Source organism: Mesorhizobium sp. M0563, assembly GCF_040321065.1.
GTDB lineage: Bacteria > Pseudomonadota > Alphaproteobacteria > Rhizobiales > Rhizobiaceae > Mesorhizobium.
The window spans coordinates 113,022-170,692 of the sequence record NZ_JAMYQV010000007.1; the positions used below are offsets into that span (position 1 = coordinate 113,022).

At 61.1% G+C, this 57,671-nt stretch carries 49 protein-coding genes (2 of these 49 cut by a window edge); 30 read left to right on the forward strand and 19 right to left on the reverse strand.

The features are described from left to right. The 3 genes in view from lpxA to lpxB are tightly spaced (at most 6 nt apart) and all read left to right on the forward strand, a layout consistent with a single transcriptional unit that may run on beyond the window. Positions 1-384, forward strand: partial view of an acyl-ACP--UDP-N-acetylglucosamine O-acyltransferase gene (lpxA, locus tag NKI50_RS12065; RefSeq protein WP_023717721.1) — the end only. The gene continues 450 nt to the left of window position 1, outside the view; 384 of the gene's 834 nt are visible here — the last part of the coding sequence; its start codon lies beyond the left edge, outside the window; it ends in the stop codon at positions 382-384. A 6-nt stretch (positions 385-390) separates the two neighbouring features. Continuing rightward, complete coding sequence (locus tag NKI50_RS12070) at positions 391-1,293, forward strand: LpxI family protein (RefSeq protein WP_023717720.1); 903 nt, start codon at positions 391-393, stop codon at positions 1,291-1,293. Continuing rightward, positions 1,283-2,449 carry a lipid-A-disaccharide synthase gene (gene lpxB / locus NKI50_RS12075; RefSeq protein ID WP_352716615.1) on the forward strand — a complete coding sequence of 389 codons (1,167 nt, stop codon included), beginning with the start codon at positions 1,283-1,285 and terminating at the stop codon, positions 2,447-2,449. Before NKI50_RS12070 ends, lpxB begins: the two co-directional genes overlap by 11 nt. A gap of 95 nt (positions 2,450-2,544) precedes the next feature. Here lpxB and gltA read toward each other — a convergent pair whose 3' ends face one another. Further along, complete coding sequence (gene gltA / locus NKI50_RS12080; protein ID WP_352716617.1) at positions 2,545-3,873, reverse strand: citrate synthase; 1,329 nt, start codon at positions 3,871-3,873, stop codon at positions 2,545-2,547. A gap of 178 nt (positions 3,874-4,051) precedes the next feature. After that, entirely contained in the window at positions 4,052-5,473 is a 1,422-nt protein-coding gene (gltX, locus tag NKI50_RS12085; protein ID WP_023717717.1) for a glutamate--tRNA ligase, read from the reverse strand. Between the two features lie 96 nt (positions 5,474-5,569). Here gltX and NKI50_RS12090 point away from each other — a divergent pair, with 96 nt between their 5' ends. Beyond that, complete coding sequence (locus NKI50_RS12090; protein ID WP_352482667.1) at positions 5,570-8,035, forward strand: ComEC/Rec2 family competence protein; 2,466 nt, start codon at positions 5,570-5,572, stop codon at positions 8,033-8,035. Here NKI50_RS12090 and lexA read toward each other — a convergent pair. Then, positions 8,029-8,760 carry a transcriptional repressor LexA gene (gene lexA, locus NKI50_RS12095; RefSeq protein WP_084642503.1) on the reverse strand — a complete coding sequence of 244 codons (732 nt, stop codon included), beginning with the start codon at positions 8,758-8,760 and terminating at the stop codon, positions 8,029-8,031. The two genes, NKI50_RS12090 and lexA, sit on opposite strands and share 7 nt — an antisense overlap. A 471-nt stretch (positions 8,761-9,231) precedes the next feature. Between lexA and kynU the strand changes: the two genes are divergently transcribed. Both kynU and NKI50_RS12105 read left to right on the forward strand, forming a co-directional pair. Next, the gene (gene kynU / locus NKI50_RS12100) at positions 9,232-10,479 is read left to right on the forward strand and encodes a kynureninase (protein WP_023717715.1); all 1,248 of its coding nucleotides are present in this window, start codon (positions 9,232-9,234) and stop codon (positions 10,477-10,479) included. Positions 10,480-10,574: 95 nt separating this feature from the next. Further along, entirely contained in the window at positions 10,575-11,405 is an 831-nt protein-coding gene (locus NKI50_RS12105) for a hormone-sensitive lipase (protein WP_352482663.1), read from the forward strand. A 7-nt stretch (positions 11,406-11,412) separates the two neighbouring features. On the opposite strand, the gene NKI50_RS12110 is transcribed toward NKI50_RS12105, so the two are convergent. Genes NKI50_RS12110 through NKI50_RS12130 form a run of 5 tightly spaced genes read right to left on the reverse strand, consistent with a single transcriptional unit; the run spans position 11,413 to position 16,843 of the window. After that, complete coding sequence (locus NKI50_RS12110) at positions 11,413-12,618, reverse strand: molybdopterin molybdotransferase MoeA (RefSeq protein WP_352716620.1); 1,206 nt, start codon at positions 12,616-12,618, stop codon at positions 11,413-11,415. Then, positions 12,618-13,124: a cyclic pyranopterin monophosphate synthase MoaC gene (moaC, locus tag NKI50_RS12115; protein WP_023717712.1), complete on the reverse strand. Its 507-nt coding sequence runs from the start codon at positions 13,122-13,124 to the stop codon at positions 12,618-12,620. The genes NKI50_RS12110 and moaC overlap by 1 nt, the downstream gene beginning before the upstream one ends. Before the next feature lie 2 nt (positions 13,125-13,126). Continuing rightward, on the reverse strand, positions 13,127-13,939 hold the full coding sequence (gene trpC, locus NKI50_RS12120) for an indole-3-glycerol phosphate synthase TrpC (RefSeq protein WP_023717711.1): 813 nt from the start codon (positions 13,937-13,939) through the stop codon (positions 13,127-13,129). A 4-nt stretch (positions 13,940-13,943) separates the two neighbouring features. Then, positions 13,944-14,954 (reverse strand): anthranilate phosphoribosyltransferase, encoded by a 1,011-nt coding sequence (gene trpD, locus NKI50_RS12125; RefSeq protein ID WP_023717710.1) that lies wholly within the window; start codon positions 14,952-14,954, stop codon positions 13,944-13,946. Continuing rightward, positions 14,951-16,843: a SurA N-terminal domain-containing protein gene (locus NKI50_RS12130; RefSeq protein WP_023717709.1), complete on the reverse strand. Its 1,893-nt coding sequence runs from the start codon at positions 16,841-16,843 to the stop codon at positions 14,951-14,953. Before NKI50_RS12130 ends, trpD begins: the two co-directional genes overlap by 4 nt. A 142-nt stretch (positions 16,844-16,985) precedes the next feature. Here NKI50_RS12130 and tpiA point away from each other — a divergent pair, with 142 nt between their 5' ends. The 5 genes from tpiA to NKI50_RS12155 all read left to right on the forward strand — a co-directional run bounded on the left by tpiA (position 16,986) and on the right by NKI50_RS12155 (position 22,010). Continuing rightward, positions 16,986-17,753, forward strand: a complete 768-nt coding sequence (tpiA, locus tag NKI50_RS12135) for a triose-phosphate isomerase (RefSeq protein ID WP_023717708.1) — start codon at positions 16,986-16,988, stop codon at positions 17,751-17,753. A 163-nt stretch (positions 17,754-17,916) separates the two neighbouring features. Then, a complete protein-coding gene (secG, locus tag NKI50_RS12140) occupies positions 17,917-18,363 on the forward strand; it encodes a preprotein translocase subunit SecG (protein ID WP_023717707.1) in 447 nt (148 codons plus the stop codon). A gap of 199 nt (positions 18,364-18,562) precedes the next feature. Continuing rightward, a complete protein-coding gene (locus NKI50_RS12145; RefSeq protein WP_023717706.1) occupies positions 18,563-19,684 on the forward strand; it encodes a L,D-transpeptidase in 1,122 nt (373 codons plus the stop codon). 146 nt (positions 19,685-19,830) lie between these two features. Continuing rightward, positions 19,831-21,459 (forward strand): CTP synthase, encoded by a 1,629-nt coding sequence (pyrG, locus tag NKI50_RS12150; protein ID WP_352448839.1) that lies wholly within the window; start codon positions 19,831-19,833, stop codon positions 21,457-21,459. Between the two features lie 11 nt (positions 21,460-21,470). After that, positions 21,471-22,010 (forward strand): DUF1697 domain-containing protein, encoded by a 540-nt coding sequence (locus tag NKI50_RS12155; protein WP_023717705.1) that lies wholly within the window; start codon positions 21,471-21,473, stop codon positions 22,008-22,010. 30 nt (positions 22,011-22,040) lie between these two features. Here the strand turns inward: NKI50_RS12155 and NKI50_RS12160 are convergent, their stop codons facing one another. The 5 genes from NKI50_RS12160 to NKI50_RS12180 form a co-directional block, all read right to left on the reverse strand. Next, entirely contained in the window at positions 22,041-23,498 is a 1,458-nt protein-coding gene (locus tag NKI50_RS12160; RefSeq protein WP_352482653.1) for an NCS1 family nucleobase:cation symporter-1, read from the reverse strand. Between the two features lie 128 nt (positions 23,499-23,626). Continuing rightward, positions 23,627-24,469 carry a trehalose-phosphatase gene (gene otsB, locus NKI50_RS12165; RefSeq protein WP_023717704.1) on the reverse strand — a complete coding sequence of 281 codons (843 nt, stop codon included), beginning with the start codon at positions 24,467-24,469 and terminating at the stop codon, positions 23,627-23,629. Beyond that, positions 24,466-26,247 (reverse strand): alpha,alpha-trehalose-phosphate synthase (UDP-forming), encoded by a 1,782-nt coding sequence (locus NKI50_RS12170; RefSeq protein WP_352482652.1) that lies wholly within the window; start codon positions 26,245-26,247, stop codon positions 24,466-24,468. Before NKI50_RS12170 ends, otsB begins: the two co-directional genes overlap by 4 nt. 175 nt (positions 26,248-26,422) lie before the next feature. Next, on the reverse strand, positions 26,423-28,585 hold the full coding sequence (locus NKI50_RS12175) for an amylo-alpha-1,6-glucosidase (protein WP_352640910.1): 2,163 nt from the start codon (positions 28,583-28,585) through the stop codon (positions 26,423-26,425). A gap of 48 nt (positions 28,586-28,633) precedes the next feature. Then, entirely contained in the window at positions 28,634-29,695 is a 1,062-nt protein-coding gene (locus NKI50_RS12180; protein ID WP_352640908.1) for a glycosyltransferase family 4 protein, read from the reverse strand. Between NKI50_RS12180 and NKI50_RS30560 the strand changes: the two genes are divergently transcribed. After that, complete coding sequence (locus NKI50_RS30560; RefSeq protein ID WP_502897796.1) at positions 29,681-30,217, forward strand: DUF982 domain-containing protein; 537 nt, start codon at positions 29,681-29,683, stop codon at positions 30,215-30,217. The two genes, NKI50_RS12180 and NKI50_RS30560, sit on opposite strands and share 15 nt — an antisense overlap. Before the next feature lie 36 nt (positions 30,218-30,253). Here NKI50_RS30560 and NKI50_RS12190 read toward each other — a convergent pair whose 3' ends face one another. Continuing rightward, positions 30,254-31,567: a methyltransferase family protein gene (locus tag NKI50_RS12190; protein ID WP_352716624.1), complete on the reverse strand. Its 1,314-nt coding sequence runs from the start codon at positions 31,565-31,567 to the stop codon at positions 30,254-30,256. A gap of 32 nt (positions 31,568-31,599) precedes the next feature. Between NKI50_RS12190 and NKI50_RS12195 the strand changes: the two genes are divergently transcribed. From NKI50_RS12195 to NKI50_RS12215, 5 genes are all read left to right on the forward strand, one after another. After that, positions 31,600-31,911: a hypothetical protein gene (locus NKI50_RS12195; protein WP_352716626.1), complete on the forward strand. Its 312-nt coding sequence runs from the start codon at positions 31,600-31,602 to the stop codon at positions 31,909-31,911. Between the two features lie 435 nt (positions 31,912-32,346). Next, positions 32,347-32,508: a hypothetical protein gene (locus NKI50_RS12200; RefSeq protein ID WP_023717698.1), complete on the forward strand. Its 162-nt coding sequence runs from the start codon at positions 32,347-32,349 to the stop codon at positions 32,506-32,508. A 267-nt stretch (positions 32,509-32,775) separates the two neighbouring features. Further along, positions 32,776-33,000 (forward strand): hypothetical protein, encoded by a 225-nt coding sequence (locus tag NKI50_RS12205; RefSeq protein ID WP_023717697.1) that lies wholly within the window; start codon positions 32,776-32,778, stop codon positions 32,998-33,000. A gap of 37 nt (positions 33,001-33,037) precedes the next feature. Beyond that, positions 33,038-33,193 carry a DUF6894 family protein gene (locus tag NKI50_RS12210; protein WP_352640902.1) on the forward strand — a complete coding sequence of 52 codons (156 nt, stop codon included), beginning with the start codon at positions 33,038-33,040 and terminating at the stop codon, positions 33,191-33,193. A 773-nt stretch (positions 33,194-33,966) separates the two neighbouring features. After that, positions 33,967-34,704, forward strand: coding sequence for a TylF/MycF/NovP-related O-methyltransferase (locus NKI50_RS12215; protein WP_051409619.1), 738 nt, complete (start codon positions 33,967-33,969; stop codon positions 34,702-34,704). A gap of 83 nt (positions 34,705-34,787) precedes the next feature. Here the strand turns inward: NKI50_RS12215 and NKI50_RS12220 are convergent, their stop codons facing one another. The 3 genes from NKI50_RS12220 to NKI50_RS12230 form a co-directional block, all read right to left on the reverse strand. Next, positions 34,788-35,864, reverse strand: a complete 1,077-nt coding sequence (locus tag NKI50_RS12220) for a GSCFA domain-containing protein (RefSeq protein ID WP_084642470.1) — start codon at positions 35,862-35,864, stop codon at positions 34,788-34,790. Between the two features lie 448 nt (positions 35,865-36,312). Next, positions 36,313-37,125 (reverse strand): SGNH/GDSL hydrolase family protein, encoded by an 813-nt coding sequence (locus tag NKI50_RS12225; RefSeq protein ID WP_352640898.1) that lies wholly within the window; start codon positions 37,123-37,125, stop codon positions 36,313-36,315. Between the two features lie 280 nt (positions 37,126-37,405). Further along, entirely contained in the window at positions 37,406-39,244 is a 1,839-nt protein-coding gene (locus NKI50_RS12230; RefSeq protein ID WP_352640896.1) for a carbamoyltransferase family protein, read from the reverse strand. A gap of 525 nt (positions 39,245-39,769) precedes the next feature. Between NKI50_RS12230 and NKI50_RS12235 the strand changes: the two genes are divergently transcribed. From NKI50_RS12235 to NKI50_RS12270, 8 genes are all read left to right on the forward strand, one after another. Then, complete coding sequence (locus NKI50_RS12235; protein ID WP_352716630.1) at positions 39,770-41,575, forward strand: ABC transporter ATP-binding protein; 1,806 nt, start codon at positions 39,770-39,772, stop codon at positions 41,573-41,575. A 65-nt stretch (positions 41,576-41,640) separates the two neighbouring features. Next, entirely contained in the window at positions 41,641-42,753 is a 1,113-nt protein-coding gene (locus NKI50_RS12240) for a glycosyltransferase family 9 protein (protein ID WP_352640893.1), read from the forward strand. A 161-nt stretch (positions 42,754-42,914) separates the two neighbouring features. Beyond that, the gene (locus NKI50_RS12245; protein WP_352494619.1) at positions 42,915-43,949 is read left to right on the forward strand and encodes a glycosyltransferase family 9 protein; all 1,035 of its coding nucleotides are present in this window, start codon (positions 42,915-42,917) and stop codon (positions 43,947-43,949) included. Continuing rightward, on the forward strand, positions 43,939-45,111 hold the full coding sequence (locus tag NKI50_RS12250; RefSeq protein WP_352716633.1) for a glycosyltransferase family 9 protein: 1,173 nt from the start codon (positions 43,939-43,941) through the stop codon (positions 45,109-45,111). Before NKI50_RS12245 ends, NKI50_RS12250 begins: the two co-directional genes overlap by 11 nt. A gap of 201 nt (positions 45,112-45,312) precedes the next feature. Next, positions 45,313-46,329 (forward strand): hypothetical protein, encoded by a 1,017-nt coding sequence (locus tag NKI50_RS12255; RefSeq protein WP_352640889.1) that lies wholly within the window; start codon positions 45,313-45,315, stop codon positions 46,327-46,329. A gap of 47 nt (positions 46,330-46,376) precedes the next feature. Further along, the gene (locus NKI50_RS12260) at positions 46,377-47,186 is read left to right on the forward strand and encodes a sulfotransferase domain-containing protein (protein ID WP_352858406.1); all 810 of its coding nucleotides are present in this window, start codon (positions 46,377-46,379) and stop codon (positions 47,184-47,186) included. 349 nt (positions 47,187-47,535) lie between these two features. Next, positions 47,536-49,278: an asparagine synthase (glutamine-hydrolyzing) gene (gene asnB, locus NKI50_RS12265; protein ID WP_352640887.1), complete on the forward strand. Its 1,743-nt coding sequence runs from the start codon at positions 47,536-47,538 to the stop codon at positions 49,276-49,278. A 72-nt stretch (positions 49,279-49,350) separates the two neighbouring features. After that, the gene (locus tag NKI50_RS12270; protein WP_023717684.1) at positions 49,351-50,046 is read left to right on the forward strand and encodes a sulfotransferase family protein; all 696 of its coding nucleotides are present in this window, start codon (positions 49,351-49,353) and stop codon (positions 50,044-50,046) included. Positions 50,047-50,064: 18 nt separating this feature from the next. On the opposite strand, the gene NKI50_RS12275 is transcribed toward NKI50_RS12270, so the two are convergent. Then, a complete protein-coding gene (locus tag NKI50_RS12275) occupies positions 50,065-50,979 on the reverse strand; it encodes a sulfotransferase family protein (RefSeq protein WP_023717683.1) in 915 nt (304 codons plus the stop codon). A 509-nt stretch (positions 50,980-51,488) separates the two neighbouring features. Between NKI50_RS12275 and NKI50_RS12280 the strand changes: the two genes are divergently transcribed. From NKI50_RS12280 to NKI50_RS12300, 5 genes are all read left to right on the forward strand, one after another. Next, the gene (locus NKI50_RS12280) at positions 51,489-52,130 is read left to right on the forward strand and encodes a sulfotransferase family protein (protein ID WP_023717682.1); all 642 of its coding nucleotides are present in this window, start codon (positions 51,489-51,491) and stop codon (positions 52,128-52,130) included. A gap of 98 nt (positions 52,131-52,228) precedes the next feature. Continuing rightward, entirely contained in the window at positions 52,229-53,398 is a 1,170-nt protein-coding gene (locus NKI50_RS12285) for a glycosyltransferase family 4 protein (protein WP_352587202.1), read from the forward strand. A 113-nt stretch (positions 53,399-53,511) separates the two neighbouring features. Beyond that, positions 53,512-54,303 carry a glycosyltransferase family 2 protein gene (locus tag NKI50_RS12290; protein ID WP_352482628.1) on the forward strand — a complete coding sequence of 264 codons (792 nt, stop codon included), beginning with the start codon at positions 53,512-53,514 and terminating at the stop codon, positions 54,301-54,303. 89 nt (positions 54,304-54,392) lie between these two features. Then, positions 54,393-55,115 (forward strand): glycosyltransferase, encoded by a 723-nt coding sequence (locus tag NKI50_RS12295; protein WP_352640883.1) that lies wholly within the window; start codon positions 54,393-54,395, stop codon positions 55,113-55,115. 265 nt (positions 55,116-55,380) lie between these two features. Then, positions 55,381-56,418 (forward strand): phosphatidylglycerol lysyltransferase domain-containing protein, encoded by a 1,038-nt coding sequence (locus tag NKI50_RS12300; RefSeq protein WP_352640881.1) that lies wholly within the window; start codon positions 55,381-55,383, stop codon positions 56,416-56,418. 596 nt (positions 56,419-57,014) lie between these two features. Here the strand turns inward: NKI50_RS12300 and NKI50_RS12305 are convergent. Then, positions 57,015-57,671 carry the 3' portion of an ABC transporter substrate-binding protein gene (locus NKI50_RS12305; protein ID WP_352716637.1) on the reverse strand. The gene runs 336 nt beyond the window's last position, so only the last 657 of its 993 coding nucleotides appear in the window; its start codon lies beyond the right edge, outside the window — the gene reads right to left on this strand; the stop codon is at positions 57,015-57,017.

Genomic DNA, 57,671 nt, shown 5'->3' on the forward strand with positions numbered 1-57,671 from the left:
TACATCGGCGGCCTTACCGCGGTTCATCAGTTTGTCCGCATCGGCGATAACGCCTTCCTCGGCGGTTGCTCGGCGATCGTCGGCGACGTCATTCCCTACGCCATCGCCGTTGGCAACCGTGCCAGCCTTCGCGGCCTCAACATCATTGGCCTGAAGCGCGCCGGCCTGCCGCGTTCCGAGATCCACTTGCTGCGCAAAGCCTACAACACGATCTTCGATCGCTCTCGGACCGTCGGCGAAAACATCGAGTTCGCCAAGGCGGAATTCGCCTCGTCGCCGACGGCCATGAAGATCGTCGATTTCATCGCTGGCCGCGGCAAGCGGCACTATGCCGTGCCGTCGCTCAAAGGTGGCGACGGCGACGATACCGATGATGAAGACTGAGGGCAGATGACGAAGATTGAGGCTGCCGGAAAGGGCCTTGATCTCGCGCCAGATGCCAAGGTCGGCATCATCGCCGGCGGCGGCAGTCTCCCGGTCGAAATTGCCCGAGCGCTCGCCCGGCAAGGCAAACCTCCCTTCGTCGTCATGGCGGCGGGCGAGGTCGACCGCATAGTCGATTTCGAGCCCTATGAGCAGGCAAGCTTGAGGCTGGAGGACGTCGGCTCGCTGCTGCCGATGCTCAAGCGGCATCACGTTACGCATCTGGTGACCGCGGGACATATTACGCGCCGCCCCAGGCTGAGCGCCATGCGCCTCAATTTGGGCCTGCTCGCCTGGCTACCCAGCCTTCTCGTCGGTGTAACCCGGGGGGACGATACGGTGCTGAAACTGTTCGTGCGCAGGATCGAGCGCAGCGGCATCAAGGTTGTCGGCGCTCACGAGATCGTGCCGGAACTGGTCGCCGCTGAAGGCCCGCTGACCAAGATGGCGCCACGCAAATCCGACTGGCGCGACATCGAGGCGGCGCACGCTGCAGCAAAAGCTATCGGCGCGCTGGATATTGGCCAGGCGGCTGTTGCGGTTGGTGGCCGCGCCATCGCGCTGGAAGGCGTCGAGGGCACAGACGGGCTGCTCGAGCGGACAAAACAATTACGCGGGCACGGCAGGCTGGCTGGCAGGAGCCGTGGTGTTTTGGTCAAATGCGCCAAGCCCGGTCAGGAACTGCGTGCCGATCTGCCCTCCATTGGCCCTCTGACCGTCGAGGCGGCGCATGCCGCCGGACTGGCCGGCATTGCCGTCGAAGCCGGCCGCTCGCTGGTGCTCGAAGGTCCTGCCACCATCGGGCGTGCCAATGCACTCGGCCTGTTCGTGATCGGCCTGCCTGCTGCGGAGCCGGCGCATGGCGAATGAGCAGCCGTTGAAGATAGCCGTCGTCGCCGGCGAGGAGTCCGGCGACCTGCTTGGCGCCGACCTTGTGCAGGCGTTAAAGCGCATGACCGGGCGCGAAGTTCGGCTCGTAGGCATCGGCGGCCGCCATTTGCAGGCGCTCGGTTTGGCGCCATTGTTCGACGGCAGCGAGATCGCGCTGATGGGGCTTAGCGCTATCCTGCGCGACCTGCCGCGCCTGATGCGGCGGATCGGCCAGACGGCAAACGCGATTGTCGATGAAAAGCCCGACTGCCTTATCACCATCGACAGTCCGGATTTCTCGCTGCGCGTCGCCAAGAAGGTGCGCGCCGCCGATCCGACGATCCCGATCGTCCACTATGTCTGCCCGAGCGTATGGGCTTGGCGGCCGGGCAGGGCGGCGGCAATGAAGCCATATGTCGATCACATTCTTTGTATCCTGCCGTTCGAGGTGAAGGAACTCGCTCGCCTGGGCGGGCCGCCCGGCACCTATGTCGGGCATCGCCTTGCACACGATCCGGGCATAGTCAGTGCCGCCAGGGCGCAGGCGCAGCCGCGTGACCTCTCCGCCGACCGTGTGAAAACGTTGCTTGTATTGCCCGGTTCGCGTCGCGGCGAGGTGCGGCGCCTGGTCGGGCCGTTCGGCGAAACGGTATCGATCCTGCGGGCGCGCGGGCACCGCTTGCGCTTGCTGTTGCCGACGGTGCCGCACGTCGCCGACCTGGTCAGGACCTCGGTCGCGAGCTGGAACGAGAAGCCGGAGATCATCCTTGATGCCGAACGCAAATGGCAGACCTTCGGCAAGGCCGATGCGGCGCTGATCGCGTCGGGGACGGTATCGCTGGAACTGGCACTGGCGGGCGTGCCGATGATCTCCTGCTACCGGCTCGATCCGGTCATGCGCATGGCGCAGGGACTGATCAAAGTTTGGAGCGCAGCCTTGCCCAATCTCATCGCCGACCGGCCGGTCGTGCCGGAACACTACAACCAATATGTGCGTCCGCATTATCTGGCGCGCCAGCTGGAGGCGCTATTCTCCGATACCGCCTACCGCGCCTGGCAGAAGGACGGTTTTGCCGAAATCGCCGGGCGTATGGCAACCGACAAGCCGTCAGGCGAGATGGCGGCGGGGGTGGTGATGGGCATGGTGAGGAAGTGAGCGAGTAGTGAGTAGCGAATAGGAAATGGTGCTGGCCGTAACAGCCAAGCTGCTTCAGCTACTACTCGCTACTCGCTACTCGCTACTCGCTACCTTCACCGCTTCGCGATCGGCACGTAATCCCGTTCCGGCGCACCGGTATAAAGCTGGCGCGGACGGCCGATCTTCTGGTGCGGGTCCTCGATCATCTCCTTCCACTGCGCGATCCAGCCGACGGTGCGGGCAACCGCGAACAGCACGGTGAACATGGTAGTGGGGAAGCCCAGCGCCTTCAGCGTGATGCCGGAATAGAAATCGACGTTGGGGTAGAGCTTCTTCTCGATGAAATAGGAATCGGTCAGCGCGATCTTTTCCAGCTCCATGGCGATGTCGAGCAGCGGATCGTCCTTGATGCCGAGCTCGCCCAGGACTTCGTGCGCGGTCTTCTGCATGATCTTGGCGCGCGGATCGTAGTTCTTATAAACGCGGTGGCCAAAGCCCATCAATCGGAACGGATCGTTCTTATCCTTGGCGCGCGCAATGAATTCCGGGATGTGATCGACATGGCCGATCTCGCCCAACATGTTCAGGGCTGCCTCGTTGGCTCCGCCATGTGCAGGACCCCACAGGCAGGCGATGCCGGCAGCGATACAGGCAAAGGGATTGGCGCCCGACGAGCCGGCGAGGCGGACGGTCGAGGTCGAGGCGTTCTGCTCGTGGTCGGCGTGCAGGATGAAGATGCGCTCCATCGCGCGCGCCAGCACCGGATTGATCTTGTATTCCTCGCAAGGCACGGCGAAGCACATATGCAGGAAGTTGGCTGCGAAATTCAGTTCGTTCTTCGGATAAATGAACGGCTGGCCGATGTGGTATTTATACGCCATCGCCGCGATCGTTGGCATCTTGGCGATCAGCCGCATCGAGGCGACCATGCGTTGATAAGGGTCCGAGATATCGGTGGAATCGTGATAGAAGGCCGACAGCGCGCCGACCACGCCGCACATCACCGCCATCGGATGCGCATCGCGGCGGAAGCCGGTGAAGAAGCGCGACATCTGCTCATGCACCATGGTGTGGCGCGTCACCCGGTAGTCGAAATCGTCCTTCTGCGCCTTGGTCGGTAGTTCTCCGTAGAGCAAGAGATAGCAGACTTCGAGGAAGTCGCCGTGCTCGGCCAGCTGGTCGATCGGGTAGCCGCGGTGCAAGAGAATACCGGCATCGCCATCGATGAAGGTGATTTCCGATTCGCAGCTCGCCGTCGACGTAAAACCGGGATCGTAGGTAAATACGCCGGTGGTGCTGTAGAGCGAACCGATGTCGATGACTTCAGGTCCTACCGAACCACTTCGTATCTTGAATTCATGGGTTTTGCCGTCGAGTTCCAGTTTTGCCGTCGACGCCTGGGTTTTGCCGCCAAATTCCATCTTTGTCGCAGGTTCGGTCATAGCAAACTCCTTTTTGTTTCCTCAGGCCGGCAACGGCAAAACATTGAACCCAACACGTCAAAAGCATCGGAATACGCACATTTGCGCCCGCAATTGAATCTGCGCGCCAGATTAGGCCAAGACCCAATGTTGCACTGCGAAACACACCTTTCAATGCCAATCTTCTTGGGCCAGTTTCCTAATCGATTTGATCGGCAATCCGCGCCAGGCCTTCCTCGCGGCCAAGCACGGCCAGCACATCGAAGACGCCGGGCGAGGTGCTTTTGCCGGTGAGCGCGGCGCGCAGAGGTTGGGCCACGGCGCCGAGTTTGTGGCCGCCGGCCTGCGCATAGTCGCGGATCGCGGCTTCCGCCGAGGCGGCAGACCAGTCCGAAATCGTGGCCAGTGCCGCATGAGCGCCCCGCAGGATCGCGCGCGCCTCACCGCTGAGCAGCGCCGCCGCCTTCTCGTCGACCGGCATCGGCCGCTCGACGAACAGGAATGCAGCCCCTTCAACAAGTTCGACCAGCGTCTTGGCGCGCTCCTTCAGGCCTGGCAAAGCGGCAAGCAATTGCGCCTTGCGTCTGTCGTCGAGGCTAGCTGCGATCGCCGGACCGCCGTCGAGATAGGGCAGAGTGGCGATGAAGATGTCGAGCAGCGCCGCGTCGTTCATGCGGCGCATGTGCACGCCGTTCAGCGCCTCGAGCTTGGCGAAGTCGAAACGGGCGGCGCCCTTGTTGACGTCGCCAATGTCGAACCATGCGATCATGTTGGCGATCGACATGATCTCATCGTCGCCGTGGCTCCAGCCAAGCCTCGCCAGATAATTGAGCAGCGCCTCCGGCAGGTAGCCCATGGCGCGATAGGCCTCGACGCCGAGCGCACCGTGCCGTTTCGACAGCTTGGCGCCGTCGGCACCGTGGATCAGCGGGATATGCGACATCGACGGCACCTCCCACCCCATGGCATGGTAGATCACCGTCTGGCGGGCGGCGTTGGTCAAATGGTCGTCGCCGCGGATGATGTGGGTGACGCCCATGTCGTGATCGTCGACGACGACGGCATGCATGTAGGTCGGGTTGCCGTCCGAGCGCAGAATAATGAAATCGTCGAGATCCTTGTTGGGAAAGCGCACGTCGCCCTGGACGCGGTCATGCACAACCGTCTCGCCGTCTGTCGGCGCCTTGATGCGGATCGCCCCCTTGGCGCCGGCCGGCGCCTCGGAGGGGTCGCGGTCGCGCCAGCGGCCGTCATAGCGGGGAGGCAGCCCCTTGGCTCGTGCGCTCTCGCGCATTGCCTCCAACTCGGCAGGCGTCGCGTAACAATAATAGGCCTTGCCCATGCGAACGAGTTCCTCGGCCACCTCGCGATGGCGCGGCGCACGCTCGAACTGCGACACCGGCTCACCGTCCCATGTCAGGCCAAGCCAGGAAAGCCCGTCGAGGATGGCCGCGGTTGCCGCATCGGTGGAACGCTCGCGGTCGGTGTCCTCGATGCGCAGCAGCATCGTGCCGGCTGTGTGCTTGGCATACAGCCAGTTGAACAGCGCCGTGCGCGCCCCGCCAATATGCAGATAGCCGGTGGGCGAGGGGGCAAAACGGGTGACGACCTTGTCGGGCATGGAACTCTCAGGCAGGCGAAGGAAGTGGGTTTGCGGACTTTCGCGCGTTGCGCGTTCATGTAGCATAGGAGGTCGAGGGCGCAAGGGGCAGACCCGATGGCTGTGCGAGGCCGTGGTGCGGGCGAGGGCGAGGACGTTGGCAGCGGCGTCAGCGAACGCTTGCTGTTTGCCGCGCCCGTGCCTGTCCTGCCGGCACCGGCATTGCTGCCGGTTCCACGCTTTGATGCCCCGTCGCTGCCGGCGAGCGACCCAGCAACGGTTCTCGTGCCCGCGGCCGAGCCCATCGTGCGCCTACGCCGGCGTTTCCGCCTCCCGTCACCGTCCCGTATCCGCAACGGCGTAACCTCGGCGGTCGGCCTGGAGCTCGACCGTGGGGTCGCCTTCCTGCTGGTGCCGGTGTTCCTCGCATGCGGGGTGATCGTATATTTTGCGCTGGCGGTGGAGCCGGCCTTTCCACAGCCGATCGCAATCGTCGCCTTGGCAGCCCTCTGTGCCGTCGCCTCGCGGTCGTGGCCCAGAACCCGCCTGTGCTTCATGGCGGCGTTGCTCTGCGCGCTTGGCGTGCTTGCCGCCAAGGTCGAGACCTGGCGTGTCGGAACGCATATGCTCGGTTCCGAAATCTCGACGCGCCTCACGGGTCGCGTCGTATCGTTCGAGCCCATGGCGAGCGGCCGCATCAGGCTGACGATCGATGTGATCTCAACCGCCAGGCCGACACTGCGCTACATGCCGGAACGGGTCCGCGTTTCGGCGATGAAAATACCGGCTGAGCTGACCGCCGGTTCCGAGATCGCCGGCTATGTGCGGCTGCTGCCGCCGACCGGGCCGGTGCGGCCCGACAGCTATGATTTCTCCTTCGACAGCTATTTTGCCGGTATCGGCGGCAGCGGCTTTTTTCTCGGCAATCCGAAAGTCGTGTCGTCGGGCAGCATGCCGTTTGCCGCGCGGCTTTCTTCCGCGATCGAAGACGCGCGCGAATCCATCGCCGACCATATCCGCAGCCGCATCGGCGGCGCCGAGGGCGAGATTGCTGCTGCGCTGATCGTCGGCGTGCGCGCCGGCATTCCCGAGGAGATCAACGAAGCGATGCGGCGTACCGGCATCTACCACATCATCTCCATCTCGGGGCTGCATATGGCGTTGGTCGCCGGCACCATTATGGCGCTGCTGCGCGGCGCCTTTGCGCTGTTTCCCGATTTCTCATCGCGACGGCCGGTCAAGAAATACGCGGCGGCCGCCGCGCTTTTTTCGATTGCGGCCTACCTCGTCTTTTCCGGCATTGTGGTGGCGGCCGAACGCAGCTTCATCATGTTGGCGGTGATGCTTATCGCCGTGCTGTTCGACCGGGCCGCGCTCACCATGCGCAACCTGGCGATCTCGGCCATCGCGGTCATTCTGGTGTCGCCGCACGAGGTGGTCGGTCCGAGCTTCCAGATGTCCTTCGCCGCGACGGCGGCCCTTGTCGGCGCCTATGCAGGCTGGTCCGATTACCGCGCCGGCGGGGCCACCACGCCGCCGCCCCGGCGGTCGCCGCTACGCTTTGCCACTAGAAAGGTACTGCTGGGCATGGGCGGCCTGGCGATGACCTCGATCATTGCAGGGAGCGCCACGGCGCTTTTCGCCATATGGCATTTCCAGCGCGTGGCGCCGCTCAGCCTGTTCGCCAATCTGGCCATCATGCCTATCGTCTCACTGGTCGTCATGCCCTTCGCCGTCCTCAGTGCGCTGGCGATGCCGTTCGGCGCGGATGGGCCTTTCCTCTACGTGATGGGCAAGGGGCTGACGGCGATGATCGCCCTGTCCGGGTGGATCTCCGAGCGCTCGCCGATCGATGCGGTCGGGCTGATTTCGCTGAGATCTGTCCTTTTGGTGACGATCGCCCTCGTCATTGCCAGCATGGCGACGACCTGGTTGCGGCTCGTGGCCCTTCCTTTTGCGCTCGCCGGCTTGCTAACGACAACGCAGACGCGCGTACCCGATGTATTGATCTCGGAGGACGCACGGCTCGTCGCGCTGCCGATCGGCAGCGGTGAACTCGCGGTCAACCGGGCACGCCCGAATGAGTTCACCATCGACAACTGGAAACGCGCGCTCACATCAGAGGCTATCGTCGCGCCGGAAACACCTGGAAAGAACGATCCGCAATTCGACATTGCCGATCCGGCCGACTTACCGCCGGGCATGCCGTTCATTTGCACGGACGGTCTCTGCCTTGCCAGGCATCCATCCGGCGCGATCATCGCGCTAGCCAATGACCGCGATACTGCACGGCCAGCCTGCGCCTTTGCCAGCTTGATCGTCATCGACGACGCCACCGCCCATAATCCCTGCTACTACGACCGGCTGGTCCTCGTCGTCACCAAACGGCAACTGGCGCGCGCGGGAAGTGCGGCCGTCTATTTCGATCCACAAGCGGCAACACGCGCCGAAATCCGCTTCGCCGTCGAAAAATCATACCGGCCCTGGCACGTGCAGCGGAAATTTTCACGCGCGGCGCGGGGCATGCCGCCATACCGCAGAGCCGACAAGCCAAAAGCCGGCGCCAAGGGCGCAGCTCAGTAGCGGCGGATCAGCCCAACGAGCTTGCCCTGCACCTTGACCCTGTCTGGTCCGAAGATGCGCGTCTCGTAGGCCGGATTGGCGGCTTCCAGGGCGATCGAGGCGCCCTTGCGGCGGAACCGCTTCAGCGTCGCTTCTTCCTCGTCGACCAGTGCCACCACGATCTCACCGGGGCTCGCCGTATCGGCATTGCGGATGATCACCGTGTCGCCGTCGAAAATGCCAGCCTCGATCATCGAATCGCCTTTGACCTCGAGCGCATAATGCTCGCCGCCCATGATCATGTCCGGCGGCACCGAGATCGAATGAGTCTGGTGCTGGATGGCATCGATCGGCACACCAGCGGCGATGCGGCCCATCACCGGGATAGACACGGCGGCGACGACATCGTCGTCATTGCCGGCTGCAGGGACGCGCGACGATGTCGGCTTGCCTTGCCGAGGACCTTGCCCAAGACTGCCCTGGATGACACTCGGCGAGAACTTGCGTGCCGCATTGAGGCCGGGGGCGATCGAATCGGGCAGGCGCAGCACCTCCAGCGCACGGGCCCTGTTGGGCAAACGGCGAATGAAGCCGCGCTCCTCCAGCGCCGTAATCAGCCGGTGGATTCCCGATTTGGAAGCCAGGTCGAGCGCTTCCTTCATCTCGTCGAAGGAGGGCGGGATACCGCTTTCCTTCAGCCTTTCGTGGATGAACATAAGCAGTTCGTGTTGTTTGCGTGTCAGCATAGCGACCCCCAACAGAATCAGAAAAACAAACCCAGAACAAACACTATCTGTTCCAGTTGTGTTCCGCAACTGTTTAAAGTTTAATGAATGTGTTAGGGCTCGGGTAACGATACCACTCGCCAAACCGGGACGCTGCATTTTCACCGCCGCGGGCCTCATCGCCTTGATTCTGCTTTCGTTTGCGGCCTCTGGGTTTCCAGAAGGCGGCACTGGTATCGGCCGTCAGCCGGCAAAGGGGCACGGAATTGAAGCCGTATCGACTGTGCGGTTTGGTCAATGCACCGTGAACGAAACGAACTCAAAACGCCAACCTTGGGTTGGCTTGGCTCCTGGTTTCCACCGCATGGTCAGGCAACTTGTCGCCGGTGGAGCCTTGCTGCGCGATACCAGGTAATGGAGAACCGCTCGTGACCGATGGATGCCGTCGATGCGTGTCCGGCGTTGCGGTGAATCTTGGGGAGCAGACAAATCATGACAGGAATTCCCGATCTCGTGGCCATAAGGGCGATGGATGCTGCAGATCCGCTGCGCGCGATGCGCGACCGCTTTGTGCTGCCGCAAGGAGTGATCTATCTCGACGGCAATTCGCTAGGGGCCGCTTCGCGTGCCGCTTTCGATGAATTGAGCAAGGCAGTGACCGAAGAATGGGCGCATGATCTCATCCGCGCCTGGAACACGGCCGGCTGGTTCAACATGCCGCTCGAACTTGGCGACCAGCTCGGGCGCCTGATCGGTGCCGCGGCCGGCCAGACGGTGGTCTGCGACACGACATCGGTCAACATCTACAAGCTGCTGCACGCCGCCATGGCCATGCGGCCGGAGCGGCAGGTCATCGTCGCCGAGGGCGACAGTTTTCCGACAGACCTCTACATGGCTGAGGGTGTGGTTTCGACGCGAAAAGATACGCTGCTGCGCCTCTCGGGGGTCGACGCGCCGAGCATCGAAGAGCTGATCGACGAACGCACCGCCGTGGTGCTGGTCAACCACGTCAACTACAAGTCGGGCGAACTGCGCGACATGCCGGCGCTGACGCGCAGGGCCCAGGAAGCCGGGGCGATGATCGTCTGGGATCTCTGCCACACCGCCGGTGCGATGCCAGTCGAGCTCGACACGGCAAACGCCGATTTTGCCGTTGGCTGCACCTACAAATATCTGAATGGCGGACCGGGCGCGCCTGCCTTCATCTATGCGGCTGAGCGGCATCTTGCCGACATCCAGCAGCCGCTCACCGGCTGGTGGGGCCATGCACGGCCCTTCGCCTTCGAGCCAGGCTATGCGGCCGGCACCGGCATCCGCCGGTTTCTGTGCGGCACCCAGCCGGTCCTGTCTATGCGCACGCTGAAGGGCGCGCTCGACATCTGGAACGATGTCGACATGACGGCGGTGCGCAAGAAGAGCATCGCGCTGGCCGATCTGTTCATCGAGCTTGTCGAGGCAAAGTGCGGCACTTACGGGCTAACGCTCGAAAGCACGCGCGACGGGGAAAAACGCGGCAGCCAGATTTCATTCATGCACGAGCATGGCTACCAGATCATGCGCGCGCTGATCGAACGTGGCGTGATCGGCGATTTTCGCGCCCCATCGACCATGCGCTTCGGCTTCACCCCGCTCTATGTCGGCTATGCCGATGTCTGGCAGGCCGTCGAAGTGCTTGAGGACATCCTGCGCACCGGTGCGTGGAAGGATGCGCGCTTCGCCATCAAGGCGGCTGTCACTTGAGATTGATGCGAGAGCTGGAATCGTGAGGCTGGCGACGACGCGCCGCGCGATGCTCACGGTCGTTGCAAGGCCATATTGCCAGGGGAGGGCGCAGGGTGTTCGAACGTCACATTGCCGATTGGGACAACGCCTATGCCAACGGCGCCAACATAGCCGGCAGCGATCGCTGGCCGGCGGCCTGGGTCGAGCCCGCGCGGGTTTTTCGCGACGTGCTTTCGACCGAGGGCCGGGCGCGGCTCGACATGGCCTATGGCGATGGCCCACGCAACCGGCTCGATCTTTTCCTGCCGGCCACCAAGCCCAAGGGGCTCGTGGTGTTCGTCCATGGCGGCTACTGGATGGCATTCGACAAGAGTTTCTGGTCGCATCTTGCCGCTGGCGCTGTTGATCGCGGCTATGCCGTGGCGATGCCGTCCTACACGCTCTGTCCGCAGATGCGCATTGGCGGCATCGTCAAGGAAGTCGGCGCGGCGATCGGCAAGGCGGCGGGGATGGTCGCAGGGCCGCTGATGCTGACCGGACACTCGGCCGGTGGCCATCTTGTTAGCCGGATGGTTACGACGACGACGCCGCTGGCGCCCGAAATTGTCCGGCGCATTCGCCATGTCGTATCGATCTCGGGTGTGCACGATTTGCGCCCGATCATGCGCACCGGCATGAACGAGACGCTGGCGATCGATGAGGCCGAGGCGCAGGCCGAAAGCCCGGTGCTGCTGCGCCCGATGGACAAGGCCCGCCTGACCTGCTGGGCCGGCGGCGGCGAGCGCGCCGAATTCCTGCGCCAGAGCGCGTTGCTGGCCAATATCTGGATCGGCCTGGGTGCCGCGACCAGTTCGGTGGTCGAGCCTGACCGGCATCATTTCAACATCATCGACGGTTTGGCCGATCCAGACCATCCGCTGACCCGGACCTTGATCTCGGAGTGAGGCAGGTTCAGCGTAGCATCAGCACGTCGCAGGCGGCGCCCGCCGCCGCGGCGGGCGTGAACGGCGCACGGACGATCAGCCCGTTGGCATCGGCCAGCATTTTCAGCATCGAGGAGTCCTGGATGCCGAACGGCGTCGCCACGAGCGTACCGGCGTCGTCTGTGACAACAGCCCGCACATAATCTTGCCTGAGATCGTTGGCCGGCATGGCAGCGCCGAGCCGTGCCTCACGCATATCCTGCTGAAAGGCGCGGCCGCCGAGCCGCGCCAGCAGCGGCTTCAGGAAGAGCTGGGTGCAGACCAGGCTCGCCACCGGATTGCCGGGCAAGCCGATGCAGCGAATGTCGCCCAGCCGCCCGAACATCAGCGGCTTGCCCGGCCGCATGGCGATCTTCCAGAAATCGAGAGTCATGCCTTGCCCGGTCAGCACGTCATGGACGAAATCGTGGTCACCGACCGAGGCACCGCCCAGCGTGACGATGACGTTCGCGCCAGCCTTCACGGCCTTTTCCACCAGCGCAGCGATCGCCTCCCTGCGGTCCGGCGCGATGCCAAGGTCGAGCACTCGCGCACCGACCGACTGTGCGGCGGCGGCGACACCATAGGCGTTGGAGGAGATGATCTGGTCGGGGCCAAGCTCGCTGCCCGGCGGCAGCAATTCGTCGCCGGTGGCGATGATGGCGACCAACGGCCTTTTGACCACGCCGACCTCGGGGTGGTTGGCCGATGCCGCCAGCGACAAGGCCGCCGGGTCGAGCAGGCGGCCTTTGTGCAGCAGGACGTCGCCTTTGGCGAAATCGAGCCCGAGGCGGCGGATGTTTCGCCCCTGCACCGTCGGCTCCGTCACTTCGACGACACCGCGGCCGAGATCGCGGACGTTCTCCTGGATGACGATGGTGTCGGCGCCTTCGGGAAGCGGCGCGCCGGTGAAGATACGGACGGCCTGCCCCTGCTGCACCGTCCCGGCAAAGCCGCTTCCGGCCGGCGCCATGCCGACCACCGAAAGCTTTGCTGGTAAGGACGCGATATCAGCCGCCCGCACGGCATAGCCGTCCATGGCGGAGGCGTTGAACGGCGGCTGGGTGCGGAGCGCCACAACCGACTCCGCCAGCACGCGGTCGGCGGCATCCAGCAGCGCGACGCGTTCGCCCTGCAGTGCAGCTGCGCCGTCCAACAGGCGCTCGAGCGCCTCAGCAACTGGGACCAGCGCCATCAGCGGCCTGCCTCGGTGACCCCATCTTCGGTGATCTTGTAGTCGCCGGATTTGCCGCCGGTCTTTTCAACCAGCCTGATGCCGGAGATGACCATGGCGCGGTCGACCGCCTTGGCCATGTCGTAGATGGTCAGGCAAGCGACCGAGACGGCGCTCAGGGCCTCCATCTCAACGCCGGTTTTGCCGGTGACGCGGGTCAATGCTGTGACCTTCAGGCCGGGCAAAGCTGCGTCCGGCTCGATATCGACAGATATCCTGGTCAGCAGCAGTGGATGGCAGAGCGGGATCAGTTCATGCGTCTTCTTGGCCGCCATGATGCCGGCGATACGCGCGGTACCGAGCACGTCGCCCTTCTTGGCATCGCCGGCGAGGATCATGTCCAGCGTCTCGGGCCGCATCGACACGAAGCCCTCCGCGACTGCCGTGCGCACCGTCTCAGCCTTGTCGCCGACATCGACCATGTTGGCTTCGCCGCGCGCGCCAAGATGGGTGAGGGCGGCCGCCATCCTCAGATCGCCTCTGCCGGCGCCTTGCCCGTCAAAAGCAGGCGCGTTGCAGCGGCCACGTCCTGTTGACGCATCAGGCTCTCACCGACCAGAAAAGTGGCGATGCCGCTCCGCTCAAGCCGGCGGCAATCGTCATGCGAAAAGATACCGCTCTCGCTGACCAGAAGGCGGTCGGCGGGCACCATCGCGACCAGCCGTTCCGAGGTCTCGAGGCTGGTTTCGAAGGTCCGGAGATTGCGGTTGTTGATACCGATCAGCCGCGACGACAGCTGCAGCGCGCGTTCCATCTCAGCCTCGTCATGCACTTCGACCAGCGCGTCCATGCCGAGCCCGAAAGCTGTCGCTTCGAGTTCTCTTGCCAACGCGTCGTCGACGCTGGCCATGATGATCAGTATGGCATCGGCGCCCCATGCCCTGGCCTCGTAGACCTGATAGGGATCGAACAGGAAATCCTTGCGCAAGGCAGGCAACTCGACGGCAGCGCGCGCATCGCTGAGGAACGCGGGCGCCCCCTGGAAAGAGGGTGCGTCGGTCAGCACCGAAAGACAGGCGGCACCGCCTTCCGCATAGGCCCTGGCCAGCGCCGGCGGATCGAAATCGGCGCGGATCAGGCCTTTGGATGGGCTAGCCTTCTTGATTTCGGCAATCAGCGCGAACCTGCCGGATTGGCGCTTTGCTTCAAGGACGGAAAGAAAGCCGCGCGGCGCTTCGGCGTCCGTTGCCCGTGCCTTGATCTCGGCAAACGGCACTTGCGCCTTGGCCGCCGCGATCTCGTCGCGCTTGTAAGCCTCGATCTTGCGCAGGATGTCGGACATAGTTCTAACCGTTCGAAATCTCGACCAGCCTGTCGAGCACTTTCAGCGCGCGGCCGCTGTCGATGGCCTGCGCCGCCGTCACCATGCCGTCGGCAAGTGTCGTCGCCTTGCCGGCCACCACCAGCCCGGCGCCGGCATTCATCAGCACCGTGTCGCGAAAGGCGCCAGCGGCGCCGCCCAGCATGTCGCGCAGTGCCTGGGCATTGTGGGCGGCGTCGCCGCCGCGCAACTCGTCCTTGGTGTGACGCTTCAGCCCGACCGCTTCCGGGGTCAGCACAAAGCTGCGGATCTCGCCGCCGGCCAATTCGGCGACCTGCGTCTCGCCGGTGGTGGTGATCTCGTCATAACCGTCGCCATGGACGACCCAGGCATGGTCGGCACCAAGCTCCTTCAACGTTTCTGCCACCGGCATGATCCATTCGGGCAGGAACACGCCGACCATCTGCCGTCTGACACTGGCCGGATTGGAAAGCGGACCCAGCAGGTTGAAGATGGTGCGGGTGCCGAGCTCGACCCGGGTCGGGCCGACATGCTTCATCGCCGGGTGGTGCGCCGGCGCGAACATGAAGCCAACTCCGGCCTCGTGGATGCAGCGGCCGATCGTCTCCGGAGGGATGTCGATCTTGACGCCCAACGCGATCAGAACATCGGCGGCGCCGGTCAGCGAGGACAGTCCGCGATTGCCGTGCTTGGCGACGGGCACGCCGCTGCCGGCGGTGACGAAGGCGGATGCGGTCGAAATGTTGACGCTGTGCGAATTGTCGCCGCCGGTGCCGACAATGTCGATGGCGCCCTCGGGGGCTTCGACGCGCAGCATCTTGGCGCGCATGGTGGCGACGGCGCCGGCGATCTCGCTGACGGTCTCACCGCGCACCCGCAATGCCATCAGGAAGCCGCCGATCTGGCCGGGGGTGGCGTCACCGGACATGATGATGTCGAAGGCCTCGCGCGCCTCCTCGAAGGAAAGAGCGCTACCGGCGGCGACCTTGGCGATGTGGATCTTCAGCGCGCTCATCTGGCCAGGGCTTGGGTTACGGCCGTCTGATCGATGCGGACGTCATATTGCGTCTGCAACTGCGCCACCAACTGGTCGAGCAGGTCGTCGGACATACCGGAGGTGAAGGATTTCTGCGCGTCCTGGGGTACTGAGTTGGCGTCGGCCCCGGCGGGCTCGAATACCTCGGCAACCTTGAACAGGATCTGTCCGTCGCCCGTGGGCGAGGGGATTAGCCCGGTGCCGCCTTCGCCGACGCCGAACATCGCGGCGGCCCCTTCCTTGCCGAAATCGACGTCGTCAGCATCGCGCTTGACACCGCGCTTGGTCTGCTTTTCGAGCTTGAGCTCACCGGCGATCACCTCGAGCGTGGCGCCGGCCTTGAGACGCTTCTCGAGCTCTTGTGCCTTTGCGGTAAGCCGTTTGGTGGTCTCCGCCGCGGTCCAGTCGGCCACGACCTTCTGGCGGACTTCGTCCAGCGTGCGGTCGCGGGCCGGCGTGATCGCGCTCACGTCGTAGAAGACGAAGCCGTTATCGGCGGTGGTGAGGCCTTCATTGTCGGTTCCGGGTTCGGATTCGAACACCGCCTTGATGAGCGCCGGCGATTCCGGCAGGTCTTTGACGATGCTTTCATCCGGCCTTCGGCCGGTGCGGTCGATGGCGTCGATGGTAACGACCTTCAGCTTCAATTTGGCAGCTGCCTCAGCGAGCGAACTGCCGGAGGCGCGAGTATCCTCGTAATTGTCGTGCACGTCCAGCAAGATGCGACTTGCCTCGCCCAGTGCCAGATCCTTGCGGATCTGCTCGGACACTTCGGCCAGCGGCTTCACCACTTCGGGCTTGATCTCGGTGACGCGCAGCAGAACGGGGCCAAAGGCGCCCTGTACGACCGGGCTGACTTCATTGGCGTTGAGCTTGAAGGCAGCATCGGCAACCGCCTTGTCGGCGATCTTGTCCTTGGCCAGCGTGCCGAGCAGGGTGTCGGCCGGCGTCTTGCCTTCGGCGGCGACGATCTTGTCGAAGGTCGCGCCGGTCCTGAGCGAATCGAGCGCCGCCTTGGCAGCATCAGGCGTCTTGAACACAAGCTGCTCGATGGTGCGCATCTCGGGCGTGGTGTAGCGCGCCTTGTTCTTGTTGTAGTCGTCGCTGACCTGTTGATCGGTCACTGCGCTCAAATCCATGATGTCTTCCGGTTCGAGCCTGACATAGGAGAACTTACGGTATTCGGGCGCGGCGTAGGTTTTCTTGTTCTCCCCGAAATAGGCCGAAAGCACGCTGTCGGACGGCGCTTCTATCGGTTCGACCAGCGATTTCGGCAAGGTCAGGTAGTCGATTGTGCGATCTTCGCCGCGATAGAGCGCGACCGCCTTGAAGAATGTATCCGGGGCTTTGAGGCCATCCGAAACCGCCTCGACGATCTGCTGGCGGACCGCCACCTGGGCGCGGTTTTTCAGATAGTCCTCCGGCCGCATGCCGATCTGCCGGAGCAGGTACTCGAAGGTTCGCCTGTCGAAGGTTCCGCCAGGCCCTTTGAACGCCGGGTCTTCGCGGGTCAGTTCGGCCAGCCGGTCCTTGGACAGGCCAAGGCCGAGCTTGCGGGCCTGCTCGTCGAGGACGGCGCCCGAGACGAGTTGCGCCAGCACCTGGTTGTCGATGCCGAGCGCCGTCGCCTGCTCACGGCTGATGCGCTGGCCGAATTGCTGCGACATTACGCTGAGCTGGCGATCGTAGGCGAGGCGGTATTCGTTGATCGAGACCTTGGTGCCTCCGGCCGTAATCACGGCGTCATGGCCGGCAAGACCGCCCATCAGCCGCCCCGAGATGCCCCAGACGGCGAAGCTCAACACCAACAATGACAGCAGCAGTTTCGCGACCCAGGTCCCCGCCGCGCTTCTCAACATACCAAGCATGAGTACTTCCGATTTTTGCGCATTTCGCATGCGCCGAGTCTGAAACAAGCGCAATAGCGCCCTTCCTGCTCACTGTCGATTGCTTTGTGGCCTGATTTTGATAGTGAGAGCCAGCTGGAAATTGCCCGGAGAAACAAATCCCATGACGCCTGGAATCCGCCCGCTCGTCGCCGGCAACTGGAAAATGAACGGGACCAGCGCCTCGCTCAACGAGCTCAGGATGATCGGCAACGGCTTCATGAGCGGGCTCGACGCCGAGACCGAAGCCGTGGTCTGCGTGCCGGCGACCTTGCTTGCGCACGCCGCCGAGATTCTGTCGCGCACGCCGGTCCGGGCCGGTGGTGAGGATTGCCACACCGAGGAAAGCGGCGCCTATACCGGCTGTATTTCGGCGGAGATGCTGAAGGATGCAGGCGCCAGCCATGTCATCGTCGGCCATTCCGAATGCCGTGCTGATCGCAAGGAGAACGATGCCATAGTGCAGGCCAAGGCCTCCGCCGCATGGCGCGCCGGGCTGGTGGCTATCATCTGCATTGGTGAGACAAGAGCCGAACGCGAAGCAGGAGCCACGCTTGACGTGCTGTCGCGCCAGGTTGCGGGCTCGGTACCGCCAAACGCCACGGCGTCCAACAGCGTCATTGCCTATGAGCCGGTATGGGCGATCGGCACCGGCTTGACCCCGACCGCCGCCGACGTCGCCGAGGCGCATGCGCATATCCGTGAAGAACTGGCGCGGAAGCTTGGCAATACGGCGGCCAAGATGCGCATTCTCTACGGCGGCTCGGTCAAGCCGTCCAACGCCGTCGAGTTGCTCGGCGTCAGGAATGTCGACGGCGCGCTGGTCGGCGGCGCCAGCCTGAAGGCAGCGGACTTCCTCGGCATCGCGGAAGCCTATCGAAACATCGCTTGATACCGGGACTGCTTGCCGGATTTGAGCGGACGGCCGGCGCCAGAATCGTTGCAAAGGACGCATTGCTTCCCATATTCCGGCCACGGGCTTGGAAATGCCGTCAAAGCATTGTATTGAGCCGCCTCCAAATCAGCGGCCGCGCAAGGCCTTGCCAGGATAAATTATGGAAACCGTACTGATCGTCGTCCACCTCATGGTCGTGCTCGCGCTTGTCGGCGTGGTGCTGCTGCAGCGCTCCGAAGGCGGCGGTCTCGGCATCGGCGGCGGATCGGGCTTCATGACCGCGCGTGGCGCCGCCAATGCGCTGACGCGGGCGACAGCGATCCTGGCCGCGGCTTTCTTCGTCACTTCGCTGACACTGTCGATCGTCGCGCGCTATGGCGAGAAGCCGATCGACATTCTCGATCGCGTCCCGGCGAGCTCGGACGGGGCAGGCAAGGGCGTACTCAACCAATTGCCCGGCACCACGACGCCGCCTTCAGGCAACACGGCGCCGACCCCGCCGTCCGGCAATGGCGCGGCAACGACGCCTCCGGCAACAGCCCCGGCGACGCCGCCAGCGACAAACGGCGCCACCGCGCCGGCCACGCCGCAGGTCCCCAACCAGTAATCGGGCATCTGATGCCGCGATCTGTTGTCGTTTGAACACAGTCGCGGCAAATGCCGCACAATCACGAAGATTCGACCGCGCCCTACGCTTGAGGCGCTTCCGGCTAATCGATTATACATTGCGCGCGGCATTTTCGGCGTCCTTGGGGGGCGCCGGGCGACGTCGTGGGCAACAAGCATTGAACGATCGGATCTTCCCCATGCAGCTTCGCAGCTTCATTTTTGCCGGCCTTTGTGCCGTGCTCAGCCTAGGTGCGCCCGCTTACGCGGCTATGCCGACGGCAAATTCGGCTCATAAAGCCGCGACAACAACTGACGTCGTCAACGTCGCTGCCAAAAGCGATGCGGCGCAATTGAAGCTTCTCAAGAAGAAGAAAGATCCGACGCCGGACGACCTTGCGCAGATCCGCAAGATCGAAGCCAAGATCGCAGCCGACAAGGAAGCCGCTCGCGCCAAGGCACTCGAAGCCAGGAAGCTGGCGATGCGCGAGGCGGCGAAAGCCAAGGCCGATGCGGAACGGCAGGCATTCCTTGCCAAGGAGAGCCAGCCGGTCGCGGCGGTCAAGGTGGCTGATGCCAAGCCGGCCAAGAAGAAGACCGTCAACATCATCGAACCGATCGCACCCATCGCGCCGATCCAGTCGGCCGAGCCGATCCCGGCCGAGGCCATGAACGTTGCGCTGACCGGCAACAATGGCGAATTGCGCAGCGAACCGGTCGGGCAGAAGCCGCAGAGCGTCGGGCTGTTCGCGGGACTGTTCGGCGGCACATCCTCTTCATCGATGTCGCTGCTTCCTGAGACGCGCGCGCTCGACGCCGCGCTCGAAAGGAAGCAGGCCAAGCGCCAGTTCAAGGTCAAGCCGGAATTCGTGCCGCAGGAGGTCGAATTCACCGGCTACAACCCCGGCACCATCGTCATCGATACCAGCGCCCGCCGTCTCTACCTCGTCGAATCATCGTCAACCGCCCGCCGTTATGCCATTGCGGTCGGCCGCGAAGGCCTGCAGTTCAAGGGGACGGTTGCCGTCGGCGACAAGCAGGAATGGCCGCGCTGGATTCCGACGCTGGATATGCAAAAGCGCGAACCCAAGCATTATGGGCAGTACAAGGACGGTATGCCCGGCGGCGGCGACAATCCGCTCGGTGCGCGCGCCATCTATCTCTACGATGGCAAGAAGGATACCCATCTGCGCATCCACGGTACCATTGCACCGCAGTCGATCGGAACCAGCGCCTCCAATGGCTGCTTCCGCATGATCAACGAGCACGTCATGGACCTCTACCGCCGGGTGAAAGTAGGCACCAAGGTAGTCATCATCTGACGCTTTACAGATCGTGCCAAAAGGGCCGGCCTCGCCGGCCCTTTTGTTTTGATACGTCCATGACCAGAGCGCCTTCTTGGGAAAAAGCCTTCGCGGCGGTTTTTTCTCTGGCGGAATCAATTCGGCCGCGTTAAGCGATGACTCCCATGGCGCGATATGTATTCATCACAGGCGGCGTGGTTTCCTCACTTGGAAAAGGCATTGCTGCAGCGGCCCTTGGGGCTCTCTTGCAGGCGCGAGGCTATCGCGCACGCATCAAAAAGCTCGATCCCTATCTCAATGTCGATCCCGGCACGATGTCGCCCTACCAGCACGGCGAAGTCTTCGTGACCGATGATGGGGCCGAGACCGATCTCGATCTTGGCCACTATGAACGCTTCACCGGCCGCTCGGCCAACCAGCAGGACAACATCACCACCGGCCGCATCTACAAGAACATCATCGAGCGTGAGCGGCGCGGCGACTATCTCGGCGCCACCGTGCAGGTCATTCCGCACGTCACCGACGAGATCAAGAACTTCGTCCTCAACGGCAATGACGACTACGATTTCGTTCTGTGCGAGATCGGTGGCACCGTCGGCGACATCGAGGCGATGCCGTTCCTGGAGGCGATCCGCCAGCTCGGTAACGACCTGCCGCGCAACAACGCCGTCTACGTCCACCTGACCTTGATGCCTTACATTCCGACGGCGGGCGAACTGAAGACCAAGCCGACACAGCATTCGGTCAAGGAGTTGCGCGGCATCGGCATTGCGCCTGATATCCTGCTGGTCCGCGCCGACCGGCCGATCCCCAAGGAAGAGCGCAGAAAACTGTCGCTGTTCTGCAACGTGCGAGAAAGCGCCGTCATCCAGGCGCTCGACGTGCCGCATATCTACGACGTGCCGATGGCCTATCACAATGAAGGGCTGGATTCGGAAGTGCTGGCCGCCTTCGGCATCGATCCGGCGCCGAAGCCGCGCATGGAACGATGGCAAGCGGTGTCCAACCGCATCCACAATCCGGAAGGCGAGGTGACTATCGCCGTCGTCGGCAAATATACCGGCCTCAAGGATGCCTACAAATCGCTGATCGAGGCGCTGTCGCATGGCGGCCTCGCCAACCGGGTCAAGGTCAAGCTCGACTGGATCGAAAGCGAGATATTCGAGAAGGAAGACCCGGCGCCGTGGCTGGAAAAGGTCCATGGCATTCTCGTCCCCGGCGGTTTTGGCGAGCGCGGCTCGGAGGGCAAGATCCTGGCGGCGAAGTTCGCGCGCGAGCGCAAGGTGCCGTATTTCGGCATCTGCTTCGGCATGCAGATGGCCTGCATCGAGGCGGCTCGTTCGCTGGCCGGCGTCGAGCACGCATCATCGACCGAGTTCGGTCCAACCGAGGAGCCGGTCGTCGGCTTGATGACCGAATGGCTGAAGGGCAACATGCTGGAAAAGCGCAGGGAAACCGGCGACCTCGGCGGCACCATGCGGCTCGGTGCCTACCAGGCCGACCTCGCCAAGGGATCGAAGATCGCCGAGATCTATGGCGATACGCAGATTTCCGAACGCCATCGCCACCGCTATGAGGTCAATGTCGACTACAAGGAGCGGCTCGAGGATTGCGGCCTGGTGTTTGCCGGCATGTCGCCGGATGGCGTGCTGCCGGAAACGGTCGAATATCCCGACCATCCCTGGTTCATCGGCGTGCAGTATCATCCCGAGTTGAAAAGCCGGCCGCTCGATCCGCACCCGCTGTTTGCCAGCTTCATCGAGGCGGCGGTAGAGCAGTCGCGGCTGGTCTAGATTAGCCGCCGATGCGAACTTACGTCGCGCTGCTCTACAGCATCATCCTGGGCGAGGGGCGGCGGGTCGTCATGTCCGATCTCAAGGCGATGGCCGAAGGCCTGGGCCTGAACAACCCGCGCACACTGGTGGCGACCGGCAATCTGGTCTTCGAGGCGCAGGAGACAGAACTCGCGGCGTTGGAGCAGCGGCTGGAGGCGGCGTTCGCAAAGACTTTTGGCCGCCATGTCGACATCATCGTGCGCCGCGCCGACGGCTGGCTGAGGCTGGCGGCCGGCAATCCGTTCCCAGCCGAATCGGCTAAAGCCGCGGACCAGGTGGCGGTGCGCGTGATGCGGGCGCCTGTTTCCCCCGATGCGGTCTCTGCGCTGCAGGCCTATATCGGCAGGAATGAAAAGCTGCAGGCGGTCGGCGGCGACATCTGGATCGTCTTTTCGCGCGAGACGCCGAGTTCGCGGCTGCTTGCGGCGGTGAGCCACAAACGCCTCGGCATCGGCACGTCGCGCAACTGGAACACCGTGCGCCGCCTGGCCGAGATGGTCGCAGAATGAACGGGGCGGCTTGCGCCGCCCCGAATCCGTTTAGGCCTTGGCCATCTTGGCCCAGGCGCCGAGTGCCATCGTACGCAGCACGTAATAGATGACGCCGGCAATTGCCACGCCGAAAAACCAGCCATAGACGCCCCACCAGGACGGCAGCAGGCCGGTGAAGTTGGGCAGGATCGACGAGAAGACCGCGCCAATACCGGCGGCGATGAAGGCATTGACATGCCAGCCGCCCTGGAAGCGGAATTCGCCATTCTCCCTGTAGAGCGCCTCGACATCGACCTCGCCCTTCCGGATCAGGTAGTAGTCGACCATCATCACGCCGAAGATCGGCCCCATCGTCGCGCCAATGATGTTGACGAAGGAGGCGGCACTGCCTTCCCAGGGCGCGAAGGGATAGAGCACTAGCGCGATCAGCGCCGCGATGTAGCCGCCCTTCTTGAAGTCGATCTGACGTGGAAAGACGTTGGAGAAGTCGAAGGCCGGCGACACGAAGTTTGCCACCACATTGATGCCAAGCGTCGCTACGGCAAAGGTCAGGGCCGCGAGCGCCGCCAGGAACCAGCTGTCGAATTTCGCCGAGATCTGGTCAGGATGCAGCAGCACCTCGCCATAGACGTCGAAGGCGGCGATTGTGGTGACGCCGGCGACCAGCGAGAACAGGATGAGATTGACCGGCAGGCCCCAGATGTTGCCCTTGCGCAGCGATGCCTTGTCCGGCGCATAACGGGCGAAATCGCAGAAGTTGAGGTAGAGCGCTGAGAAATAGGTCACCCAGATCGCCGCCACAGCAAACAGCGAGGTCCAGGAGCCCGGCGTGCCCGGCACGCCCGCGTCCTTGGTCTTTTCCAGCAGCACATCCATCGGGATGTCGCTGGTGAAGGCGAAGGTGCCTGCCTTGATGCAAAGATAGATCGCCAGGATCAGCATCATCACCCACACCGCCGGTCCGGCCCAATCCTGGAAGCGGCGCACCGTTTCCATGCCCCTCTGGATGATCAGGAGCTGCAGCGCCCAGATGACGGCGAAGCAGATCACCTCGAGCCCGGAGTGGCCGAGGAAATGTGTGCTCTGGTTGAAGTCGGCGAACCATTGCGAGCGGATCAGCAGGGCTACGATCGCGCCGGAGGCCGCCGCCGTCTGCGCGCCGTACCAGAAGCAGGCGACGATGGCACGCACCAGCGCCGGTATGTTGGCGCCCCAGATGCCGAAGGAGGCGCGCGCCAGGACCGGGTAGGGCACCCCGGTCTTCACGCCGGCATAGCCGACCATGTTCATCAACGCATAGATGATCAGCGAACCGATACCGATGGCGATGATGAAGTTGACGAAGCCGCCGCAGAACAGGAACAGGCTGGCAGCGAGATAGTAGCCCCACAGGCTGTGGACGTCCGACGTCCAGACGTTGAAGATCGAGAACGGTCCCCAGTTTCGAACCTTCGCCGGAGCGAGATCCTCATTGTACAGGTCCGGTGATGCGCCTTGTATGGTCATAGAGATGTCCTCCCCTTGTTACCGCACGCGCCTCCACGCGTGGCACGCAGGTTAAGCCTGACGCAGGGGAACCGGCAAGCAGACGATCTGCCGGCTTTGGGCTTAAAGATATTCAATGAGAAACGCGCTTATCGACCGGACGCTGCCGTGGCTGCGATATTGAGCTTCGCCCTTGATTCGGTCTCTGCCTTGTTGTCGGCCGGTCGAGCACCGGAGACCGGCGAGACTTCGAAATTGGCCCCGAGCCAGGCTATTGCGCCGGTCACGCCATCGAGGACATAGGTTGCGGCCGTCGGTCCGTTCGGCTTCACGCGGATCGAGATGCCGCCAATTTCGTTGATGGCCTCGAAACCGTGTTCGTCCGATGTGTCGTCTCCGAGGAATATCGGCCGCCGGCCGACAAAGGGCGGAATGTCCATGAAACGCCGGATGGCAGCACCTTTGACGGCTTCCAGAGGCATGAGCTCGACGCCGGCGTTTCCGGGAAGCACCCGATAACCCTTCGGAAGCCGGGCCAATGCCTGTTCGATCAACTGGATTGCCGGCGCAAGCAGTTGCGGCGCTGCTCTTGTATGGACGGCAAGGACCGGACCCTTGCGCTCGACATAGACCTTGCCGCTGCCCAGTTCGGCCTCGATCTCGTCGGCAAGGGCGGCGATGTCGGCAGGCGCGTCGGCGGCATCGATCGGACCCGTCGGCGTCAGCCGGTGCTCCAGCCCATAGAGGCCGGCGATCCTCAGCTTCAGCGGGTGGAACAGCTTGTCCACAGCGGGGATCGAGCGGCCGGTGATGAAGGCGACCGCACCATCCAGCCGCTGCTCGATGTGCCCAAGCAGATTGCGCAATTCCTCGCCGACCGACACCGCGTCGGGATGGGCAGCGTGTTCCAGCAGGGTTCCGTCGATGTCAAGGAAGAGCGCCCATTGCCCTTCCGGCAGGTCCGGCGCCGGCGGTTGTTCAAAGCTTTTCACGACGCTGCCTTCCGTGCCCGCTCGAACATCGAGATGACGTTGTTGGTGTTCGACGGCGGGCGCTCGCCAGTTCCGGTCACCCTGTCGAGATCGCCGCGTTTGCGCAGGCGCGCGGCATCCAGCAACATGCTGCCGGCCCAGCGGTAGACATTATTGTCGCGGACCATCTCGCGCATCGGCCGCAAACGCTCGCGCTGCTCTTCCGGCGTCATCGTCAGCGCCTGCAACAGCGCCTCGCTCATCATGGCTGCATCGTAGGGGTTGACGATCAGTGCCTCCAGCAATTCGCGCGAGGCGCCGGCGAAGGTGCTGAGCAAAAGCACGCCCTGTTCGTCGTCGCGCGCCGCGACGAATTCCTTGGCGACAAGGTTCATGCCGTCATGCAGGCTGGTGACCATGCAGATGTCGGCGGCGCGATAGACCTCGTAGACCTGCTCCTGCCGATGATGTTCGGCGACCATCAGGATAGGGCTGTATGTCTCGCTGCCATAGCGCCGGTTGAGCTCCTCGGCACAGCGGCGGCATTCGTCATGGAGTTGCTGGTAGGCCGGCAATGTCCCCCGGCTCGGCGCCGCGATCTGCAGGAAAACCACCTTGCCTATCCATTCGGGATATCTGGTGAACAATTCGTCCAAGGCATGGAAGCGATCGAGAATGCCTTTCGTGTAGTCGAGGCGCTCGACGCCAACGCATAGTTTGGTCTCCGCAGACAGGCCGAATCTATCGCGGACACGGGCGCGGCACTCCTCGACAGACGGCAAACTTGCCAGCAATTGGGCCGGCCATTCTATGGAAATGGGATAGGCGTGGACCAACGTGGTCTGTCCGCCATAGGAGATCGCCGCGTCGGCCCGTTCTATGCGGCTCTCCAGAAAGCGGTCGACACTTTCGGTGAAGTTGTTGGCATGGAACTGGGTATGAAAGCCGATGATCGAACTGCCGAGCAATCCCTCCAGGATCCGCTCACGCCACGGACAGATGCTGAACACTTCCGAATTGGGCCACGGGATGTGCCAGAAGGTGATGATGATGGCGTCCGGCAGGCGCTGGCGGATCATGCGCGGCAGCAGCGCGAAGTGGTAGTCCTGCACCAGCACGATCGGCCGCTCGTTGCGTGCTTCGGCAACCACCGTATCGGCGAACTTGCGGTTGACGGCCTCGTAGGCGTCCCAGTCCGAGGCGCGAAAGATCGGGCGGGTGAAGGCGATATGGCAAAGCGGCCATAGGCCCTCATTGGCGAAGCCCAGATAATAGCCCTGATATTCCTCCTCCGTCAGCCAGACCCTGCGCAGCGTGTAGGACGGATTGCCTGGCGGCACTTGCACCCGGTCGTCCTTGTCGACCGTGAGACGGTCTGCCGTTCCGCCGCCATAGGCGATCCAGGTTCCGGCACAGGCGCGAGTGATGGGCTCGAGTGCCGAAACCAGCCCGCTGGCCGGCACCAGAAGTTGGACCCCGTCATCCTTGATGTTGTGGATGTAAGGTTCGCGGTTGGACACGACGATGACCTGTGCGTCCGGCAGGTCGTCGGCCAGGATCTTACGCAATGTGTCGGGCGACCATGTGACCAGCGCCGCGTCGGCCGACTGGCCGTTCTTTTCGAACTCGCGCAGCACCTTGCGTGCCGCTTCCGATGCGACATCCTCGCTCGGCGTGTATGCGGCCGCCGTTGCGCGGCCGCGGCGCTGGCGGGATATCGATAGGAGAATGGCAAAAGCGGAAAAGCCAAAACTTGCAATCAGCAAAACCCAGAGCAGGTCTACAGTATAATCTGACATGGAATGTGATCTCGCCTCCGGCCGCCGATAGCCGTTTTTATTGGTTTTTCTGGTTCGCTGCCGTGCGACAACAACAGTTCCCACGCCGCCCATTTTTGCAACGCACAAAGAGGCTATCGGTTCCGGACGATTGCGGTGCCGCGCGTCGTTTTCGATGCGCCGCAGCGAGGCGGCGTCAGGTGCGCACGATGAGCGGTACCATCCCCTCATACCGATCGGCGAGAAAGGCGACGACCCGACCACCGACACGCTGGAATGTGAGGTCGACCACCACCGAGCCGACACCCAGATGCCGCAGTGTCAGCGTGTCGATGCCGATCGGCAGCCTCGGGCGGGTGACCCGGATTTCACCGTCCCAGCCATCGATTTCCAGGCCAAGGCAGGCCTGCATCAACATGAAGGCCGATCCCGCCGACCAGGCCTGCGGCAGGCACGCGACGGGATAGGCGATCGGCGCTTCGCCCGGCGACCTGGTAAAGCCGCAGAACAGTTCCGGCAGCCGCATGTTGAAATGGACAGCCGACTCGAACGTGCCGCTCATCAGCCGCACCACGCTGTCGCGTACGCCATAACGTGCCAGGCCGGCACCGCACATGGCAGTGTCGTGCGGCCAGATCGAACCGTTGTGGTAAGACATGGGATTGAAGAATATCGCATCGTCGGCCAGCGTCCTGACGCCCCAACCCGAGTGGAACGACGCCGAGAGCAGCTGATCGGCGACCAACTGCGCCCGTTCCGGCTCGGGCAGCCCGACATAGAGGAGATGGCCGGCATTCGACGTCCGTACCTTGCAGACCTCGCCGGCACCGTCGATCGCCATGGCGTAGAAATTGAGATCGTCCATCCAGAAATGGCGTTCGACCGCGGTGCGCATGGTTTCGGCGCGTTCGTCCCAATGATCGGCCTTGTCGTCCTCGCCACGGCGGCGGGCGAGCGCTGCCAGACCACGGAACGCAGCAAAGACATAGCCTTGCACCTCCACCAGGGCGATCGGCCCCTTGGGCATGCGACCGTCGGCATGGAAGACCGAATCGAAGCTGTCTTTCCAGCCCTGGTTGGCGAGGCCGGACTCGGCGCCGCGCTGATAGGTAACGAAGCCGGTCGCGCGGCTTATCTCTTCGGTCCATTCGGCCGCAGCACAGAGCGATGGCCACAGGCTGTCGAGGAACGCCATGTCGCCGGTACGATCCGCATAGGCACAAGCGAGATGAATGTAGAGCGGCGTGGTGTCGACACCGCCGTAATAGCGGCCAAACGGGAGCTCCCGCAGTGCCGCCATCTCGCCCTTGCGGGTCTCGTGCATGATCTTGCCCGGCTGTGAATCGCTGAACGGCGACGTTTCGGTTGCCTGATGCTGGGCGAGAAAGGCGAGCACGCCACGCGCCAGCCCGGGATTCAACCACAGCATCTGCAGTGCGGAGATCACCCCATCGCGGCCAAACGCCGTCGAGAACCAGGGTATGCCGGCATAGGGGTAAGGTCCGGTTGCAAGCTCGGTGGTCAGCAACGCCACGTCCGCGCGCGCGCGCTCGATCCAGTCGTTGAAGACGCGGCCAGAGCTGTGCACCGTCGCGCCGTGGCGGCGTTTGGCGCGCATGCCGAAGCGAGCGCGGGCGGCGGCAGCCCGAAAACGGTCGCGGTCGGGTGTCTCCGCCACTTCCGGGCCGACTTCGATATAGAGGACCTCGCTGCTGCGCTTAGTCACCGCAATCAGGAAATCCGCACGGTTGGTGGTCAAATTGTCCGGGGCTTGCGAGAACGAGATCGCCGACAGGCGCACAAGCTGGTCCAGCCCGTCATATCGAAGCACCACGGACGTCGGACTGGTCTCGGCGGCATGGGCTATCCCGCGCTTGGGCCGGGTCGAGCCGCGCACCTCGAACATGTCACGGAAATCTGCTGCGAAATGCAAGGAAACCCGAATGGCCGACGATTCCTGGCTGTAGTTGGAAAGGGTGATGCGCTCGAACAGCCGGTCCTGCCAAAGCAGCCTGACGCGTTCTATGTGGATCGCGCCCTGCGGAATATCCCGGCCACCGACACTCTGAATCGGCAGATTGGTCAGGTTCGAGGTGAAAAGCACATTGTCCTGGCTGAGCGATGCGCCGAGCAGTGACATTTGCCGGCCACCGACCGTCAACCGAAATTCCGAAAGCACACGCGTGTCGTCTCGGAAAAAGCCGTCGCCGGCGCCGCGGATGTCGCCATAGGCGTCGGCCACCGCGAAGCAGTCGCCTTGCTTGAGGGCGAACAGCCGGTGCGGCTCCCGAGGCGCGACCTCGTCGAGAGAGGCAAGGGCTACGGCGGGATCAAGCTTACGCTCGTCGAGTTGATTCATTCGTCACAAACTCTGTCGTTTCGTTCTCAACTTCCGCAATGACGCCGATCAGGACGCTCTCGCTTCACCGGGAGCGCCGATCAGGCGCGCATAGGCTGCCACATAGTCGTGGGCCATTCTCGTGGCAGAAAAACGGTTCTCGAATACGGCTCTCACCTGACGCCTGTCGAGGCGTAGCAATTCCGGTATCGAGGCGACCGCAGCGTCGACTGTATCGACAAGGAAACCGGTTACGCCATGGTCGATGATCTCCGGCAGGGCACCGCAATTCCAGGCGATTACCGGCGTGCCGCAGGCCATCGCCTCTATCGCGGCAAGGCCGAACGGCTCCGGCCAATCGATTGGAAACAGCAGGCCGGCCGCCTTGCCGAGGAATTCCGCCTTTCTGTCCTCTTCGATCTCGCCGATATAGTCGACACGGTCGCCGTCGATCAGCGGCTCGACAGTGTCGTGGAAAAATGCGCGGTCGTCATCGCCGATCTTTGCGGCAAGCTTCAGTTTCAGCCCGGAGCGCAAGGCGATCTCGATGGCACGATCGGGGCGCTTGTCGCGCGACAGCCGGCCCAGGAACGCCAGATACGGCTCGTCCGCATCCGTCTCGAAAGTCGGCTCGTAGACATCGATCGGCAGCCCGTGATGGATGGTCGCAAGCCAATTGGCCTTGGCGAGCCCGGCTCTCTGGCTGCGGGAAATCGAGATCATCGGAAAGCGCGGAAAACGTTCGTAGGCCGGCGCCAGATCGACATAGTCGAGCCTGCCATGCGGTGTTGTCACCGTCCGGTCGGGCATGTGTTCGAAGAAAGGAAAATGCAGGAAGTGGCTGAGATGGAAGTGGATGACGTCGAACTGCTGCGCACGGTTCCTCACCTCGGCAAGCATAGAGAGATGTGCCGCGGTTTCGGATTTGTGGGGGCGCGGATCGAGACGCAGCGCACGCTCGCGACACGCCACCAATTTCGCCGACGTTTTGGTATCGCCGCTGGCGAACAGGGTCACGTCATGGCCAAGCTCGACCAATCCTTCGGTCAGATAGGAGACGATGCGCTCCGTCCCTCCATAGAACCGGGGTGGCACGGATTCATGGAGCGGCGCCACATGGGCTATTCTCATGTTTTGGCATTTCCCTCAAAAAGACTGCTTGTGGGATCGAAATGCATCAGTCGCGCTAACGTTCCCGTACAACGGCAAGATGTCGCGCAATTGGGACTGCCGGAGCTTGCCGTCCAGCCAACATTTTTCATGGCAAGCCTCTTTTGCCGGGAACCAAAGGGCCAGTTCGCGAGTTTAGTGGGGTTCGATCGCACGCATCCGGTCGACGGGGAGGAAATGATGGACCGCTTGCAATTCTTTTCGCCCGTGCGGATTTTGCGCGGACAGGGACAGCCTGTGGAGGAGATCGACAGCGTTGCCGAAGCGATGGCATTCCTGCGAAAATGGCCGGCCGGGCGGCGCGGGCCGGTTTACCAATGTGCGGTGAATTGCTGTGCTGCGGCCGTGGCCGGCCGGATGTCGGCCGAGGAAGCGAGAAAGGCTTTTGCCGGCTTCGCCCGGATCACCCGCTTGCTCGAGGGCGATCGGCCGTTGCCGGTGAGCGGCGAGGATCGGCATCGCGCGGATGCGCTGCGACGATAGCGCCAGCTGCCGCTAACCCTCAAAACAAGATATCATTCAGCCGGAACGCCCGATCGGCGACCGACTCGCTTTCGCGAACAGTCGTTTGAACTGGGCTACAGCACCGTTCTCGGCGATGTAATCGCAATAGGCGGCGTAATCGGGGTCGCGTGACAGATGGCGTTCCTCGGTGATGGCGCGAAGTGCATAGACGGCGTTGAGCCCGAGCAGGATGGCGGAGTGCCGCAGCGCTTCAGCGGGTCCCGTGGCGGTGAGGAAAGGGACCGAGACCAGCCACCAGGAGAGGTTTTTCGAAACATAGGCGGGGTGCTTGATCCAGCGATACGGTCCGCAGGTGATGATTCCGCGGTTGGTGAGATTGGAAAATCTCAGGCCAAAGCTCACGGTGGACCAGACAAAAATCAAGACGCAGAAGACGATCGCCGATCCCCAGAAAACCTGGAGCGCCGGTGTGGGCATCACCGCCGTCCAGTTGGCGCCCGTTTCGTAATTCAGGTAGGCACGGGTGGCGGCATTCATGGGTTCATAACAGGCAAGACAAACCAGCCAGCCGAACACAGTGGGCTCGACGGTGCGGATATGGTTGTCGAGGACGCGCAGCGTGAAAATGTAGCCGACGACCGCGACAAGGACGTCCACCATGAACAGGAGATCGATTGCAAAAGCGTGCCAGCGCATGATGTCGAATTGATACGGTTGTTCCAGTCCGGCCAGGATCGAACCTAGCGCGGAGCACAGATAGACGAACATCAGCGGCAGGAAGAAGCCTTTGACGATCCAGCCCCGCACATGCTGGCGTATCTGCTCAGTCCTTTGCGGCACTGCGCCGCCGAGGACGAATGCACCGATTTCGGCATATGAATCTTCCGGATCGGTTTGCCGGCGATCGACATAAGCAACATAAAACGGCGCGGTGACGAGCAGCGCCGGCAAGGTGTCGTAGAGAGCTGCCCAGTAGGGGGCGTAAAACTCACGCCGGTATTCCGGCAATATCCAGTAGACTGCGGCAATCGTCGTGAGCGTGACGATGAAGCCGATGAGTTTGCGCATGACGCGCTCGACTTCAAGCGCTCGCATCGGCTTTGCCTGCAATCCCGTTGAACGCCTTCGAAACGTCTGGAAATAGGCCGTGTCGACCGCGATCATCGCTGCCGCGGTAGCTGCAATGACAGTCATGGCCTGCAAATGCACAGGCCAGCTTCTGTCGACGAGCACCCCGACGGCCAGCGCAAGACCAAGCAGTCCTGCAAGGCCGGTGAGGGGCGCGGTCGCGGATTTCGGTTGGAGCGTCAAGCTACTACTCCCGTTGTCGTGAGGGTTTGATCGTCGTGGGCGGCCGGCACGGGTCACGTGGTGTGCCCACCCGCCGCCGCTGGAGCCACTTGAGCAGCTGCTACACTCCACCGCTGCCGTTGGATCCGCCGCTGCTTGTTCCGTCATTGCCGCCGCTTGAACCACTGCTGCCACTCGAACCGCTGCTGCCGCTTGAACCACTGGTGCCGCTCGAGCCGCTGGTGCCGCTCGAGCCGCTGCTGCCACTCGAACCACTGCTGCCGCTTGAGCTGCTGGTGCCGCTCGAACCACTGCTGCCGCTTGAGCTGCTGGTGCCGCTCGAACCACTACTGCCGCCTGAACTGCTGGTGCCGCTCGAACCGCCGATGGGCCCCTTGTTGGCGTTGCGCGGGGAGGGATAGTTGTTAGCGCCCTCGCTTACATTTTCGCAGGTGCACTTGCGCTGATATTTGGTGCCGAAAGCACTGCGTTCATTGCTCGCCTTCTGGCAGACCACCCTATGGCAAATCAAAGTCGCTTCGGTTGTCTCGGGGGTAAGGCCTGTGATGACTATTGCGGTTGTCGTGGCCGCCATGCCCATGATTGTGAACCGGAGTAAATTCCGAAAATTTTGCATAGATACCTCGCTTTCTGACGCCTCGCTTCTCGGGCTTTCGCCCAAGCTTCCTCATTGTCGAGCGGGTGTTTGCAACAAGGCCGCATACGGATCGCTTACGCCTCAGCGGTCGGGCTCAGGGGCGGCGTAAAAACGTTGGACAAAGCGCAGACAATGGTGCCGCATTGCGGTATTTCGATCAGAAAAAGACCAAAGATGCGCTTTTCGGGGGAAACAGATAATGTCGAAACGGCTTAGACTGGTGTTGGGAACGGCCGGCGCAATTGCCGTCGCCATCGTCTGGGGGATCATCGCCACGTCGATGGGGCTGCCATCGATCCTGATAACCGTAGGAGCGGTCGCGATCGGCGCCGGCATCTACAGCTATCAAAGCCGGAGCTGATCCGGCATCCGGCGACGGCGGCTTAGCCCAAAAAATCCCACAGTCCCGGACTGCCCGCGGCAATGTTCAGTGTACGAAAATTACCAACGGCAGCGTCCTGTGGAACGTGTGGCCTCTCGAAGCTATTGTGGTGGCGGTCCGAGACACCCCCGCCTCGGGCCGTTGGCTCACCCAGCCGAGTGGTCCGCTGCTACCCAATGGCGGCGGACCGTTCACCCGCAAGACGGACCCCGGAAGACGGACATTGTGCCGAATCGAGGGAGAACCATGGTCGTTGACGAGATTGCAGCGCGGCGCCTGAAAATTCTGATCGAGCAATATATCGAGACCAGGAAGAGGCGCCACGATGAGGTTTCTACCGCAGCGGCTGAGATCGCCATCAGGGCTGTCATGCCGAATTGCCCGGTCTCCGGAAAAGCCTTGGACGACATGATTGCGGCATGTGCGTTCGAACATGGGCTGGGGGTGCTGTTCGATCGACCTGACGCATGAAGGCTAAAATTAGATAAACCGACCAACCGGAACCGGCATGCCGAGATATTTTTTTCACTTCCGAAACAATGACGGCCGCTTGACGGAAGATTTCGAGGGTCAGGAGTTGGACGGTTTGTCCGCGGCTCAGGATAACGCCATGGCTTCGGCCAAGGAAATCCTGGCCGAGGGCCTGCTCAGCGGCAGCCCCTGACAGGTCTTTCCTTCGAAATCTGCGACGAGAACCGGAAGCTGCTATTCCGATTTCCCTTCTCGGAAGCTGCCGAAAAGGCTGGCACTCGACCGTGATTGGCCAAAGGGCCCGCAATGCGGGCGAGCTTTGTCGAGCCTGGCTGAAAAACCGCATGTCGCGGCAAGGCGGTCGTTGGCGCAAATCAGCACCATAAGCAAATTAGTAGCATAGCTGCCGGCACAAAGCAAGAACAAACATGGCTTGCCTTGCCGACAGGGGAACTATTTATGCTCCCGTTTGTCGGCCCAGGGCTACCGTAGCGTTCCAGGATCTCGAGGGCAGGGGACTGACCAAGGCGAGCGCGGCGAGACTGATCCGCGATCGCGACGGCCTGATCTCCCTGGTCGCCGAGTTGGGCTCTCTGACGCTCCAGGCGCGACGAGGGCGCCTGACACTTTCGACGCACATCTGCTGCGGGCATTGCCCTGCTGTGCGCAAATATGTGATGAGGAGGTGCCGCGCCATCGTTGCGGCGCGCAGATTAAGCCGGGCAGTGTGCTAACTTCCGCTGGCAATCGACCAATTTCCGGACCGGCCTGGTACGTGACCGTGATCTTGAGTCGCAGTGCATGGGAGTTCCATTCCCGATCTTGGCTTATTACGTGCACCGGAAGCGCTTCGTTGCGGGATAAGGCCATGTCCTTCAGTCGGAACTCGACGTCATTTCGCGTCTGATGACGGCAGAGTTTCTCTCTGCCGTCATCAGAACACATACCGAATGCTGGAGGATACAGGTGAAATTGAGAGACGCGGCACTTGCTGTTTTTTCAAACAAACGCCGAGGCGTGGCTTGGTATAAGATCGCACAGAAGAAGGCGGACAGATACGGCTTCTATGTCTATTCCAGCCATATGGTCTGGAAGGACCAGCCATTTTTCCGCAAGGCACTGCAGCGGGTCAAAAACATCCGCGGGATTCCAGATCCGCGAGCTTTTGTCCTGCAAAGCTGCCTACGATCGATCGAGCGGATCGACGGCGATGTGGCCGAATGCGGCGTAAGGCAAGGCCGGTCGACGATATTCATGCTGATGAGCGATCTTCGGCCACGGCACTATCACCTTTTCGACTCGTTCGCCGGCCTCTCGGAACCGACCGCAGAGGATCGCAAGCGAAACGGCCAAACGCCGTGGAAGTCCGGCGATCTCAGCACTGACGAGAGGGTAGCCAGAGAGAATATTTCGGACTTCGGCAACACAACTTTTCATGTGGGATGGATACCGGAAACTTTTCCCAGCGTAGCCGACCGGCGTTTCGCCCTGGTCCATATTGACGTCGATCTATACGAGCCGACGCGTGACGCGCTTGCCTTCTTCTACGATCGGGTGTGCGCACATGGCATCATCATATGCGATGACTACGGCTCCGCGCTCTGTCCTGGAGCCCGAAAGGCCTTTGACCAATTCTTCGAAAACCGCCCGGAAGGCATTATCGAACTTCCAACGGGGCAGGCGATTGTCGTAAAGGCAAGCTAGTCCTGAATGGTTGCGGCGGCTCTCCATCGGATGAAGCGAGGACGTCGCCGAAAGCCATGATGGAAATCGGCAGGGCACGGGTATCAATTCTCGCTTGATGGCACCTGAGACGGAGCAAAATAGGCATTGAAGAACTGCTCAACGATCTCGTCGACGACTGAGTTCTTTACGTGCCGCAAGTCCTCTCTGTAGCTACGAGCAAGGCCCCCATAGGTGACAAGCTCGAACGAGGGAAGATAATGGACATTGTCCCGTTCCCGGCAGACTTGACCAAGCACGGCGCGAAGAACGGACTTGCCTTCAGTGCTCGCGGTGACGACATCCGCGTCCTGAAATGTGCGCGCCAATGCAACCGGTGAGACCGTGAGAATTATCGGCGCATCGGGTTTGCGTTCACGGACCATGTCCACGGCAGCCATCACGTTGGCGTAGTTTTCCTGAAAGCTGCTGACGTGAAGCGTTGTTTCCTGCATTCCGCCGCCGCCGAGATAGAGCGGCTTCTGCGCTGCTGCTTTGCCACTGGCCTTGTTGATGAAGACCTCGGTCATTCCAAAGGTGAATATGAATGCCGTGGCGGCATCGAAGCCAGCCCGCATCTCCCGGTTTACGCTCCCGATCACCTCTTTGAGAACTTCCGGAGATTTGGCGAAAATACCGCGCCGATACGGGTCCTGAAAGCTGGCCGAGCCCCAAGGGACGCGTTTCTTGACCTGCCACCAGTCGTCGTCTGCCTGATCCCACACGCCAAGCATTTGCTCGAGCTGGAGGCGAACAGTGAAAGTGTTGTAGAAGTTCATATGTTCCTGCCGAGGCAGCTCATCTACAATGGCCTCCGCGGGGTCGAAGCTGATATTTCCGTAGGACGGGACGCATGCGATGCGTCTGTTTGTCAACGCGCGTCGAATTTCCTGCGCAAAGCAACTCCCCATCGTGAAGAATATATCGTCAGAAGTTAATACGGGGGTTTTGCGTATAGTAATGGCGCCAGAGCTTACAAAGTCGCCATACTTCGCGTTCAATTTATCCGACGCCATCAGACGGACAGGTTTGGCGTATCCGAGTCGATTGCGTATCCGAAGGTACCTTCGTTTAACTCGCTCCAGAAATGGCACAGTCGCTCCATAGTGGTCACAGCTGGCCCCAACCGCAATGCCGGACATGTAGTCCGCTTCGCGGCTAGCTGCAATCAGAAGGATTCAAGATTGACTATTCGAACGACGTCAGACCTCAGATGCGGTTCTTTTGGCGCATGTTGTCGCGGCGCAGTCTGGTCCCGCTTCACGCTTCATTAAGGCGTCTGTCGGGCTGTCCGCTGACCCCGACAGTTGTGCAGAAATCGCCTTTGGTGGATCGGCAACGCAACATGAGCCGCGCCCTTGGGACCGGGGGATCTCTCTCGCGCACGTCTGGCGTAACCCAAGGCAGACCGAGGGATTAGGGCCTACCAGAGAGGGTAATTGTCCTCCGGCTCAGCTTCCTCGTCAGCTTTTCCTCGTTTTTTTATGACCATCCGCACCAATGCTATTGCGGCTACAACCAGCAAAGCAGCGGATGTCCAAAAAAATATACTATTCATGGAAAACATTCATAGTTTTTCTCTCGTATACGTCAGTATATTAGAGGTTTCTCTTTGGAAAAGTTCAGAAGACCCTGTTCCATAATCGCGTTGGCAACAATCCTGGCAGCGGAATCCGCTCCCTTCTCGGTGAAATGCACCTCGTCGTAATAATTTCTATCCAAAGTCTCGCTGCGTTGGCAAAGGTAAGGCAACGATCCATGGAGATCAACGACCGAGGCGCCGGTTCGCTTGGCTATGTCTTCCACAATGCGTCTGTGTTCCCAAACCGCGTTTGCAGCGGGATCGTTTGGGTCTTCCTGCCGATAATTGGGGTTTACGAAGAGAACCGAGGCTCCGGCTGCCTTTGCGAGGACGACCAGTGCACTAAAGTTCGCGCGAAACGCGTCTGGTGGATTGTGCGCAATGTGCTTCGAATTTCGACGTCCATCGCCTCGACGTCGAACAATGTTCCCGACATACGCGGTCGCCAGATTTTGCCGTCTTTTGAACCAACCCGAAAGCCCGCCACCTGATGGTGGCTCGAACCAGGAGCAGGAATACTGGTTGTAGTCTCGAGACAGTCCTTCCAGTCGCCGAGGGTGAACATCGTTGTGGGTATAGTAATATACGATAAGATTAGGCGACAATGGTGCTACGTGGAAAAGGAGCCTTAAAACATTCTCGATAGAAGTATAACCTCCAACTCCTGCGTTAACAACGTCTATTTCGACTTCCGGATTGAGAGCTTTCAGGTATTCGCCCATCCGGTATGGATAAGTGTGAATGTCGTTTTCTATTCCGGTGCAATAAGTGGACGACTCTCCCATACAAACAACTCTTAGACATTGCTCCGGCTTCGGCATGGCGGTTTCCGGGCCCCGGAAGCCCAGGCTATTGTGTCTCGATCTGCCGTTGCCTGAGTCCCACGCGGGGTGCAGCTCATATAGAGTGTAGGGGTGTGGCCGAACCAAAGGTGGCGGGCAACCAGCCCATTTGGCGATCAAACCGGGGTAACCGATCTGGAGCAGCGCCCTGTCGCCCAAAAGCATAACGAGGCCTTGGCGCACAGTGCGCCGCGCTCTCCAGATTTGTTTTTTGACCACGCTCATCTCGACACCAGGTCAACGCCTTTCGTTCGCGCGTTCAATCGGGCTCAAACTCATTTCGGTAGTCCATCGCGAGGGCGGAATCCTGCTTCGGCTTATGGAGAACGCAGTTACCAGCCACCAGCACGTCCAGATCCGTTCCCATGAAGCAGCGAAAAGCATCCGTCGGGGAACATACAATCGGCTCGCTGCGCACATTGAAACTGGTGTTCACCAAGACAGGACAGCCGGTAAGCGCTTCAAACCGGGTGATCAACGCGTGGTATAGCGGGTTGGTCTCGACGTGCACCGTCTGAATCCTGGCCGAATAGTCGACATGCGTGACGGCAGGAATCTCGGACCGACGGACGTTCAGCTTGTCTATTCCGAACATAGCGGCCTCGGATGCAGTCATCGCGCGGTGACGGCTCTGCTTAACCGGAGCAACGAGGAGCATATAAGGCGATTCACCCTCCAGATCGAACCAGTCCGACACATGTGCCGACAGGACTGAGGGGGCGAACGGACGAAAACTCTCGCGAAACTTGACCTTGAGATTGAGCGTCTTCTGCATATGGTCCGACCGCGGATCTGCAAGGATGGATCTGTTGCCAAGCGCCCGTGGTCCGAATTCCATCCTGCCCTGGAACCACCCCACCGCCTTGCCGTCGGCCAGCGCCGCAGCCGTGGCATCGATCAGTTGGTCGGTTGGCATGACTTCGAAAACGGCTTTGGCTCGGTTGAGTTGCGCTTCGATCTCGCTCTGACCGAATTCCGGACCGAGATAACTCCCTTTCATGGAATCTTGCTTGGCTATAACCCGCTCACCGCCGAGTTTAAGATGCCAGGCGGCGAGTGCGGCCCCAAGCGAGCCTCCTGCGTCGCCGGCTGCGGGCTGAACCCAGATTCTCTTGAAGGCACCATCTCTGAGCACTTTGCCGTTCGCCACGCAGTTAAGCGCCACACCGCCGGCCATGCACAGATTGGGAATTGCAAAATCTCGTGCCAAGCTGCGGGTCAGCCGAAGAACGATCTCATCGGCGACGGCTTGGATGGACGCGGCAACGTCCATGTGAAAATCAGTTAAAAGATCGGTATCAGGGCGCCTTACGGGCTGTCCGAAGAGGCTGGCGAACCGTGCGTTCGTCATTTTCAGTCCAGTGGCATACGCGAAATAGCTTTGGTCGAGACGGAAGGTTCCGTCCTCCTTCAGGTCGACCAGCTTTTCCAGGATCAGCGATTTGAACCGAGGCACACCATAGGGGGCCAGCCCCATCACCTTGTATTCGCCACTGTTTATCTTGAAGCCGAGATAATAACAGAACGCCGCGTATAGAAGCCCGAGCGAATGCGGAAACCGCAATTCCCGCACGACATCAAGAGTTGCGCCCCTGCCGATCGCAACTGTCGTGGTTGCTTTCTCGCCAACGCCGTCGAGAGTCAAAACCACAGCTTCGTTAAAGGGCGACGGGAAAAACGCGCTGGCCGCGTGGCTCACGTGGTGTTCGGAAAAAAGGATCCGGGATGGATCCTTGAAGCCGCGGTCGATTCTGCGGAGTTCGTCGAAAATGATCCTCTTCTGAAATAATTTTCCCGTCAGCCAAGCGGGCATCGCCTTTCGGAATGAATCGAATCCGCTAGGAGCGGCGTCGAGATAGGTTTCAAGCAGACGCGAAAATTTTAGCAGCGGCTTTTCATAGAATACGACGTAGTCCACATCCTTCAGCAAGACACCGCCGGTCTGCAAAACGGACCGAATGGCGTTTGAGGGGAAGCGTTCGTCGGCTTTTCGACGGGTGAACCGCTCCTCCTGGGCCGCCGAAATGATGGCGCCGTCGACGACGAGGGAGGCCGCGCTGTCGTGGTAGAAAGCCGATATGCCCAATATATTGGTCATAATATTGTCTTCAAAACTGATTGGTCATCGAGTTCAAATCGTTCTTGGTTCTTCGTTCAATCCAAAATGTATCATTGGAATGCGTTCTTTGGAGCCGTCGGCAGATCACTCTGACCAACCGGCGTGCAAATCCGACGGGAAATACCACCCCAAAGAACGTCGATGCACACACCAAGTCGGAAAACCAACCATTGGCCGCAGCCCTCTTGGAGGGCACGTTGTGAATGTCAGACACTATTTTCGCCCACCACGAGAATGCACCCAAGCTATTGGCAAACGATTGAGCCGAAGGAACAAAGCTTGTCAAGGACGCGGCGTATCGCCGAGCCGATTGAGCCCGTGCGGCAGCCTTGACGGTCGCCATTCAATGAGTCGGGTTCGGCATTGACTGCGGCTCCGAACGAAGCCACAGACATGGAATAGGATATGAACTATCGCGGATGCTCAAGCGGCGTCCCGAAATCGTGCGGGTCGGCAGAGAGCAGAGGCCCTCCGGTACCAACGCACATCGCATCGGGAAATGGAATGAGCGCAAAGAGACGAATTTCGGCGGTGCTGGCATACCCGCTGGTTAAGCGTCTGATCATCGAGAACCTGCCGCCGCACAAAACGCTGTATCTCGCCGGTTTGCTGTGTTCGATCGCCGTTGCGGCGACGACCGCCGCGTCGGCTTGGATCATGAGCACCATGGTCAATAGCATCTATGTGGAACGCAACGCTGCCGCCGCATGGGGTATCAGCGCCGTAATCATCGGCATTTTCCTGGTTAAGGGCACAGCCGCCTATTGCCAGACCATCACGACGGGAAAGATTCGCCGGGCTATCGTCTCGGACCTGCAAAACCGCCAGTTTTCTCGAATGGTGCGTTTCGACATCGGTCGTTTCGCCAATCAGCATCCGGCGAAATTCGTCTCCAAGATCATGTTCAACGCGCGCGCCGGGTCATCCGTTATTCTGACGCTCACGAGCAGCACCGTCTCCGATGTGCTGACGCTGATTGGCCTGGCAAGCGTCATGGTCAAGCAGGATCCGATGATGTCGCTGATATCCGTGGCGGTTCTGCCGCTGCTGTTCCTGTCGGTGGGCGCCATAACCAGGAAGCTCAAGGCGCTGGCAAGGGGCGAGACGGAGTTGGCTGCACTGGTCCAGTCGATCGGCACGGAAGCCGTCGAAGGTATCCGGACCATCAAGTCCTTTCAGCTCGAAGACAAGGCGGTCGCCAGCTTCGCAAAGGCCGTCGGCAAGATGGAAAGGCGCGGCATCCAGATAAACCGGACGTCAGCGTTGATGAGTCCGTTGATGGAGACCGGCGGCGGCGTGATCATCGGGCTGTTCGTCATTTATGCCAGTTGGCAGACCCTCGGCAACGGCAAGACCCCGGGCGAGTTCATGGCCTTCATAACCGCCTTTCTGCTTGCCTATGAGCCCGCCAAGCGGCTGGCCCGCGTCAATGTCGATATCCAGAAGCAGATGGTGGCGGTTGAGCAGATGTATGATTTGATCGATACGCCCGAGCAGCGACAACTCGCAACCGCCGGCGAGCGCCTCACCGATGTCGAGGGCGGTATCCGTTTTGAAGATGTGGCCTTCTCCTACGAAGGCAACAGCCCGGCGCTGCACGGCGTTTCCTTCGAGGTACGGCCCCGTGAGAAGCTGGCGATCGTCGGCCGCTCCGGCGCCGGCAAGACCACCATCGTCAATCTGATCCTGCGCCTCATTGAGCCGGACAAGGGCCGGATCCTCATCGACGGAAAGGACATTTCCAAGATCGGCCTCGCCGACGTTCGCGACAATATCGCACTGGTGTCACAGGATGTCTTCCTGTTCGAAGGCTCGATCCGCGACAACATCCGCGACGGACGCCCGGGCGCCACCGATCAGGAAATCGAGTCCGCGGCGGACCTCGCCCGGGTCACCAGCTTTTCCTCCAGCCTTGAAAACGGGCTCGACACTCTTGTCGGGCCGAGTGGCACCAACCTGTCGGGCGGGCAGAAACAACGCGTCGCCATCGCGCGCGCGCTGCTCAAGAATGCTCCGGTAATCGTCTATGATGAAGCAACGTCCGCGCTTGACGGCGAAAACGAACGGGCGGTCATGGAGGCTGCTTTCGACGATGCATTCGAGCGCACGGTGATCTGCATTGCGCACAGGCTTTCAACCATCAAGGCAGCCGATCGCATCCTGGTGTTTGACGCTGGCATTCTGGCGGACGCCGGGACTCATGACGAGCTTGCCAGGCGCAGCGAAATTTATCGCTCGATCTTTCACCTGGAGGCGTCCGGCCCGATCGTCGAGGGCAGCAAGCAGCTGCGGCAAAGCGTTTTGCGCTGACGGCGATGACCAGTTTTTATCACGGTTCCTATGTCAGGTATGTGATTGCTGGGATAGGCCTGCGATTGCGCCGATACACAAAGGCCGCGCGGACATTGTTTGCCGGCTCCAAGCCTCATTCGGTTCTTGAGCTGCAGGCCAAGGCCGACGCGCTGATCGCGCGCAGGGACTGGACAGGCCTTGAAGCAAGTATCAATGAAATGGCCATCATGGCTGACCGTTCCCGCAACCCCGAGCTGATGCAGAAGGCAGGACAGGCCTTCGAACGGCTGGGCAACTTCGCCCGGGCGGCCGAGCTTCGGCTTACCGCTCGCCGGCTGCGGAAGGGGAAAAATGCCAACGAGTGGACCGGGGAGAACCTCGGTTCGGATACACTGCTGATCGATCTTGTGGAGGATGACCCGCGCAGCCTTGGCCGGGTTATCCGCCACGCGCGACTGGCCGGCGCCGCCGCTGCCTATGCGCAAAGTGCAACAATTCGGGCAGAGCCGCGGCTCATATCAATTCTGCAGCGAACGTTCCCGAAGGCGACCGTGGTCCCGGCGCAGCAGGATGTGATCGGCGACAAACGTGCGACCTTCGAAGATCTCGCCTGGGTGTTCGGACGCGATGCCGAGAAACTTGCCGCCGACTTCGTGCCGCTGCGAGCAGATCCTGGGCTCGTCGAGACATTCCGCAAGCATTATCGCTCGATCACGGATCTGCCGCTGGTCGGCCTCTCCTGGGGTAGCAAATCCCACACCAAGGACGTGCCTGACTTCCCCGAATGGGCACGGTTCATCGCCCAGACACAAGCGACATTCGTTTCGCTTCAGTACGGACAGATCAAGCCGGCGCTGCGGCGCCTGCGCAATGGCAATGACGCGCGTCTTATCTATGACGACAGCGTTGACCAGATGGTCGATATGGACCGTTTCGCTGCACAGGTCGCAGCGCTCGATGCCGTCGTGACGATCAGCAACACGGCGGCTCATCTATCCGGAGCACTTGGTATTCCGACTATTTTCCTGATCGACGACAATTTTCAGACGGCGTGGCCAGTCATCGGCGATCGAACGCCCTGGTATCCGAAGGGCGTCGTCATTCGTAAGGAAGGGCGCGCGTGGTCGGTGGTGCTCGACGAGGTTGGTCAAAGACTCTCGTCGATCTTGACGACGCATTCCGACGCTGCCTGTTGAGGATCGCCGTGCCGAACAGACGATCCGTCCTTCAAAAAGCAAAAGCTGCGGACCTGCGCCCGCAAGCAGGCGCGGGCAAGCGGCTACAGACGCTTTTTGATCGAGCAAAGGAACTTCTTAAACGGCCCTCGCGTCATGCCAACGAAAGCGTCGAACGGCATATGAGGCTGATGGCGGAGAGCGTCGAGCGAAGCGACTGGAAGGCGGCCCGGGACCATGCGCTGGCACTCGGCCTGCTCGGTGAGCAGCTTGGCGATCGCGGGCTTGTCAAGAAAGCCGGGCGTGGGCTCAGACGTCTCGGCGGCGGAAACCGTGCCTGGCAGTTGATTGCGTCGAGCAAGCAAATGCCAGGCAGGCCCGAATGGGATGGCAGTGATCTTGCGGGTCGCAGGCTTGCCGTCGAGCGCCGCGAAGGCGACCTTGCGATTTTCCTTCAGTTCGCGTCGTTGCTTGGCCCGGTGGTCGCGGCTGCCGAGCGATGCATCGTCTCGGTCGAGCCGCGACTGGTGCCACTCTATCGCCGAACATATCCTGCGCTCGATCTCAGGCTGGAGGAACAGGGGGAGGTGGCGGCGGTGGACGCCGATGTCTTCGCCTGCTTCGAGACACTGGCGAAGCACTTCTGGCCGGATGAACCGGCAGCACGCGCGCCCTTCGTCCCGTTGGAGCCGGACCGCCGATTGGTCGCCGAGTTGCGCAGCACCTACCTCGATCGCGGCCCCGGTCCTCTGATCGGCTTTGCCTGGGGAAGCCTGAACAAGGCCAAGGACCTGCCGGCCCTGGACGATTGGCGGGCGTTGCTCGGCAGCCTGCCGGGACGTTTCGTCAGCCTGCAATATGGCGATGTCGGGCCGGCGCTCTCCGAGTTCGAGCACTGGGTGCCGGGACGCATCATCCATGACGCTTCCGTCGACCAGTTGTCGGATATGGACCGCTTTGCCGCGCAAATCGCTGCGCTCGATGCCGTGGTGACGATCAGCAATACCGGCGCCAATCTGGCGGGGGCGCTTGGCGTCCCAACGGTCGTCATGCTCGACGACGGGTTTCGGCTGTCGTGGCCCGCCTTCGGCGAGACCGTGGCCACATATCCAAGCGTTCGACTGGTCAGAAAAGGCGGCCAGGCATGGGCGTCCGCAATGCAGGAAGCAGGTGGACGGATCAGGCAAATCATCAGTGGAGTTGCTGATGGCCGATAGCCGATTTCTTCTCCGGTTCCGCCGCGCTATCGCGCTTGCCGGCTACAAATACAAGGTTTGGTTCCGCAGTCATCGGCGGCAGCTTTTCCTTCGCTGGCGTGACGGCGATATTGCCGATCAGATGGCGGATTATCGGCGAAGCATCGAGGCGCGCGATTGGTCGGCCGCGCTGCCGAAAGCCCTGGCGCTAGCATCGATCGCGAAGTCGAGGGGCGAGGTACATCTGCTCGACGAGCTCGGCAAGGCGCTGATGCGGATGGGCGCTTACGGCCCGGCGGCCGAACTCAAGATCGCCCGGCGCCATATCGTTGAAGGCCGTGTCGAGCGTGAGTGGCTCGGCCAGGATGTCTCGGGCCAGGTACTGCTCGTCGACCTGATGGAGACCGAGAAGCAGGGGCTGGCCACCGCGATCCATCATGCGAGTTCCGTCGGCCGCGCGCTCGTCCGCGCCGCACGATTGATCGTGCTCGTCGAGCATCGGTTGGTGCCGTTGTTTCAGCGGACATTTCCCATTGCCGATGTGCGGGCTGTCGGTCCCGGGAACAAGGCCGCCTACGCCGAGGCGCAGGCCTTTGCCGGCGTCCAGCATCTGACTGCTGTGTTCGAAACCAATGAGGCGACGATCCGGGAGCATTTCGTCCCGCTTAAACCGGATCCGGCGCGGGTCGCTGAACTTCGCGCCCGCTACAGCGAGGACGGCCGGCCGCTGGTCGGCGTCGCATGGGGCAGCTCCAATCCCGGCAAGGACCTGCCGCCGCTGGCGGCGTGGCGTCCCCTGCTTGGCCGACAGGACCTTCGGTTCGTTTCGCTGCAATATGGCCGGACCGAGTCAGACCTGAAAATCTTGACCGATGGCGACCCGACACGTGTGTTGCACGACCCTACCGTGGATCAGCTTGTCGACATGGACATGTTCGCCGCGCAGGTTGCAGCGATGGACGCCGTCGTAACCATCAGCAACACCGGGGCCCACCTGGCGGGCGCCCTCGGCGTCCCATCGGTCTTCATCCTTGGTGACGGCTTCAAACGTTCGTGGCCAGTGGAGGGCGACCGCACGCCCTACTATCCTTCGGCCGTGCTGGTCTCAAAGCGCGAACGGCCCTGGGCCGAGGTGATGGACGAGGCGCGACACCACATGTGCTCACTCATCGCCTCTAGTTGACTCCGCCACGCCTGGCATCGCGAACGCACTAGGAAGGCCACAGCAGCCAAGTGGTCAAGGGCCTTTTTTTACGGCGAGAACGCTGTAAACTGCCGGCTGGCGGCTGGTTCAAGACTTGGAGGGCGATGCATATCTTTGGGTAGGTCGGGGAACAAGTCGGCTTCTCTTATCAGCGAAGACTTTGTGCAGCGGCTCCTCGCGGTGTACAGGCTTGTGCATCCAGGAAACCTGTTCAGGCGGGGGCGTATCTACGCTCGCGGCAGGGCAGAGACGAGGACGGTCTACTTCGTCCCACACAATCGCAACAATGTTCGTCTGCTGGCTGATGCGGCTCAACTTCTGGTCGACGGCGGCATTCAATGCGTATTCGCGCATATTGACGGATTGAAACGCGGCGGCGTCGCACGCCCTGAACTAAACGCCCGGGGAATGTCGCATATCAGCTTTGCTGAGCTCAAGCGGACGATCAGACCCTGCGACATGCTGGTGACTGGAAATGACTATGCACCGCAATTCTTTAGGCGGTTCATAGATTCTATCAACTTCGGAATGGTCCGTGTGGTCGGCCTCATCGGAGGTGCGAGACTGCTGCAGCCGCATCGATTTGTGAGAGCTGACTACATCCTGTCGATGGGACCGGCAGCGCTGCAGCAACGACGACAACCGACCTACATTGTCGGCTCCCCGGTAATTGAGCGTGCTGTCGAAAACGCGGGCGCCAGGCACGATGAAGGGCTTTTCGTGCTGGTGAACTTCAAGGGGGATATCGAAGACCTCGCAGACCGCCAATCGATTGAAGCGGTGGCAGCCGCATGTGCGAAACTCGGCCTTGCCCATGTCATTAGTGTCCATCCCACGATGTTCGCAAAAGTCGACATGCCGAACAAATCGCCCGTAGACTTCGCACAACTGCTCCCGGACGCCCTGGCGCTAGTAACTCGCCCAAGCACCACGGTTTACGAAGCGATCGCCTGCGGCATTCCGGTGGTGCTCTTTCCGCTGGTTTCGCCGATGGTCGAGTTCGACAGTCCTATGGGCGCTTTCAAACCAACATGGTCGGAGCATCAACTCGTCGACGATATCCTTGCTGCGGTCAGGTCAAGACCGACCTATTTTGAGCAAAGCCGGGACTTCCTCAATGCCAATCTGTCGATTGATCCAAAGATGCCAGCTTCGCAACGGATCGCCAATGCTTTGATCGATATTTACAACCGCTGATTTTGCGCAATCAAAGTGCTCGCAATCGGAGGCCTAAGTTGAGATTGTTGTCCAACTTCTTTGCAAAAAGGCCGCCACTCCTTGTCGTCTCGTTTCCCAAGTCCGGGCGGACGTGGCTGCGCGTAATGCTTGACGATCTGGGCGTCAATGCGGCTTATACGCATGATGGTTCCGACCACAAGGAGCTGCGTGACATTGCACAGATCAGCACCGACAAATCACGCTACAAACGGCAGCGGATCCTATTTCTGACGCGAGACCCCCGCGACACTGTGGTGTCTGGATATTTTCAGGTTTGCAAACGCCATCAGCTGGGAGCAGGTCCGATAGGCGAATGTGTAAGGAGCCCCAAACACGGCGTCGAGAAGATTGCCCTTTTCAATCTGCAGTGGTTCGCAGCCGCAAGTTACATGCGAAAAATTGCGCTTCTGCGCTATGAAGATATGCAGCGGGATACAAACGACGCTTTGCGCAGTGTCGGAAACTTTGTGGGAAAGTCCTTCGACGAGTCCAACCTTGCTGATGTGGTCGTCAGTAGGTCGTTCAAACGAATGCAGCAATCTGAAATCTCAGGAGAACTGGGTGCGCGCTATGGCGGAAAATTGCGACCACGCAATCCTGACGACCCGGAAAGTTTCAAGGTTCGAAAAGGTAAGGTCGGTGGTTATTTGGACTACCTCAGCGTAGATGATGTAGCCTTCTGCGACAATGTACTTGCGCGGCTCGATTACTGGAAGCGGCTCGATGAGGCCTTCCTGCGGCATGGCATATCTTATATCGGCGACAGGGGCAGGTGTGAATTGATCCGATGCATCGGTTTGTCTGCGGATGCGGACATAGCGGCACGACGCCGATAGCTACGATTTTGCCTCATATGCCGATGCCTTTTTTGCCATCTAGGTTCTGCTCTCCGGTTCGAGAAGGCCGAGAAGCAGGTCTGGCTGGCCACAGCGATCCATCATGCGAGTTCTATCGGCCCGCGCGCTCGGCCCGGGCCGATCCCCAGATCACGGCCGCCTACGGCCCTGGGCCGAGGTGATGGACGAGGCGGAGAAGAACATGAGGCGCCTGCTCGAGGCCGCTCGAGCCTGACCGTACAAATCAGCAGGGCGGTTGAGCATCCAGGCAGTTTCCTATACTGGTCTGGCCCGGCTGGCGGAGCCGGCAAAAAGCTTTCGAACCGAAGATCTTCCTGCGGAGCCAATGATGTGCGGATTGTTCGGCGTCTATCGTGCCGAGGGCTTTTCGCCCGACGATATCCATCGTGCCGACCAGGCCCGCGACACGCTTGTGCACCGCGGCCCGAATTATGGCGGCGCACGTGTCACCAGCGATCTCTATCACGGGTTTCGGCGCCTCAGCATTATCGACCTCTCGGCGGCAGGCAATCAGCCCATGGTCAGCGCCGACGGGAAGTTCGCGATCACGGTCAATGGTGAGATCTACAACTATCGCGAGCTCCGCGCCGATCTGATTGCCAAAGGCTGCGTATTCACCTCGCAGTCCGATTCCGAAGTTGTGCTGCATGGCTATCGGGTGTGGGGGCTCGAAGGGCTCTGCGAGAAGCTGGACGGCATGTATGCGGCCGTGATCCATGACGGGGAACGCCGCAAGCTGCATGCGATCCGCGACCGGCCGGGCATGAAGCCGTTCTTCTACTTCCATTCGGGACGCCGATTTGCCTGGGCGTCGGAACTCAAAGCGCTGCAGACCTGGCTCGGCGACGATCTGCCGCCGATCGACGAGACGGCTGTCCTGGACTATCTCGCATGCCGCTATATTCCAGCGCCCAAAAGCCTTTACCGCAATATCTTCAAACTTCCGGCCGCAAGTCGGCTGACATTCGATCTGGAAACCGGCCGCGTCGATGTCGGGCGTTACTGGACCATGCCTACCGAACTCCGCTCGGACAATGACGACCGCCTGGCCGACGGGCTGCGGGACCGCATGCAGGCGAGCGTTGCCGCTCACATGGTGAGCGATGTGCCGGTCGGCTATTTTCTCAGTGGCGGCATAGACTCGGCGATTGTCCTGTCGCATGCCGTTGCGGTGAACCCCACGGCAAAGGCGTTTTCGATCGGCTTCGAAGATCCGAGATTTGACGAGAGCGCGCAGGCGGCCAAGGTCGCGGCGCTGTTCGGCGCCGAACACGCGATCCGGATCCTGCAGCCGACAGAGCTCGATGACGTCTTCGACCGCACGCGGGAATGGTATGACGAGCCGCTTTCCGACAAGGCCGCCATCCCGGCGTTTCGTGTCTGCGAATTTGCCAGCCGCGACAGGACCGTCGTGCTGACGGGCGATGGCGGGGACGAGCTTTTCGGCGGCTATCGCTCATACAAGCGGTTTAGCGGCATTCGCAGGAAGCAACGTTTCGTCCCGTTCGGTTCACAGAGCGGGTGGCGCCTGAAGGACCGCAATTTGCGCCTGATCACCACGCGTGACCCGGTCGAGCTCTCCATCGCCATTGGCTCCGGCAGAACGAGATGGCAGCGCGACGTCTATCGCGAATGCCTTGCCATCGCTGCTGACTATGATGAACTCGCCCATCTCAGGGCGTGGTGGAAGCCGGAACTCGGACCGTTGCGCAGCCTGCAATATCTCGATTTTCATACCAGTCTGCCCAACAATATCCTGACCAAGGTCGATCGGTTGAGCATGTCGGTTTCGCTCGAAGCGCGTATCCCGTTCCTGTCGCGAACGATGATCGAATATGCGTTCAGCCTGCCGGAGTCGTTTCTTTACAAGGATGGCCAGCTTAAGGGCGGGCTTAAATACGCATATCGCAATGTTTTGCCGGCAAGCACGCTCAAACGTAAGAAGCAGGGATTTGGTCTTCCACAAAGCTGGAAGCGAACGGCCGTGGCTTCGCAATCCGAGGAAAGCTATCAGGAGGCGGTATTGTCCGGTTTCCTGAAAGGCGCCAAGTTTTCGAATGCCTCCGCATAGCCACCCTCAAGGCTGCCAGCATTTCTTTTTCGCCGTGACGGAGCGGGGTCGGGCCATGGGAGCACTGCCGACATGGTGATGCGGACCGGATTCATATGCGGCTGCGGTCATAGCGGCACGACGTTGATCGCGACGATCCTCGCAGCCCATCCCGACGTCTACCTGCCGTTCCAGGAAACCAATGTCTTCTTCAAATGGACGCCGCTGGCGATGTTTCGCTATTGGAAGCTGAAGCGCGCGGCGCGCGGTGCCGGAAAGACCTTGCTGCTTGAAAAAACGCCGCGGCATATCCGTCGCGTCGGCCGTATTCGCCGCCTCGTGCCCGGGGCGCGTTTCGTGATGCCGGTGCGGGACGGGCGCGACGTCGTGGCGTCATTGGCCAAGCGTCTTGGCGATCCAAGGGAGGCGCTCGACCGCTGGATCGGCGACAATGCGCTCGTTCTCGCCGAACAAGGACAGCCGGATGTACTGATCTATCGCTACGAGGATCTGGTCGAGGATCCGGCCAAGATCGTCGAGCGCATCTGCGGCTTTCTCAACCTGCCCTTCAGCCCGGACCTGCTCGACTATCACAGGAAGCCGCAGCAATGGTTCAAGCCGGCCGAAGTCGAACTTGAGAAGCAACATACTGCACTCCGCAACCAGCAGGTCAATCAGCCGATCTATGACGGGCGCGGACGATGGAAGACCGACCTTGGTCAGCAGGAATTGGCGGAGCTTACCGAGGGCCGTGGGAAGCCCCTGATGCAGGCTTTCGGGTACCTTTGAGCGATACGCCCGATATTTTCACTCTGGAAGCGCGCGCGGATAGCCAAACTGATCGAAGTCGCGCTCATATGCGCGATAGATGGAATCCGCCAGTTCTGGCGTGAAGTAGTCGGCAAGCCTGCGACGCGAGGAGGTGTGCAGGGGCGGCATCGCCGCGCGCCGCATATCGTCGCCTGCACCGACATGATCGAGAACCCGTTCGAAATCCTTTGCGAAAGTCTCGGTCTTGCCGATGAGGTCGAACGCAACTCCTGGAACTTCGACAATGTCGCTTTGCCTCTGCCAATGTTTGTCGATGCGCCATGTGGACGTCTTGCAGGCAAAGGCGACGAAATCTGCAAAGGACAGGCTCTTGTCAGCGCCGACAGGCAGCGCCGGATCGGCCCGTTCGCGGTGGGCCAGATAGACCTCGACCCTGCCATAGCCAGGCACAAGGGGACGGTCGCGATATTGGTCGGCCCAGCACGACAACAGCCTGGTGTAGGGATTGCGAACGAAGGTAAATCGCAAGGCTTCAGCACTTGTCGCCATGTGGTGGAACTGCACGATGCCATGGCGAGGCGCCTGCAACCGTGACGCCTTTCGGTTGTGGACCTTCCAGTTCTGGTCGCTGCGCCACCCCGACACGGTGTCGTTGCCGATCATGGCTGCAAGGTTGCTTCGAATGCGGCTGCTGGCCGCCTTCGGCGTTGCCAGGTACAGGATCTTGAGTTGCGGGACCACGTCGATCAAGTCGTCCGGCAGGTATGCGGTTGCCACGGCCCTGCGGTAGAAGGCGAGGGCTTCCGGATGCGCCCAGGCAAGAAACGGCTCCCTGACTACGTCGCGAAGGCTTTGCAGCCGTGGCCGCAACGAGCGCTCGAGGCGACGGAATGCGCCGAGCTGGGGTTTGCCCGGCACGACATTATCGGGCGAAACATGGCTGGTCGTCATCGGCAAAAACCCTCGCCTTGAAATCAGTCTACCTGTCGTGGCATAGGCGTGTAAGCAGGCAGACTGTCTTTACCGCATTGCCCTATCCAAGGCTGGCTTACGGCGCTTAATAGACTGCGAAGAAACTCCCGCCAAGTTCGAAAGCTCAATTGAGGTGGATAGAGGCATCGCGCGTCGCACGGGCTTGTCACAGCACGACCAACGCTTCCGGCCCTGGTGCAGGACAATGATCGCCTTTTGTGCTGCTATGTTTTTCCGGGGGTGGGAAGGCGTTAGACAACGCAAATGTTCCGCCAAATTTTTTACATTCAATCTCTAACTTGGCAGCGTCGACAGACTTACGCTATACGCCGCGGTGGGCACGGTAAACGGGGGACGAAACCACTCACGGATCGAGGTCGAATGTGCTGAAACGATTTCGGAAAATCAAAACGAAGGTTGGCCGAACGGTCGCCAAAAGGAACATACCGGCTTCTCCGTTTTACAAGCGATACCCGTATGGCGGCAAATTGACGATACTGACCGCCGATCGGCAAGGATTGTTTGATCCCGATCACGGATTTTTCTACAATCGCATTGCGAAGTCGGCCAACTCTACGGTCACAATAAACTTGGCCCAGCTTAAATTTCGCGAAAAGTTCCAGCTCGCCGGCGCGAAGAAACAATTGCTGCAGAGCGACACCCTGTTGCGTCCGTCGCAATTGACCGTCGATCAGGTTGATTCGATTTCGAACGTGTTCGCGTTCACGTTTGTGCGGAATCCCTACAGCCGCGTGCTGTCGGCCTATTTGGATAAGGTCGCGACGGGAAAGAAAAACATCGGTAAGCGCGGCAATATCCCGACTTTCTGTGAATTTTGTGATCTCCTGGAAGATGGCTGGCTGTATGCGGACCTCCATTGGGCTCCGCAGACATCGTCGCTTGTCATGCCCACGTCCGAGTTTGATTTTATCGGTCGTGTCGAAAATTTCGCCGAGGACTTCCAAAAGGTGTGGGATCGGATCAGTGGCGGCAGGCAAATCAGCAACACCATCCACCGCAGCCAAAGCCGAACGGATGCGACGAGCAAGGCCGACGATTACTATGATAAGAGATCGCGCGGGATCGTCTCTAGCCTCTATGCCGAGGATTTTGAGGCTTTCGGCTACTGACGGCAATGCGCGGCTTCTGCTCGGCGGCGCACAGTCTATCTCAGGAAAACGACACTCCAGTCGATCATGTGCAAATCTTCACGGCGTAGCGAGGTCAAATGGCTCTGTCTCAGCATGATCGGCAGGTCCAAGCCGAACCGACAGTGCCGATCCTGTTCGTGCGCCAGCGTTATGCGCCTTTCGGTGGAGGCGAGATCATGCTGGAAAACATCATGGCCGCGTTCGCGGCGCGTCAGCGGCCGGTGGCCGTGCTCTCCGGCGACTGGCCGCGTAATGAAGGGATAGAGTTCATCCATTGCGCCGGCCGCCGCTTTCCGCGTTCGCTGCGGGCGACGTCCTTTGCTCAAGCCGCCTGCCGCAAGATCGCCGAGATGCCACGGGCGCTGGTGCAGAGCAACGATCGCCTCCCGTGCTGCGATGTCTTCCGGGCCGGGGAGGGCGTTCATGCCGCCTATCTTGCCGAGCGGCGGCGTTTCCAGACGCGGCTTGGCAGGGCGGCAATGGCGCTGAGCCCTTTTCACCGCCAGACGCTGCGCCTCGAGCGCGCAACCTATGCCAGCCCACGGCTCAAAGCTGTCATTGCGATTTCGAAAATGGTCGCAGACGACATTGTCCGTCACTACGATTATCCGGCGGAAAATGTGCACCATATCCCCAACGGCGTGGACCTCGACCGCTTCAATCCGCAACTGCGCCAACAGCATCGGACCGCGGTCCGCGCGCGGCTCGACGTCGACGATAACAGGTCGGTCGTCCTGTTTGTCGGCTCGGGCTTTGCGCGAAAGGGGCTTCTTGCACTGATGAGGGCTGTCGCCAGGCTCGATGGCGAGCCGGAATTGTGGGTCGTCGGCCACGATTCGCGCGCCAACGCCTTCAGGCAGACTGGTGACAGGCTGGGTCTCGGCGCAAGGCTCAAGATGCTGGGGCCGCAAAAGGACATGTTGCCGTGGTACGGCGCGGCCGATATTGCCGTGCTGCCTTCCATCTATGATCCTTTCGGCACAGTGGTGATCGAGGCCATGGCCAGCGGCTTGCCCGCTGTGGTAAGCACCGGCTGCGGAGCGCGCGAGCTTGTCGAGCGGTTCGAGCCGACGCTTGTTTGCGACGCGGCTAGCGAAAGCGACCTCGCTGCAGGGCTCGCGCACGCGCTGCAGTTGTCGTCACGATTTGAGACCGCGACCCGGGTGAGAGCGGCGGCCGAGCATTATGATTTCAACCTCATGATAAAGCGAATGATGGCGCTGTATGAAAGCCTTGATCTGAAATGATTTTCGACTTTGTTGGATTAGGTTAGTACCCTCAGTGCGCTAACAGGCCGGGAGCCGATGCTGCAGATACATTCGAATGACAGCGGCAGCTTTGATGCCGGAACCTTCTGACCGTGCCGGTGCTCTCGGTCGTTATCATCACCCGCAATGAGGAGGCGTCCATCGCGCGCTGCCTTCGTTCGGTGGATTTTGCCGACGAAATCGTCGTTCTAGACAATGACAGCAGCGACAGAACCAGGGACATTGCCGGTGATCTCGGAGCCAAGGTTTTGATGACCCTTGATTGGCCCGGTTTCGGCGCGCAAAAAAACCGTGCGCTTGCCGCGGCAACGGGGGATTGGATCCTTTCGCTGGATGCCGATGAGTGGGTGGAGGCGCCGCTCGGTGCGGAAATCAGAGCCGCAATCGCCGACCCAAAAGGCTATGACGGCTTCGAAATACCGAGAAGATCGCGCTTTTGCGGGCATATTGTCCGCCATGGCGGCTGGTCACCCGATCTGGTGCTCAGGCTATTTCGTCACCGCTCCGGGCGCTTCAGCGACGATACCGTGCACGAGAAAGTAGTGGTGAACGGGAAGGTCGGGCGATTGTCCCAGCCGATCGAGCACGACTCCATCGCCGACCTGGCGGATGCCCACGACAAGATTGGCCGGTACGCCGAAGCGTCCGCCGCGCGGCTGCTTGCCGAGGGCAAAAAAAGCTCGATAGGCAAGGCGGTTTTGCGCTCTGTCTGGGCTTATATGCGCAGCTATGTTTTCCGGCTGGGATTTCTGGACGGTTCCACCGGGGCGATGGTTGCCGCTTATTCCGCCAGCTACACCTATCAGAAATGGGCGCGTGTGGCATTGGGGAGCGAGGCCAATTCCACCCGAACCAGCAAGACCGAGGCCAGGACAAATCTGTGAGAAACCGGCTTGGGCGACCGCCATTGTTGCCGAGCCATCGCCAACTAGTTAGTGTACGACCGTTAAAATCGAAAGCCAGGGTAGTGAATATGACTGATGCGTTTAGGGTATTTATCGGATGGGACAGCCGTGAGCCGATCGCGTACGACGTCGCGCGCCACTCGCTGCTCAAACATGCGTCGGCGCCTGTCTCCGTCATTCCGATCAATCAGGACGAGATGCGTAGCCGCGGGCTGTACTGGCGGGAAAAAGACCCGCTCGCCTCAACGGAGTTCACCTACACGCGCTTTCTGACGCCCTTTCTCGCCGGCTACACGGGTTGGGCCCTGTTTTGCGATTGCGATTTCCTGTGGCTCGGTGACGTCGCAGGCCTGCTGAAATATACGGACTCGGACAAGGCGGTCTATTGCGTCCAGCATGACTATACGCCGAAGGCCACGACCAAGATGGATGGCGTGGTCCAGACATCCTATCCTCGGAAAAACTGGTCGTCGTTGATGCTGTTCAATTGCGCGCATCCCTCGGTCAAATCGCTCACGCCAGAGGTCGTGAACCAGGAAAGTGGCGCCTATCTTCACCGAATGCAGTGGGTTGCCGACGAAGATCTGGGCTCATTGCCGGTAGAGTGGAATTGGCTCGAAGGCTGGAACGAAAAGCCTGCTGTCGGCACACCTAAGGCGGTCCACTATACGAGCGGCGGCCCGTGGTTTGCCGAGTGGCAGAATGTCGACTATGCCGATTTGTGGATAGCAGAACGCGACGAATTCCTGGCTTCAGATCAAGCACAATCTTCTCAGAGCGCAGTTCGATAAGCGCCATCGTGTTTGGCAGGTGAGCGCTTCCGAAGTGGAATCGATTTCGTGTCGCGAAGAGCGCAGCAACCAGCCGTCAGACGCTGGGCGTCGACAACAATGCGTGGTGCCGCCTTGGGGCGGGACCGGGGGCGGATTGTGCCTAAATCTGGCGGTTCCGGCCGGATAAGATGCCGCACCCAGGTAAGGATCAGCTCGCGGCAATATGATCGGTCTGGGGTCCGTCAGCTCTTTCATCGGCCTAGCCGGCACGCGAAAGTCGACCATGCCGTCACTGCGAAGACGCCTCGATCGTTTCTTGGAAAACCGCGGGCCTAAAATACCGCGGCTGCAGCTGAACCATGTCGAGCGCCTGGCGCTGGTCCGTCGCCATGGTGATTTTTCCCTTGCCTATTCGGCCGCCGTGCAGAAGGGGCTTCATTACTTCGGCGATGCCCAGGGCTACATCGCTTACGGCAGCAAAACGCGACATCATTTCGCGCTCGGTGATCCAATGGCTGCCCCGGCCGATCGGCGCGACTATATCAAACGTTTCGTCGAGGTTGCAGGCAGCCCGTGGTTCGTGCAGATCGGCGAACAGACGGCGCGCGTGCTTGCCGGGCTTGGCTATCAGGTCAACCGCCTTGGCGTCGACACCAGGCTTGTCCTGCCCGGCCACGACTTTTCCGGAAGGCGCAATGAGACAGTGCGCTATTCCGAACGTTGGCTCTTGAGGAAGGGGTTTTCCTTTGCGGAGGACAACGGGACCGTTTTCCTCGACGAGATTGCCAGGCTCTCCCAGAACTGGCGGGCAGACCGCATCGTCAAGCGCTGGGAGATGAGGTTTCTCAACAGGCCCTTTGCCGATCACCTTGGCATCGACATGCGCCGCTTCGTCCTGCACGGTCCGGATGGAGAGCTCGTTGCCTTGCTGGATTTCGATCCGCTGTTCAGTGACGGCAAGGTCATGGGCTACACCACCTCGTTCAAGCGCAAGCACATCGATGCCTCAGCGCATGCCGAGATCGGCCTGACCAAATTCGCGGTCGACCGCTTTCGCAATGAAGGTGTTTCCGTCGTCACCCTCGGCCTGTCGCCGCTGGTCGAAATCGGACCCAGCGGGTTTGTCGAAAGCGATTTCTGGCGGCGCGCTTTCCAGCGCGCCTATGAATCGTCGTGGGTCAATCGCACCCGCTTCAACCTGCAGGGGCAGGCGGCGTTCAAGCGCCGGTTCCACGGTATCGAAGAGCCAACCTATCTCGCCTTTCGCAAGGGGAGCTTTTTCGAGGCGCTTTCTCTGCTCCGGCTGATCAGGGCCGTCTAGTGCTTGATGGATGGGGCTCGTCGTCTCCCAGTATGGTCGACCTCTAACCGACCAGGCTTGGTTGTTTAGGTGGGAAAGGAAGGCGCGGCGGGATGCAAAAGACCGGCTGCGAAGCGCCGGACCGTTCTTGCGATCGTCCCCAGTCCCCGCCGGCGCACTTTTGGTAGCCTGAGAACGGCTCCACATCAGCGCCAAGGGTTCGGATTCACGGTTGCTGCAGCGTACCGCCAGGAATAACGAGGGTACCTTGGCCTGGCCTTGAGTATCTGAAGCCTATGAAGAACAAAGCAACGATGATCAAACAAATGACGATGACCGCGACGACGCTGCCAGGACGGTGTCCGGTATCTGGCGGTTGGACCATTGCCTTCCCGCATGGCTATCGCCGTTGACCTTCTTCATTCTCCAGCCGAGCATGACGACTGTCAATGGATGCAGGAGTTGCGCCCGTCATCTGTTGCGCAAAATGTTTCCCGTGGGTTAGTGGCAGCGCGTTGAGTTGGCCAAATGATCGATCAACCTCTCCCCGTTCACGGGAGAGGGTATCGTCCTTCGACGAACTCCCGAGGAGGTGGGCGGCGCGGACTCAACCAATATTACGGGAAGACCGCCGCGTATTCGCTGCGGAAATCCCCGATGACGTCGTCGACCCTCATGTCGGGGTCGCCCTGGAATGTGTACATCGTATTCCACACCGAGTTCAGCCAGTCGGTGTCGGATATGTTGAAAGGATTCTGGACGCTGAAGCCGGGCTTTTTCAGCGAGTCGAGGACGAGCTGGTTGCAGGCGTCGAGCTTGTCGGTCGGAACGTCCAGGCGCACCGGGCTCGATCCCTTGATGGAAGCGAACTCGGCGTTGATCTTGGGGTCGACGACGGTACCGGCGAAGTCGAGCTCTGCCTTGAGCACGTCATCGGGCTGGCCGCCGAGAATGCCGAACGCATCCACCGTCACCGATAGCGCCTTGGTGCCGGGAATGTTGATGCAGCCGAAATCCTCGCCGAGCACCTTCTTGTTGGCCTTCCACTGACCCTTCATCCAGTCGCCATGGATCTGCATGAGCGTCTTGCCCGAAATGACCGTGCTGGTCGTCTCGTTCCATTGCCGGTTCACCCAGCCCGCGTCGGCCTGGCTGGTGATCTTGCGGAACATGTCGATCGCGTCGCGCAGGCCTTTCTCGTCGAACACAGTCTTGTCAGGCGTTTCACCATAGAAGCGGTTGTAGATGTCCGGGCCGGCGACGGCAGCGACCAG

Coding starts and splice junctions, on each gene's coding strand:
- NKI50_RS12070 (WP_023717720.1), top strand. CDS start 391: ATGACGAAGATTGAGGCTGCCGGAAAGGGCCTTGATCTCGCGCCAGAT.
- lpxB (WP_352716615.1), top strand. CDS start 1,283: ATGGCGAATGAGCAGCCGTTGAAGATAGCCGTCGTCGCCGGCGAGGAG.
- gltA (WP_352716617.1), bottom strand. CDS start 3,873: ATGACCGAACCTGCGACAAAGATGGAATTTGGCGGCAAAACCCAGGCG.
- gltX (WP_023717717.1), bottom strand. CDS start 5,473: ATGCCCGACAAGGTCGTCACCCGTTTTGCCCCCTCGCCCACCGGCTAT.
- NKI50_RS12090 (WP_352482667.1), top strand. CDS start 5,570: ATGGCTGTGCGAGGCCGTGGTGCGGGCGAGGGCGAGGACGTTGGCAGC.
- lexA (WP_084642503.1), bottom strand. CDS start 8,760: ATGCTGACACGCAAACAACACGAACTGCTTATGTTCATCCACGAAAGG.
- kynU (WP_023717715.1), top strand. CDS start 9,232: ATGACAGGAATTCCCGATCTCGTGGCCATAAGGGCGATGGATGCTGCA.
- NKI50_RS12110 (WP_352716620.1), bottom strand. CDS start 12,618: ATGGCGCTGGTCCCAGTTGCTGAGGCGCTCGAGCGCCTGTTGGACGGC.
- moaC (WP_023717712.1), bottom strand. CDS start 13,124: ATGGCGGCCGCCCTCACCCATCTTGGCGCGCGCGGCGAAGCCAACATG.
- trpC (WP_023717711.1), bottom strand. CDS start 13,939: ATGTCCGACATCCTGCGCAAGATCGAGGCTTACAAGCGCGACGAGATC.
- trpD (WP_023717710.1), bottom strand. CDS start 14,954: ATGAGCGCGCTGAAGATCCACATCGCCAAGGTCGCCGCCGGTAGCGCT.
- NKI50_RS12130 (WP_023717709.1), bottom strand. CDS start 16,843: ATGCTTGGTATGTTGAGAAGCGCGGCGGGGACCTGGGTCGCGAAACTG.
- tpiA (WP_023717708.1), top strand. CDS start 16,986: ATGACGCCTGGAATCCGCCCGCTCGTCGCCGGCAACTGGAAAATGAAC.
- secG (WP_023717707.1), top strand. CDS start 17,917: ATGGAAACCGTACTGATCGTCGTCCACCTCATGGTCGTGCTCGCGCTT.
- NKI50_RS12145 (WP_023717706.1), top strand. CDS start 18,563: ATGCAGCTTCGCAGCTTCATTTTTGCCGGCCTTTGTGCCGTGCTCAGC.
- pyrG (WP_352448839.1), top strand. CDS start 19,831: ATGGCGCGATATGTATTCATCACAGGCGGCGTGGTTTCCTCACTTGGA.
- NKI50_RS12155 (WP_023717705.1), top strand. CDS start 21,471: ATGCGAACTTACGTCGCGCTGCTCTACAGCATCATCCTGGGCGAGGGG.
- NKI50_RS12160 (WP_352482653.1), bottom strand. CDS start 23,498: ATGACCATACAAGGCGCATCACCGGACCTGTACAATGAGGATCTCGCT.
- NKI50_RS12170 (WP_352482652.1), bottom strand. CDS start 26,247: ATGTCAGATTATACTGTAGACCTGCTCTGGGTTTTGCTGATTGCAAGT.
- NKI50_RS12175 (WP_352640910.1), bottom strand. CDS start 28,585: ATGAATCAACTCGACGAGCGTAAGCTTGATCCCGCCGTAGCCCTTGCC.
- NKI50_RS30560 (WP_502897796.1), top strand. CDS start 29,681: ATGGGCTATTCTCATGTTTTGGCATTTCCCTCAAAAAGACTGCTTGTG.
- NKI50_RS12180 (WP_352640908.1), bottom strand. CDS start 29,695: ATGAGAATAGCCCATGTGGCGCCGCTCCATGAATCCGTGCCACCCCGG.
- NKI50_RS12200 (WP_023717698.1), top strand. CDS start 32,347: ATGTCGAAACGGCTTAGACTGGTGTTGGGAACGGCCGGCGCAATTGCC.
- NKI50_RS12205 (WP_023717697.1), top strand. CDS start 32,776: ATGGTCGTTGACGAGATTGCAGCGCGGCGCCTGAAAATTCTGATCGAG.
- NKI50_RS12210 (WP_352640902.1), top strand. CDS start 33,038: ATGCCGAGATATTTTTTTCACTTCCGAAACAATGACGGCCGCTTGACG.
- NKI50_RS12220 (WP_084642470.1), bottom strand. CDS start 35,864: ATGTCCGGCATTGCGGTTGGGGCCAGCTGTGACCACTATGGAGCGACT.
- NKI50_RS12225 (WP_352640898.1), bottom strand. CDS start 37,125: ATGCCGAAGCCGGAGCAATGTCTAAGAGTTGTTTGTATGGGAGAGTCG.
- NKI50_RS12230 (WP_352640896.1), bottom strand. CDS start 39,244: ATGACCAATATATTGGGCATATCGGCTTTCTACCACGACAGCGCGGCC.
- NKI50_RS12235 (WP_352716630.1), top strand. CDS start 39,770: ATGAGCGCAAAGAGACGAATTTCGGCGGTGCTGGCATACCCGCTGGTT.
- NKI50_RS12245 (WP_352494619.1), top strand. CDS start 42,915: ATGAGGCTGATGGCGGAGAGCGTCGAGCGAAGCGACTGGAAGGCGGCC.
- NKI50_RS12250 (WP_352716633.1), top strand. CDS start 43,939: ATGGCCGATAGCCGATTTCTTCTCCGGTTCCGCCGCGCTATCGCGCTT.
- asnB (WP_352640887.1), top strand. CDS start 47,536: ATGTGCGGATTGTTCGGCGTCTATCGTGCCGAGGGCTTTTCGCCCGAC.
- NKI50_RS12270 (WP_023717684.1), top strand. CDS start 49,351: ATGGTGATGCGGACCGGATTCATATGCGGCTGCGGTCATAGCGGCACG.
- NKI50_RS12275 (WP_023717683.1), bottom strand. CDS start 50,979: ATGACGACCAGCCATGTTTCGCCCGATAATGTCGTGCCGGGCAAACCC.
- NKI50_RS12285 (WP_352587202.1), top strand. CDS start 52,229: ATGGCTCTGTCTCAGCATGATCGGCAGGTCCAAGCCGAACCGACAGTG.
- NKI50_RS12295 (WP_352640883.1), top strand. CDS start 54,393: ATGACTGATGCGTTTAGGGTATTTATCGGATGGGACAGCCGTGAGCCG.
- NKI50_RS12300 (WP_352640881.1), top strand. CDS start 55,381: ATGCCGTCACTGCGAAGACGCCTCGATCGTTTCTTGGAAAACCGCGGG.